The organism is Aeromonas sp. R4-2 (assembly GCF_040908295.1).
Classification (GTDB): Bacteria; Pseudomonadota; Gammaproteobacteria; order Enterobacterales; family Aeromonadaceae; genus Aeromonas; species Aeromonas veronii.
Map to the genome: position 1 here is coordinate 344,606 of NZ_JBFODL010000009.1, position 41,387 is coordinate 385,992.

Annotated in this window: 32 protein-coding genes and 4 pseudogenes (1 of these 36 cut by a window edge); 22 read left to right on the top strand and 14 right to left on the bottom strand. The window is 52.5% G+C overall.

Annotated elements, in window-relative coordinates:
- From AB5Y99_RS06625 to AB5Y99_RS06655, 7 genes are all read left to right on the top strand, one after another.
- On the top strand, positions 1 to 618 hold the 3' portion of the coding sequence (locus AB5Y99_RS06625; RefSeq protein ID WP_368209090.1) for an AAA family ATPase. It extends 360 nt beyond the left edge of the window; only the last 618 of its 978 coding nucleotides appear in the window; its start codon lies beyond the left edge, outside the window; it ends in the stop codon at positions 616 to 618.
- An 8-nt stretch (positions 619 to 626) separates the two neighbouring features.
- Positions 627 to 1,610, top strand: a complete 984-nt coding sequence (locus AB5Y99_RS06630) for a DUF58 domain-containing protein (RefSeq protein ID WP_368209092.1) — start codon at positions 627 to 629, stop codon at positions 1,608 to 1,610.
- Positions 1,610 to 2,131, top strand: coding sequence for a DUF4381 family protein (locus AB5Y99_RS06635; RefSeq protein ID WP_368209093.1), 522 nt, complete (start codon positions 1,610 to 1,612; stop codon positions 2,129 to 2,131). The genes AB5Y99_RS06630 and AB5Y99_RS06635 overlap by 1 nt, the downstream gene beginning before the upstream one ends.
- The gene (locus AB5Y99_RS06640; protein WP_368209095.1) at positions 2,124 to 3,167 is read left to right on the top strand and encodes a VWA domain-containing protein; all 1,044 of its coding nucleotides are present in this window, start codon (positions 2,124 to 2,126) and stop codon (positions 3,165 to 3,167) included. Before AB5Y99_RS06635 ends, AB5Y99_RS06640 begins: the two co-directional genes overlap by 8 nt.
- Positions 3,164 to 4,894: a VWA domain-containing protein gene (locus tag AB5Y99_RS06645; RefSeq protein WP_368209097.1), complete on the top strand. Its 1,731-nt coding sequence runs from the start codon at positions 3,164 to 3,166 to the stop codon at positions 4,892 to 4,894. Before AB5Y99_RS06640 ends, AB5Y99_RS06645 begins: the two co-directional genes overlap by 4 nt.
- Positions 4,875 to 6,257 (top strand): BatD family protein, encoded by a 1,383-nt coding sequence (locus AB5Y99_RS06650; RefSeq protein ID WP_368209098.1) that lies wholly within the window; start codon positions 4,875 to 4,877, stop codon positions 6,255 to 6,257. Before AB5Y99_RS06645 ends, AB5Y99_RS06650 begins: the two co-directional genes overlap by 20 nt.
- A 187-nt stretch (positions 6,258 to 6,444) precedes the next feature.
- Positions 6,445 to 7,380, top strand: coding sequence for a LysR family transcriptional regulator (locus AB5Y99_RS06655; RefSeq protein ID WP_323892296.1), 936 nt, complete (start codon positions 6,445 to 6,447; stop codon positions 7,378 to 7,380).
- On the opposite strand, the gene AB5Y99_RS06660 is transcribed toward AB5Y99_RS06655, so the two are convergent.
- From AB5Y99_RS06660 to AB5Y99_RS06670, 3 genes are read right to left on the bottom strand one after another with little or no spacing between them, the layout of a single operon-like run.
- Positions 7,377 to 8,177, bottom strand: a complete 801-nt coding sequence (locus tag AB5Y99_RS06660) for an SUMF1/EgtB/PvdO family nonheme iron enzyme (RefSeq protein WP_323892297.1) — start codon at positions 8,175 to 8,177, stop codon at positions 7,377 to 7,379. The two genes, AB5Y99_RS06655 and AB5Y99_RS06660, sit on opposite strands and share 4 nt — an antisense overlap.
- A gap of 34 nt (positions 8,178 to 8,211) precedes the next feature.
- Positions 8,212 to 9,327: a tetratricopeptide repeat protein gene (locus tag AB5Y99_RS06665; RefSeq protein WP_323892298.1), complete on the bottom strand. Its 1,116-nt coding sequence runs from the start codon at positions 9,325 to 9,327 to the stop codon at positions 8,212 to 8,214.
- Positions 9,328 to 9,330: 3 nt separating this feature from the next.
- Positions 9,331 to 10,644, bottom strand: a complete 1,314-nt coding sequence (locus AB5Y99_RS06670) for an anaerobic sulfatase maturase (RefSeq protein ID WP_323892299.1) — start codon at positions 10,642 to 10,644, stop codon at positions 9,331 to 9,333.
- A gap of 846 nt (positions 10,645 to 11,490) precedes the next feature.
- Between AB5Y99_RS06670 and AB5Y99_RS06675 the strand changes: the two are divergent.
- Both AB5Y99_RS06675 and AB5Y99_RS06680 read left to right on the top strand, forming a co-directional pair.
- Positions 11,491 to 11,613: pseudogene (locus tag AB5Y99_RS06675) on the top strand (IS3 family transposase); the annotation flags it as partial.
- A 75-nt stretch (positions 11,614 to 11,688) separates the two neighbouring features.
- Positions 11,689 to 12,816 (top strand): annotated as a pseudogene (locus AB5Y99_RS06680) (IS30 family transposase).
- A 2,487-nt stretch (positions 12,817 to 15,303) separates the two neighbouring features.
- Here the strand turns inward: AB5Y99_RS06680 and AB5Y99_RS06685 are convergent.
- Positions 15,304 to 15,654, bottom strand: coding sequence for a transposase (locus tag AB5Y99_RS06685; RefSeq protein WP_323892300.1), 351 nt, complete (start codon positions 15,652 to 15,654; stop codon positions 15,304 to 15,306).
- Between the two features lie 345 nt (positions 15,655 to 15,999).
- Here AB5Y99_RS06685 and AB5Y99_RS06690 point away from each other — a divergent pair, with 345 nt between their 5' ends.
- Both AB5Y99_RS06690 and AB5Y99_RS06695 read left to right on the top strand, forming a co-directional pair.
- Entirely contained in the window at positions 16,000 to 16,182 is a 183-nt protein-coding gene (locus AB5Y99_RS06690) for a helix-turn-helix transcriptional regulator (RefSeq protein ID WP_368209149.1), read from the top strand.
- A gap of 294 nt (positions 16,183 to 16,476) precedes the next feature.
- Positions 16,477 to 17,508: a LacI family DNA-binding transcriptional regulator gene (locus AB5Y99_RS06695; RefSeq protein WP_368209103.1), complete on the top strand. Its 1,032-nt coding sequence runs from the start codon at positions 16,477 to 16,479 to the stop codon at positions 17,506 to 17,508.
- A gap of 145 nt (positions 17,509 to 17,653) precedes the next feature.
- Here AB5Y99_RS06695 and AB5Y99_RS06700 read toward each other — a convergent pair whose 3' ends face one another.
- From AB5Y99_RS06700 to AB5Y99_RS06710, 3 genes are all read right to left on the bottom strand, one after another.
- Positions 17,654 to 18,073 carry a GNAT family N-acetyltransferase gene (locus tag AB5Y99_RS06700; protein ID WP_368209106.1) on the bottom strand — a complete coding sequence of 140 codons (420 nt, stop codon included), beginning with the start codon at positions 18,071 to 18,073 and terminating at the stop codon, positions 17,654 to 17,656.
- Between the two features lie 96 nt (positions 18,074 to 18,169).
- Entirely contained in the window at positions 18,170 to 20,191 is a 2,022-nt protein-coding gene (locus tag AB5Y99_RS06705) for an alpha-glucosidase (RefSeq protein ID WP_216953428.1), read from the bottom strand.
- Between the two features lie 103 nt (positions 20,192 to 20,294).
- Complete coding sequence (locus tag AB5Y99_RS06710; RefSeq protein ID WP_368209109.1) at positions 20,295 to 20,498, bottom strand: hypothetical protein; 204 nt, start codon at positions 20,496 to 20,498, stop codon at positions 20,295 to 20,297.
- Between AB5Y99_RS06710 and AB5Y99_RS06715 the strand changes: the two genes are divergently transcribed.
- The 10 genes from AB5Y99_RS06715 (at position 20,481) to AB5Y99_RS06760 (ending at position 31,970) form a co-directional block, all read left to right on the top strand.
- The gene (locus tag AB5Y99_RS06715; RefSeq protein ID WP_323892304.1) at positions 20,481 to 21,869 is read left to right on the top strand and encodes a glycoside-pentoside-hexuronide (GPH):cation symporter; all 1,389 of its coding nucleotides are present in this window, start codon (positions 20,481 to 20,483) and stop codon (positions 21,867 to 21,869) included. The genes AB5Y99_RS06710 and AB5Y99_RS06715 overlap by 18 nt on opposite strands.
- Before the next feature lie 62 nt (positions 21,870 to 21,931).
- Entirely contained in the window at positions 21,932 to 23,389 is a 1,458-nt protein-coding gene (locus AB5Y99_RS06720) for a glycoside-pentoside-hexuronide (GPH):cation symporter (protein WP_323892305.1), read from the top strand.
- A gap of 64 nt (positions 23,390 to 23,453) precedes the next feature.
- Complete coding sequence (gene araD / locus AB5Y99_RS06725; RefSeq protein ID WP_368209112.1) at positions 23,454 to 25,208, top strand: L-arabinonate dehydratase; 1,755 nt, start codon at positions 23,454 to 23,456, stop codon at positions 25,206 to 25,208.
- Between the two features lie 11 nt (positions 25,209 to 25,219).
- Positions 25,220 to 26,008, top strand: coding sequence for an HpcH/HpaI aldolase/citrate lyase family protein (locus AB5Y99_RS06730; protein WP_069556388.1), 789 nt, complete (start codon positions 25,220 to 25,222; stop codon positions 26,006 to 26,008).
- The gene (locus tag AB5Y99_RS06735) at positions 26,008 to 26,901 is read left to right on the top strand and encodes an aldose 1-epimerase (protein ID WP_368209114.1); all 894 of its coding nucleotides are present in this window, start codon (positions 26,008 to 26,010) and stop codon (positions 26,899 to 26,901) included. The genes AB5Y99_RS06730 and AB5Y99_RS06735 overlap by 1 nt, the downstream gene beginning before the upstream one ends.
- Positions 26,894 to 27,781 carry an SMP-30/gluconolactonase/LRE family protein gene (locus AB5Y99_RS06740; protein ID WP_368209116.1) on the top strand — a complete coding sequence of 296 codons (888 nt, stop codon included), beginning with the start codon at positions 26,894 to 26,896 and terminating at the stop codon, positions 27,779 to 27,781. Before AB5Y99_RS06735 ends, AB5Y99_RS06740 begins: the two co-directional genes overlap by 8 nt.
- Entirely contained in the window at positions 27,778 to 28,644 is an 867-nt protein-coding gene (locus tag AB5Y99_RS06745) for an NAD(P)-dependent oxidoreductase (protein ID WP_368209117.1), read from the top strand. The genes AB5Y99_RS06740 and AB5Y99_RS06745 overlap by 4 nt, the downstream gene beginning before the upstream one ends.
- A gap of 95 nt (positions 28,645 to 28,739) precedes the next feature.
- Positions 28,740 to 29,429 carry a porin OmpL gene (ompL, locus tag AB5Y99_RS06750; RefSeq protein ID WP_368209119.1) on the top strand — a complete coding sequence of 230 codons (690 nt, stop codon included), beginning with the start codon at positions 28,740 to 28,742 and terminating at the stop codon, positions 29,427 to 29,429.
- A 42-nt stretch (positions 29,430 to 29,471) separates the two neighbouring features.
- Positions 29,472 to 30,239 carry an SDR family NAD(P)-dependent oxidoreductase gene (locus tag AB5Y99_RS06755; protein WP_368209120.1) on the top strand — a complete coding sequence of 256 codons (768 nt, stop codon included), beginning with the start codon at positions 29,472 to 29,474 and terminating at the stop codon, positions 30,237 to 30,239.
- 495 nt (positions 30,240 to 30,734) lie between these two features.
- The gene (locus tag AB5Y99_RS06760; RefSeq protein WP_368209122.1) at positions 30,735 to 31,970 is read left to right on the top strand and encodes an EAL domain-containing protein; all 1,236 of its coding nucleotides are present in this window, start codon (positions 30,735 to 30,737) and stop codon (positions 31,968 to 31,970) included.
- Positions 31,971 to 32,067: 97 nt separating this feature from the next.
- Here AB5Y99_RS06760 and AB5Y99_RS06765 read toward each other — a convergent pair whose 3' ends face one another.
- The 3 genes from AB5Y99_RS06765 to AB5Y99_RS06775 all read right to left on the bottom strand — a co-directional run bounded on the left by AB5Y99_RS06765 (position 32,068) and on the right by AB5Y99_RS06775 (position 37,020).
- Positions 32,068 to 35,697 carry a transporter substrate-binding domain-containing protein gene (locus tag AB5Y99_RS06765; RefSeq protein ID WP_368209125.1) on the bottom strand — a complete coding sequence of 1,210 codons (3,630 nt, stop codon included), beginning with the start codon at positions 35,695 to 35,697 and terminating at the stop codon, positions 32,068 to 32,070.
- Positions 35,698 to 35,700: 3 nt separating this feature from the next.
- Positions 35,701 to 36,324 carry a response regulator transcription factor gene (locus tag AB5Y99_RS06770; protein ID WP_323892313.1) on the bottom strand — a complete coding sequence of 208 codons (624 nt, stop codon included), beginning with the start codon at positions 36,322 to 36,324 and terminating at the stop codon, positions 35,701 to 35,703.
- Between the two features lie 117 nt (positions 36,325 to 36,441).
- On the bottom strand, positions 36,442 to 37,020 hold the full coding sequence (locus AB5Y99_RS06775; RefSeq protein WP_368209127.1) for a cytochrome b/b6 domain-containing protein: 579 nt from the start codon (positions 37,018 to 37,020) through the stop codon (positions 36,442 to 36,444).
- A 683-nt stretch (positions 37,021 to 37,703) separates the two neighbouring features.
- On the opposite strand from AB5Y99_RS06775, the pseudogene AB5Y99_RS06780 reads away from it, so the two are divergent.
- A pseudogene (locus tag AB5Y99_RS06780) lies at positions 37,704 to 37,928 on the top strand (IS5/IS1182 family transposase); the annotation flags it as partial.
- 64 nt (positions 37,929 to 37,992) lie between these two features.
- Here AB5Y99_RS06780 and AB5Y99_RS06785 read toward each other — a convergent pair.
- From AB5Y99_RS06785 to AB5Y99_RS06800, 4 genes and pseudogenes are all read right to left on the bottom strand, one after another.
- A pseudogene (locus AB5Y99_RS06785) lies at positions 37,993 to 38,121 on the bottom strand (IS5/IS1182 family transposase); the annotation flags it as partial.
- A 178-nt stretch (positions 38,122 to 38,299) separates the two neighbouring features.
- Positions 38,300 to 39,067 carry a hypothetical protein gene (locus AB5Y99_RS06790; protein WP_368209129.1) on the bottom strand — a complete coding sequence of 256 codons (768 nt, stop codon included), beginning with the start codon at positions 39,065 to 39,067 and terminating at the stop codon, positions 38,300 to 38,302.
- Between the two features lie 155 nt (positions 39,068 to 39,222).
- Entirely contained in the window at positions 39,223 to 40,317 is a 1,095-nt protein-coding gene (locus AB5Y99_RS06795; RefSeq protein ID WP_368209131.1) for a hypothetical protein, read from the bottom strand.
- Positions 40,318 to 40,418: 101 nt separating this feature from the next.
- On the bottom strand, positions 40,419 to 41,387 hold a 969-nt coding region (locus AB5Y99_RS06800; protein WP_368209134.1), incomplete at its 5' end, for an Ig-like domain-containing protein.

Here is a 41,387-nt window from a genome sequence, read left to right on the forward strand (position 1 = left end):
CTGCTGGAGGCGATGGCCGAAGGCACCGTCACCGTCGGTGACAAGAGCCATCGCCTGCCTGAGCTCTTTATGGTGCTGGCCACCCAGAACCCCATCGAGCAGGAGGGGACCTACCCGCTGCCAGAAGCCCAAATGGATCGTTTTGCCCTCAAGGTCTCGGTCGCCTACCCCGATGATGAGGCAGAGCTTGCCATCATTCGGCTGGTGCGGGCCGAAGAGCGCGGTACCCGTGAGAAGAACGAGGGATTCGCCCCCCTCTCCCCTGAGCTAATCTTGCAGGCCAGATCAGAGCTCTCGGCCATGACGGTCTCACCGCTGGTGGAGCACTACATCATTGCGCTGGTCATGGCAACCCGACACCCCGATCGCTACCCTGCTACCGGGCTGCCACAGTGGATAGCGGTCGGCGCCAGCCCCCGCGCATCCATTGCTCTGGACAAGTGTGCCCGCGCCTATGCCTGGCTGCAAGGGCGCAACCATGTGCTGCCCGACGATGTGCGCGCCATGGTGCCCAGCGTGCTTGGCCACCGCTTTACCCTCAGCTATGACGCGCTGGCAGATGGGGTGGATCACCAGCAGGTGGTGATGACTCTGCTCGATCACGTCGTCATCGGGTAAGCGATACCATGACACCTCGCTCCTTATCCCATGACAGGCTGACACAGTGCGGGCAACCGCCCAGTGGTGATCCCCGCATCCACTGTGACTACCTGACGCTGGTCCGGCTACAGGGGCTGGTCGGCCAGTTTTCACTGCTGCCCCGGTTAAACAGCGGCAACCTGCTGTGCGGCCGTCACCCGTCACGCTTCCGCGGCCGTGGACTCAACTTTGAAGAGCTGCGCCACTATCAGCAAGGGGATGATATTCGCACCCTGGACTGGAAAGTGACCCTGCGCACCGGCCGCCCCCATGTGCGCAGTTATAGCGAAGAGAAAGATCGTCACGTGATCCTCTGTGTTGATCAGCGCAGTTGCATGTTCTTCTCCTCGGTGGAGATGATGAAGTCGGTAGTGGCCGCCGAAGTCGCCGCCCTGCTCGGCTGGCAAGTACTCAAAGAGAACGATCGGGTCGGGCTCGCCATTTTGCACTGCGATGGCGTGGCGTGGCTGAGAGGCCAGCGCTCCCGTGGCCACTGGTTGGCAGGGCTGCGCCAGCTCTGTGCCGCCAATCATGCTCTCTCGGCCACCAGCCACGACAGCGAGGCGACCGGTATGGCCCCCCTGCTGGCGATGCTGGGCCGCCTCAAGTTGAAAAATACCACCCTGATCTTTCTCAGCGACTGGGCAGGCGTCACCGAGGCCGACCTGACCCGCCTCGGTTACTTGCAACAGCACAACGATGTGCTGGCACTGCACATCGCCGATCCCCTTGAGTCGACCCTGTCGACCACAGCCGCTGGCGCCAGCTTGGTAGTTGGCGATGGCCAGTACCAGCTCAATATTGCTCCCCACCAGATCCCTGTGCTGGATCAGGGGCTAGCCCGCCAGCAGCAGCTGAAAAAAGATCAACTGCTGCGACTGATGGCCCTAAAGGGATTGCCGCTTATCACCCTCGACACCGGTGGCCACCACCTCGCCCGCCTCATTACCGCATTGGGAGGAGATCACTGATGAACCACAAGCTGCCCGGCACCTATATGCTGCGCGAATTGCAGGACGTGACCGTACCACCCACCATCAGCTGGCAACCGCAAACCGCAGGCTGGCTGCTGCTGGCGCTGAGCCTGGGGGCGCTGGCGCTGCTCTGGCTCTATCACCGGGCACAGCGCTGGTGGCAACAGCGTTACCGCCGTGAAGCGCAGGCGGCCCTGTGCACGATCAACTGGTCTGATGCCGGGGCCAATCTGGCGCTGTTTCACCTGATCAAGCAGGTGTTGACCCACCTAGATCCCCGGCACGGCAAGCTGTTTGGCTTGGCATTGCTGCAGACCCTCGACAATGCCATGGCTGATAGGCAGCCCCGTTTCGCGACCGAACTGGGGGAGCGCTGGCTGGTATCGCTGGTCTGTGACCAGGTGGTGTTAAGCGTGAGTGATCAGCTCTGCCTCGTTTCCCTCTGCAACGACTGGCTTGCCCACCACCAGACTCCAATACAAACAGCCTCGTTGGCGACGGAGGCCCGTCATGCTTGATGCCGGTCTCGAGTTTGCCCACCCCCACTGTTTCTGGCTGCTGCCCCTGCCGTTGCTGGTGTTTCGCCTTATTCCGGCCTATCGCACCCGGCAGAGTGCCATCAAGGTGCCCTTCTTCGACCTGCTGATCGACCTGCTGGATGAGCCGCCGCGTGAGGGGGCAACCCAGCTGACTGCCAGCTGGTGGCAACGGATCGCCCTGATCACCGTTTGGCTACTGGCGGTGCTGGCGCTAGCCAAGCCCACCATCTATGGCCCGCCTCAGGTACGCGAGCGGTTCGGGCGGGATGTGATGATAGTGCTGGATCTCTCCGGCTCCATGGCAGAGACCGACTTCTCCCCCGACCCCGGCAAGTCCCTCAGTCGGCTCGACGCCGCCAAAGAGGTGCTTAAACAATTTGCTGCAACGCGCGAAGGAGATCGGCTCGGGCTAATCCTGTTTGGGGATGCCGCCTTTCTCCAGGCGCCGTTTACCGCCGATCTCGACACCTGGCAAACCCTGCTGCAGGAGACCGATGTCGCCATGGCGGGCCAGAGTACCCATCTGGGAGATGCCATCGGTCTGGCAATCAAAGTGTTCAACAACAGTGATCGCCACGGGCAACTAGAGCAGAACAGCGCCAAGCGGGAGAAAGTCGCCATCATCCTTACCGATGGCAACGACACCGGCAGTTTTGTCAGCCCGCGGGATGCGGCCCGGGTAGCCGCGGTCAACGGCGTGCGGCTGCATACTATCGCCATGGGGGATCCGGCCACCGTCGGCGAACAGGCTCTCGATCTCGATACCCTGCAACAGTTGGCGACCCTGACCGGCGGCCAGTTGTTTCAGGCTCTTGATGAGGCGCAGCTGACGCGCGCCTATCAGGTGATCGGTGAGCTGGAGCCACAACGCTACGAAAGCACCCGCTTTCAGACTCGCGAAAGCCTGCACCATTACCTCATCGCCGTCAGCGTCGGCCTCTATCTCACCCTCTTTTCCCTGTTGACCCTCAGGCGCTACCGCCTGCGCACTGCTCTCTCAGGAGACACGCCATGATGGATCCTCTCTACTGGCAACAGCTCTGGCTGAATGCCCACTTTCTGCGCCCCTGGTGGCTGCTGGCCTTGCTCTCCCTTGTCGCCATCCTGCTGCTGCGCTGGCACATGGATGAAGCGAACAACTGGCAACAGCGGCTGCCGCCCCATCTGCGCGAGGCGCTGACGCTGGGGGACACCGGCTGGAAAAAGAACCTGCCCCTCAAGGTGCTGGGGCTGCTGATGGGGCTGGCCATCCTGATCTGTGCAGGGCCGACCTGGAGCCGTGAACCCTCCCCCTTTGGCGAAGATCAGGGCGCCCTGCTGATCCTGCTCGATAACAGCGACTCCATGCTGGAAACGGATATCGCCCCCAACCGGTTGACGCGGGCCAAGCAGAAGATCAGCGATCTGCTGGCGACCCGCGATGGCGGGCGCAACGGGCTGGTGGTCTTTGCCGGCTCGGCCCACACCGCCATGCCGCTGACCCGTGACAATGCCGTCTATGACCCTATCCTCGCCGCCATCCGTCCCGAGATCATGCCTAAAGCGGGCAAGCGCACCGAACAGGTGATCCCGCTGCTCACCGAGCTTCTGGCCGATGAGACAGGCAGCACCGTTTTGCTGGTGAGTGATGGCATCAGCCCCGCAGCCATCGCCCCCTTGGCTGACTATTTCCGTGGTCAATCCCGTCAGTTGCTGATCCTGGCCGCTGGCGACCCGGCCCTGAGTGGCAAACGCCCGCTGGAGCTTGCCTCACTACGGCGACTGGCCAGTGACAGCGATGGCACCCTGCTCACCATGACGGTGGATAATGGCGATGTAGAGCGCATCAACCGGGGGATTGAACGCAACTTTTTGATCCATAACGACTCCCTGATGCCCTGGCAGGACATGGGTTACTACCTGCTCTTTCCGGTCGTCGCCCTGCTGCTGCTCTGGTTTCGCAAAGGCTGGCTGGTGCAGTGGGGTCTGGTGGCAGCCATCGGTCTCTCCCTGTTACAGACGACGCCTGCGCAGGCCACCACCTTCTCGCTGGCGCCCGCAGAGCCGACAGAGCCTGCGATCAATCACTGGGCAAAGGAGCTGAAACAGCAGTGGTTAAACCTCTGGCTCACCCCGGATCAGCAGGGGCAGTGGTACTTCCAGCAAGGTGACTATCTGGAGGCGGCTAAACACTATGAAGATCCCTTCTACAAAGGGGTGGCCTACTACTATGGCGCCGAGTTTGCGCTGGCCCAGTCAGCATTCCTGCAAGCCGACTCCGAACAGGCTCTGCTCTATGCCGGCAATGCCCTCGCCAGACAGCGTGAGTATCTGGCCGCCCGCCGGCTGTTCCGGCAACTGGCTGACGAGGACAGCGACCCGAGCGTGCGCCAATCAGCCGCCCACAACTATCAGGTGATGAGCCGGATTGTTGACGAGATCAACCGCGCCAGTCAGAGCCAGACCGGCACGCCGGATGGACCTGATCACTCCAGTGAACTGCCCGATGATGAGCCACGCAGTGCCGACGGGGCGGAAGAGACAGTGGCTTCATCCCTGATGGCGCGCGAAACCCTGACCGCAGATCAGATCCTGGCCAATCCGGCGCAGGCCGAAAAGTGGCTGCGCCGGGTGGAGTCTGATCCCGGTGACTTCCTGCAAGCCAAATTCCGCCTCCAGCTACAAGCGCAGCAAACGGGCGCAACCGCCCGTCCTCGTTCTGCCACCCACAAGGAGCCTACCCATGTGCAACCGGCACAATAAACTCCGCTACTGGCTGTATGGATATATGGCGACCGCTACCCTGCTCGGGGCCGTGCTGCTCACGGTCGAAGCACAAGCTGCCGAGGCCGCTGATGCGACTGACGCCACTCAGGTGACCCTCAAGAGCTGGTTGAAAGATCAGGGGAAGGAGAAGCGCCCCTATGCCGTCAACCAGCAGATCACCCTCTATCTGGAGCTGGCCACCAACCGCTGGTTTACCGCGGGTACCCGCATCGGCCAGTTCGAGCTGCCGGGGGTCATGGTCAAGCAGCGCAGCGAGCTGGCGACCAACTTCACCCAGCGCCGCGATGGCGAGACCTGGTCGCACCAGCGCTGGGAGCTGACGCTCTATCCCCAGCAATCCGGCCAGTTCGAGATCCCCGCCATCGCGGTACGGGCCACCGTGGCGCGCCCTGAAGGGGGCTCCCGGCAGATCACCCTCACCACCCCCCCTCAGCGTTTTGCCGCCGCTCTGCCCGACCCTGCCCTGACGGTCGGCGGGCGTTGGCTGAGCGCCAGCAATCTCACCCTGAGCCAGCGTTGGCAGCGCTCTGCGGATGACCATGCTGACGGCGAGCTGCGGGTAGGGGATGCTATCACCCGCACCGTGACCGCCAGCGGGCAGGATACCCTCTCGGTGCTGATCCCGCCGCTGATCACTCCGCTTGCAAGCGATGGGCGGGTACAGGCCTATCCGGCGCAAGCCCGACTGAACGATACCCAGGAGCGGGGGGAGTACCTCTCGACACGGGAAGATAAGACTACCTATATCGTGCAGCGCGGTGGTGAGTTGACCCTGCCCGCGCTGGAGCTTGCCTGGTGGAACAGCCAGACTGGCCAGCTGCAGACCCTGACCCTCCCCGGGCAGACCCTGCAAGTGCGCCACACTCCCGCCTCCTGGCTGGCGGCCTACTGGCATCGGTTGCTTGGAGTAGCCGGTGGTGTAGCCCTGCTGGTGCTGGCACTCCTGGCTATGACCCGTTACTACCGTCACCACCCTCGCCCGCTCGGCTGGCAATATGGAGCCGCCATCTGGAGCAGGCAGTGGGGAGCGGTGCGGGTACTTGCCTATCGCTATCTGCGGGCCAAGAGGGGTTTGCTGGAACTTAGCCGTGTCAGTTCCGATCAGGCTTGGCAGCAACAACAGGCTGTATTCCAGCAAGATCCCCTTGATCGGGCTGATGCGCTCAGGATGGGCTGGCGCCTGCTGGTGCGCCTGCAAAGGCGACGGGGCGCCAGTCATGGCAACATCCGCTCACGGTTGGGCCACATTGTCGGCTGGCAAGCGGCCCTGCCGGAATTGCCCCCCCTGACTGGCAAACCGACCTCAGCGGATCAGTCATCCAGCAACGCAAACAGATAAATAAAGTGCGCCACGCAGCAACCAACCCCTGCACTGGTTGTCCCACTTTGCCCACTTCATTACACTGCCAAAGTGGGATACCCGCTGGCTGCCACGCCACCTGACTGGCGTGGCAGGTTCTCCCCTCCGGCTACCCGACAGAGCCAAGGCAGTGTGATTTTTCCACGAACATGTAACGAGGCCTCTCTTGTTAGACATCCGAAGTACCGAGCTGAACCTGATCCCGATCTTTGTCGCCATCTATGAAGAGCGCAGCCTCTCCCGGGCGGCGACACGCATGGAGATCAGCCAACCCGCCGTCAGCAAGGCCCTCAAGCGACTGCGGGAGATCTACGGTGATCCTCTGTTTAATCGCAAGGTCGTGGGGATGGAGCCCACCTCGTTTGCCATCGACATCTATCCGGCGATGGCGGCCGCACTGAAAAACTTCAGCTCGACCCTCTCGACCTCGCGCACCTTCAATCCACGCACTTCCCAGCGAGTCTTTTCCATCGCCTGTGTCAGACTGGTCAGCGCCCAACTGGTTCCAGCACTGCTGGGCAAGATCCGGGCACACGCCCCGGGTATTTCGCTCGAGGTGCATCCCCTCTTTACCGAGGATATGGAGAGTGACCTGCGGATGCAGCGTTATGATCTCATCATCGACATGACCCAGAGTGGGCGCAGCATGCTCAAGAGCGAGGTGCTCTATGGCGAACAGGTGAAGGTGGTGTGTGCCAGCAACCACCCGCGACTGGGCAGCGACTTGACGGTGGAGGCCTATTTTACCGAGGAGCATGTGGCGTTGGCCCAGTGGCAGGTCAGAGGCAGCATGATCACCGCCGAGCACCTGCCGCAAATGGCCAACCGCAATATCGTGGTACGGGTGCCGACCGCCATGGAGATGCTGCCCATCATTGCGTGCAGCGAGATCATCGGGGTTTTGCCCACTTCCATCATAAATACCTTTGCCGGCATGTATGATGTGCGGGTACTCCCCTTCCCCTTCGAGGAATCAGTATTCAGCCTGTCGGCCATCTGGCATCCCAGCCGGACCACCGAGGCGGGCCACCGCTGGCTACGCCAGCAGCTGTTCGAGGTGGTCAGCGAGCTGGGGCTGGCCACCTCCATCGTTCAGTCCTAACGGGCATCACGCACCAGTCGCAATCCCATGTCAGCCATCATCACCGACTGGCTGGCGAAATCACGCCGGAAATTTTCAGATAATTCAGCCTCATAGGCGTAGCTGCCGCCTCGCACCGACTTATGGGCGAGGTGGCTCTTGCTCTCCTGGGCATTGTTCGGGTTCTCTTGAGGACTATGGCGATAGAAGGTCTCTTCATAGGCATCAGCCACAAACTCCCCCACATTGCCGGTCATGTCGTATAGCCCCAGCTCGTTGGGCTTTTTCAGCCCCACCGGATAGGCGCGATTCTTGGCGTTGCCGCTGTACCAGGCCACTTCGTCAATCTGATCGGAGCCGCTGTAACGATAGCCTTTACTCAGCTTGCCCCCCTTGGCTGCATACTCCCACTCAGCTTCGGTGGGCAGGCGGTAGTGAGCACCGGTCAGCTCATTGAGCCTTGTCACAAACAGATTGGCCTGTTGCCAGCTGAGGTTGTTGACCGGTACATCCGGCGCCTGGAAATAGCTGATGGAGGGGCCCATCACCGCCTCGAACAGAGCCTGGGTCACCTCGAATTTTGCCATGTAGAAGCTGTTGAGCGAGACCGTATGCTGCGGCCCTTCGCTCGCTTTGGCGCTAGGGTCGTTGGAGCCCATCTCAAAACGGCCCCCTTCCACCAGCACCATGTCCGCTTCAACCTTCTGTCGCAGCGGATGGAGCGGCTGGTTGCCCTGTTTGACCGAGAGGGTGCAGCCAGCTACCAACAGGGTGGTCACCAGCAACGGAATTGCGCATTTGAACGGTGTGATCGTCATAACCTGACCTGTGCAGTAAGAGAAGTGGCAGCCATTACTGGCCAGCGGAAACCGGCGGCGTGCTCGTCTTGCTCGCACGCTTGCTATTGAGCTCGGCCAGCACCTCGGGGGGCGCTATCTTGCCAAGTTCACTCATGCAGGCGTCGCTCTTGGGGTGATCGTGGCGAAGGTAGATATCGCACACCGCATAGAGCTGCTCCGGCGCGCCGGAGATCCGGTAGGCAAGCTCGAACGAGCCGATGGCTTTCTCGAGATCCAGCGGCTCTTGCAGCACCCCGTTGAGATACCAGAAGTAGCTGTTATTGCCAGCGAGCTCCGCCGCCCGTGCCATGGTGACTGCCGCTTCGCTCTTCTGATCGAGGCGCACTTGGGTCAGCGCCTTGGCGTAATGGAGGTTGGCATTCTGCGGCAGCACAAGGATCCCCTTGTTGAGCAAGGCCAGCGCCTCGGCATCCCGTTGCTGGGCCCGCAAGTTGTCAGAGAGACCAAGCCAGATCAGGGGATTATCGGGCTGATTGGCCAGCAGTTGTTCGTAGCTTGCCTGCGCCTTGTCCCACTGCCGGGTCCAGCGATAGAGATCTGCCTGCAACAGCTGCTGCGCAGGGTCCTGCTGCCGTGCGAGATACTCGCTCACCTCCGCCAGCGGCTGGCCAATGGCGCTCAGTTGCCCCTCATTCATGACGCCATAATCGCGAGCCAGATTGAGGGTAGCGGCACGGCGAACCTCGGCACTGCTGTCAGCCAACAGCGGTGAGAGCAGCCGCCAGCGGTGCGCAAACTGATAAGGGTCAGCAGCCACGACCGCAGCTTCTCGCACCAGCTCACTCTCGTCGCGCAGAGTTCTGGCCACCGCCACCAGACTGTTCTGGTTCGGATAAGACGCCAGCTGACGCAGGGCATCGGCCCGCTCCACCGCTGGCAGGGAGATATCCTGCGCACGGTAGGCCCACTGCTGGATCTGGGCGGCTGAGGGCGCAGTGACTGCCACGGATGCGGTGGGTGCCCCATTCGCTGATGTGGTGACCGGCGGCTCAGGGCTGGCTACCGCCAGCGCTGCGCCAGACAGGGTCATGCCAAGGGCCAGCCACAAGGCGCCCATGGTGCCGGAGCGGGTGTGACGAAACTCGCAGCGACTCAACATGTTCTGCATCGCTTATTTCCTCTGACCATGTGTCAAGACGCCGTTATTCATCACCGCATCACGGTACTTGCCATGGGCCACCGGATAACCGGCACGGCGAAGGATATAGGCCATCGACTGATCAATATGGCTGAAAAACTTGTACCAACCGGCACAGAGGTAATTCAGACCTGCCTCCCCTTCGTGGGTGCGAATAAAGCGGTTCTTCGGGCACTCCCCATAGCAGGCAAACTGGTAGTCACACTGCTGGCACTGACGGGTCAGGCTGCGCGATTTGGCAAAGCCGAACGCTTGCTGGGCGGGCGAATACGCCAGCTCACTGAGCGGCTGATGGTGGATATTGCCGATCTTGTACTTGGGATAGACATAGTGGTCACAGGCAAACACATCGCCGTTGGGCTCCATCGCCAGCCCCTTGCCGCAGATCTCCCCCAAGGTACAGAGGGGGTTCTTGCGACCCATCCAGGTCTCGACACTCGCCTCAAAATATTGCACGAAGACCCGTCCCAGATCCCGCTGCACCCACTCATCGAAAATGGTGATGAGAAAATCCCCCCACCCCTCGGCCGAAACGCACCAGGGCTCGACCACCGAATTTTTGTGCCAGGGATTGAGGCGCTTGTCCCCCTGCTTGAGTTGCTCCTGCGGTTGCCAAGTCTGGGGCGCGGTGGTGCGAAAACTTTTCTGCTCGACGATGGGGATAAACTGCATCTGGGGCGACTTCACCTCATCACGCAGGAAGCGATAAACCTCCAGCGCATTCTTGCTGGTGAGGTTGTTGACGCTGGTCAGGGTGGCAAACTTCACCTTGTATTTATGCAGCAACGCCACCGCCGTCATCACCTGATTGAAGGTACCGCGCCCGGCTCGGTTGACCCGATAGGCGTTGTGCAGCAGCTCGGGGCCATCGATGCTCAAACCGATGAGAAAGTTGTTGGCGGCCAGAAATTCACACCACTCATCGTTGAGCAGGATGCCGTTGGTCTGCAGGTCGTTGGCGATCACCACCCCTTGCGGCTGGTATTTGCGCTGCAACTCAACCACTTTGCGAAAATAGTCGAGCCCAAGCAACGTCGGCTCGCCCCCCTGCCAGGAGAAGATGATCTCGGGGGTATTCTGCCCCTCGATATATTGGCGGATATAGGTCTCAAGGGTCTGCTCGTCCATCTGGGGCGAACACCCCTTCTTGTATTCCAGCAGATCCTGCTTGCTGAGGTAGTAGCAGTAGGTACAGTCGATGTTACACACGGCCCCGATAGGTTTGGCCATCACATGCATCCGCTTGGATGCCTTGCCGTTGAACTGTGGACCCTGAGTAATCACCATAACTGCACCACCTGCAAAATTGCTGTTTTGAGGCCTGCAGTCTAAAGGCTCCCGCTATCACACGCTGGTTATACCCCTTATAACCAGCGGATATGGGACCAGGCTAACATTCTGATGTCATAAAAAATCATCGCATCCTACGAGATAAATTGGTCGTATAGTCCCGGTAAGCAAGATAGACGTGCCTAAGATATCGGGAGCAACCGCCCAATAAACCGCCACCTGCACGGCTCGCCCTTCGTTCTGTCTGCGCTATGGTTTACCATGCACACAATTGTGGTGCCTGGCACCGCCCACCCAGGCGCTAGCCGCCGTCATCGGATACCTCATCTCGAGCAACATGAGCAAAACAGCACACGCGGGCAACGAGCCAACATTCTATCCACGTTTTGCAATATGTCTTTTTTAATGAACTGATTTATAAAGGTTTATGGCTCTAACGCTGATGATAGTGGTACACAATTGGGACGTGGTGAAATTTGAGGGGCATTGCTACAGATAGTAACACTCTTCGACTGAGCAACTGAACCGACAGGATTTCATCCGTTTTTGCCGTAATAGAGCCAGGCCAGACCCGTCCAGCCGTTTCATATTTGAAACACCACATGCAGAAGTTCGTGGACATAAACTGCAGAAGTTCATTTTTCTGTTATATTTAAATCACTTGCTGAACAATTCAAACAACCTTATCCAAGCCTTAAGGGCTCATTCATGTAGAAAGCACCCACCAGCAGATCATAAACAAGCCGCACTCGCTTACCCCGCCCCAACAATACGGCAAGTAATATCTCGCCTCTGGCCAGATCGTCACCATGCCATAAACATCATAGAACTGCTTCTACCACATCCAGTCAAAGTCTATATACCTAGCTCAAACAGTACGAACTGCAGCACGAAAAACCAGCCTTGCAAGCCGAGATACGCCTTCTGAAAGAAGAACTGCACCAAGTCACCGAGGAACGCAACATTTAAAAGAGGCTGAGACGATTTCAATTGAGAAACACGACAACCATGTGAAAGCATACTATTGCGGAGGATTGTTGAATGAAGCGCACATTTACAGCAAAGAAAAAAGCGCTTGTTTTTGATCTCTGGAAACGCGGAACCGGCTTCAGTGAGATAGCGAGAATCCTAGGTTCGAGGCCCGATACTATTTTTTTACCATGTTAAGGGATACGGGAGACATCAAACCGAGCGAACGCTGTCGAGTAGTGGCTCACCTGACGTTTTTTGGGGTGAAATGAGACAGATCGACCCCATAAACATAAATGAGTATTAGTTCCATCGCACGCTCTCTTAACCTCTCTCTTTCAACAATATCTCGGGAAATTCAGCACAATCTTAACCGACGTGGCTACAAAGCTGTTGATGCCAATAATCGTGCAAGTCAAGTGACCAAGAGACTCAAGGAATGCCTTCTGGAATGGAACTCGCAACTGCGAAATCGGGTTCTGGAAAAAATCGAATTAAAATGGTCTCCTGAGCAGATCTCAGGGTGGCTCAGAAGTATGCTCCCTCGCAAGAACATGATGTAGATCTCCGCCGAGACGATTCATTAAACGCTGTATTTTCACCGCCGGAGTGCGCTTCACCACTTGCTTGTCAAACATCTGCTCCGTTCTCATAGCCTGCACCATGGAAATAGCCATACTCGCAAGGTAGAAAGAGGCACTATCAATATCGTGCACAGCATATCAATCCACGAACGCTCCAAGCACGTAGATAACCGACAATATCTCGATCACTGGGAGGGATATTTTGTGTCCGGTACGAATAACTCTCACATAGCCACACTTGTAAATAGAACATCGCGCTATACAATTATTCTCAAGCTAAATGGAAAGGATACATGGTCTGTAAATAAAACACTTATAAATAAATGCTAGGAACTTCCATCCAAGCTTAGGTGATCACTGACTTGGGAGCGCAGTATGGAACTGGCCAAGCATCTGGATGCTTACTGCCAGTACAGGAGTAAAATTTATTTCCGAGTTCCCCAAAGTCCCTGGCAATGGGGCACGGACGAGAATACCAGTGGTCTGATACGACAGTTCCCCCCAAAAAGACATGCCTTGCCCAAAATTACAAGCAGGAGCTGGATAGATTGCAACCCAACTAAAAAGCAGACCGAGAAAGACCTTGAAATTTAAAACACCAAAAGAAGTTGTCTAATGGTTGTTGCATTGATAAGTTAAATCTACAGAGACGTACTTGATTATATCGGAGTGTTTTACAACCCAATCAGATGCAATAGTTACAATGATGATATGTCGTGGACTGAGTGTGAAAGCTGTATGTTTTCAGAAACAGAGTGTATAGAAAATATGGGGCAATTCAAGTCTTCCCTCAACACCACAACAGGTTACTCAAAAATTAACTCCATTGAGTAATCTGTATCAACTAGGAAAGGTAGGCTCCCCCATATGATGTGATGGATGTCCGTACAACATCCTATTTCAGAAACCATTTATGCCGCCAGGGACATCAACAAACCAAGCCCCCACCATTAAAAATCAATCTCCATACAGGTCAATGTATCCACCATGTTTGATGGCATATAAAGGTTCTATTGCCATATTATGGCAATGTTTATCGGAGATTTTTCCAAATTTTTGCATGCAAACTGCTATTAGCTTGTCATGTACGCAAACTTTAATAATTTAAAACTTAGTCATTTAAAAACAAAGACTTAACTTAGTGATACTACTATCTCGATGTCAAAAATCCGTGCCACTATATGGCAATGAGCATTTGGTGCTGCCATATGGTGGCAACACTTATAAACAACGTTTCGCTAAACCTGTTCACCATACAGAAAACTCATCAAAAACATGACACTCTGCGAATAAAAAGCATCGAAAGCCGCCTAAATATTCATCTAAGTATCTTATCCTATGATAGTACAATGGGATACCATTAATTATAACCAGGCAGCCTTAGCGGGACTCTTTCAAGCCCCTACAAGTAGACATCTGATCATGCATATGATGCAGCCTTCAACACCGTCTTGTAGATGCATTATTATTATACCTTTTCATTCCGACCTTAATTTACATCCTCTGTGTTTCAAGATGAAATACAGAGGATGTAAATGCCATATCAAAAATAATGTTGAGTGGCAGTTCATGCCATCTCACTAAGCATCACGCTGCGTTATATATTTATTTTAGCCCTCTAACTAGGAAAGTAGCAGGATTACAACTTCATTTACTGGCGAAGGAAATAACAAGTACAATACGTCTTATCACCCAGAGTGAAAACTTATTAAACCTGAACCTTACCTACAATAAAAATAAAGACTTCATCAATGTCTCCTTCTTGCAATCATCTAATCAAGACCTGCACGCCTAGGCCAATAATACAATTAATATTAATTAACCATTTACAATAAAATTCATGACTAAACCCCATACCAATATAACGACAAGCTTCTAAATAACCATTATTTATACATCCTTTGCAGTCTAAATATGATATATGTCCATTAAAAAGCGCCACATATTAATCTTAAGAGCATCACATGTCGTAGTTATGAATAATTTCACTCGCGTATTTATGTCTCATTACCAAAGCAGGTTAATTGGCATAATATATTGGCAAGTTTTGTGGCCATGCGATACAAATTATAAATATAATTTCACCATCAGCTCAAAAAAGATTCTTCAATGCAGGGAATTAATATAATGATTTCGTGACCGTGGGCTATTCTACGAAGTACAAACCCATCCATAATTGCAACAAATATAAAAATAAAGGATCTTTGATGACATTTGAGATATTGTACACTGAAGATATTATGCATTGTCCCACCCAGAGGGATACCGCGAAGAGATAACCAATTAGCTAAATTTTCAGTAGGTGCTTGAAGTTAGTTACCGTCAGGCTACGGTATGCATACTAATGATCAATAGTTGCAGTTTTTATTTAACCCTAATTATCACCAGACTATAATTATAAACAAGCCACTCCCAAAAAGTGGAGAATTGAAACCATAAAAAGCCCCCATATAGGGGGAAATACGGGCTTCTCAGGCACATGGAATGCATTCTCCTTAACCACAATAGCACCCTAACGCAACATCTCAACCTGTCAGGAAACATAGTGTAAATAAGGTATTTCTGATTGATTTAATAGTCAAACCACTCCACCGACCTGGCGTTAGGGTCTTCTCAGCTTGGTGGCCAGATACGGCGTTGTTTCCCAAATCAACTATCAAGCCACAACGGCCCCAGCCCCAAGTGACCGTTACACTCGGGGCTTTCTGACAGGCAGACCAAGGGTGTTCAGTTTGTTGATTGCGCCAACATACGCCATCACTTCCCCTACCTAACCGTTGTATGTTCGCAGGCTGATTTTCCGTCATCAACTGCTTGAACCGATACATCGCCGTCTCTGCCAGCGAGCGCCGATGATATCCCTACATCTTCTTCCAGTGCGCTAACCCCTCCTTGCGCATCACCAGCACCGCCTCATGTCTTGGATGTCCCTTTTCCCATAGCCCTGCGTTTTTTACGAGGCGGAATACTGGCTGTCGCCCCTTTGTGAGAGATAAGCTGATGGCTGGCTTTGCTGTCATAGGCATCATCCGCATAAACACGCCCCAGCTTGCGCCAGACCCGCCGCTTCTCAGCGCCGTGTTTTCTGACCTTACACTCGTCTTCACCAAACACCTTCAGCCCGGTTGAGTCGATAAGCGACCGTCACGGTGCGTGCTCGCTTGCTGACGCAGCTGTAATCACGGGCACAAAGCGGTACGTTCATCAACTCGAACAGGGAGTCGAGTAGCCCCTGTATTGTTCGCAGCGTGAGGCTGAAAATCCCCTTGAGCATTAGAAAGGTGCAGATGGTCTGGTCAGTGTAGAGCTGGCTGCGGCCCCGCCGCCCATGATGGTCGTGGTGAAACCAGTTGCTCATGGCCTCGGCATCAACCCAGAAGGTGAGTGAACCACGGTTAATCAGAGGCCTGTTGTATGTAGGCCAGTTGGTGATGGGGTGAAGCGACTTGCCCATGATGCAGACTTGAAGGGGATGGTGGTGATCAGATCACCAAGTCCTTAGTTAGTTCCATTCAAGCTGCGTCGATTTGGGCAACAACGCCCATGGGATCAAATCCAAAGTGGCAGCCTACAATTTTTGATGAAATCCTCTTGTCTTCTAAACAAGACATGTTAAATTTAATTTTATTTTCACTGTTTTCGTATTATTAAAAAGCAAGATCTACGATGAATTCATCATATAAACCCGTGAAACTTGCTTTTATATATCATAAAAACAATTTTCGTGGATTTGACTATGCCCAAGAGGTGTTTTAGAGTCGCTTCAACATGAGGGGGATATATGAACAATTGCAAAACCATGTTAATAAAAACAAAACATTTACTACAGGAATTGGGAATTTCTCGTTCAACTCTGTATAGATGGATTAAAAGGTATAATTTTCTAGCGCCTCATAACACTGGTTTTCATTCTGTTTCGGAGGTCAACAACTGGATATTAAAACGAAAAGAGTCATTATTTGAGTTAGACAAAGAACAATAGATACATACTGTAACCTAATCATTAAAAGAAGCGCATTAAAGTATTTTATGCACCTTTAAAACCAAGATCTATATTATGACGCATACAGTTAAACACTGATGAAACATGGGGCTATTCAACATTAGTTATGAGTCGAGCCTACAGTTATGAGCTGCAGTCTCCGCTGTAATTACTGCTTTTTTTTTCACCTTGTTTTTTATACACTTACTAGGAGCTCGCAGAGCTATTAACCTTCGTATCCCATCAGGATACAGAGAGTTATAGCCCAGTAAAACCGATCAGGAAGCAGAACACGTGTCCTCGAGAAACAAACAAACCGTCAAGCTTAATGATGTCGCGGCCCTGGCCAAGGTATCCCCCTCGACTGTCTCACTTTATGTACGTCATCCAGACAAGGTAAAAGCCAATACCGGCCATAAAATTCAGCGTGCCATTGATGAATTGGGTTATGTGCACAACAAAATTGCCAGTCAGTTTACTGCCGGGCGAAGCTCGGCAATGGCAATTATCGTTCCTTCCATTTCCAATATTACCTTTAGTACCTTTGTCCAACAGATTGAACATATCGTGAGTGATGCAGGTTTTCAGCTCTATATCGCATCTCATGATCACTCCATGGAAAAAGAGGAACAGCAGATCCGCTCCATTTTACAATGGTCTCCTGCTGCCATAACCCTTACTGGCGCGAAGCACAGTGATACTACGATTCGTATGCTGGAGCACAGTGCGGTGCCTGTGGTTCAAGCATGGCAAATCGGTGAAGCCAGTCCGTTTGTCGCGCAGGTCGGTATCGATCATTTTCAGGTGGGTTACGATGCCGCGTCTTACCTGATACGCTCCGGCTGCCATAAAATTGCCTATTTCACGACCCGTTTTAACGATGACGTGCGTGCGCAGAGCCGCTACAGCGGCTTTTGCCAGGCACTTGAGACGGCGGGTATGGATCCCTTGTTGGTCGAAATCCCTTACAGCGACAATATTTACCCCGCCGCACGCGAACTACTCATCAAGACACTGCTCAAAGAGCGCAAACTCGACGGTATTTTTGCATCAAACGATACAATTGGTACAGCATTACTGATGGAGGCGATTGCACGCAATATCCCGGTACCAGAGCAACTCTCTATCATCGGGTTTGGCGATTTTCCAGGCAGCGGTTATCTGGCCCCCGTGACCTTGTCCAGTATCAATATCAATATTCACTCTGTTGCCAGCCAGGCTGCATCCATGATGTTACGGATGGCTCGCGATCCCGATTATAGAGGCGAGATCATTGATGCCGGATTTGACTTGATCCCCAGACAGAGTACCCGGTTTGTTTTGTGACCAAGCCAATATAGTCACACCATGATCCATCACAAAACCATGGCCTTGATAAATAGCCCATGAAGATAAATGCCCCCCATGTATCTACCAGAACACTATCCATTGCGTCAGATATTTTTAAGCAGGGCACCAGTTACTGCCAGCGCTACAAGGTTTTGATTAAGTAATATCGCTGATGAAACACCGGGCACTTTTCCAACGTCATGACGACTGAATACCCCCGCGCTTGGTAAAAAGGCTTTGCTTGAAAACTAAAAGTATCGAGCTGTGAAAAACGGCAGCCGCGCTCGCGGGCAGCCTGCTCCATCGCTGCCAATAACCGGCCTCCTACACCGCGCCCCCGCAGACTGCTGGCCACCCACAGATACTCGATATAGAGCCAGTTGCCGTAGGTATGGCCGCTGCATCCTCCGGCACGACGTTGCTGCTCATCCTGATAGAAGATGGCAAGTGGGCGACGTATCTGTTCACCAACAAACTCACGATTGGTTGTGATCAGATTGTCTCGTAAAAAATCGATGTCGTCCTGGCTGGGGTTTTGCACAACGTCAAGAGTGTCAATCATGCTGCTCTGCTCCTCTGGTGAAACATAATGGCCGTGAACATTGTCACGGCCATGGGTTATCCGGGTCGCATCCTCTATGGCGAACGCCGGTGCGATTTACGCCAGATCCTTTAGCTCGGCAAACAGCGAAGCCCAGGGACTTTTGGCACGATAGAACACTGGGGGCTGGCCAATCGGTGCAGGCAGAGTGACCCGCTGGCCCCCTGTAAAGCGCTGGCCGCTCCAGATATGAGTCCACTGCTCACCTGCAGGCAGGTAAGTTGTCCACTCACGCACATCCCCTTGGTGAACCGGTGCCACCAGCAACTCTGACCCATAGAGGTATTGATCCTGTATGACGTAGACCTCGGGATCATGTTCAAAATGCAGCATCATGGCACGTTGAACCGGATACCCTTTCTCAGCCGCTTCATCCACCAGGCTACGTAAGTAAGGAGTCAGGTGGCAATAAACTCGGGTCATCCGGGCAAAATGCGCCAACGTACTGCCATCCTGGTCAAACTGGAAGTTCTCATCAGGGCGGTTACCTTCGTGGGTGCGCATGACTGGGGTAAAGGCAGCCATTTCAACCCAGCGGTCAAACAGCTCCTTGGTTCGACGGTTGCCAAACAGTGAGGTGTAGCCACCGATATCCGAGTGGTGATACGCGTTCCCCAACATACCGGAGGAGAGCGCCCCCGAGATCACCGTGACCAGACCGTCGTGACGGCTGAAATCGACACATTGATCGCCTGCCCACAGTAGCGGGCAGTATTGCTGCACCCCGGTGTAACCGGCTCGCATAAAGAAAAGGGCATCACCGGTTTGGCCGTTCATCGCGATCGCTTCTGCGTTGCACTGGGCCCACAGAGTCGGCCAGGCATTGTGCATCAGCTTGGCATCGACACCGTTGTGCAGGTAGATGTTATCGGTCGGCAGGTACTCGCCAAAGTCAGCCATCCACCCCTTGATCCCCATGTCCAGCATGTTTTTACGCAGCACGGTATCACGGAACCAGGCCATGGCGTCTGGATTGGTAAAGTCGATACAGCCGCAATAGAATTCGCCAAAGTCGACCAGCGCAACCTGACCATCCTTGTCCAGCGCCATATAGCCGAGCTCTTTGGCGATCGGAAACAGCTTGCCATCTTCACACAGGTAGGGGTTGACGTAGGCCATGAACTCGATGCCCTGGTCATTGAGCTCCTTGATCCTGGCGGGCAGATTGGGGTAGCGATCCTGATGGTGCTGCCAATCCCAGTCCCAGAACAGGCGCTTGCCAAACGAGGTGACCCGCAAGCCGCACCAGTCTTCACTCCACAGACCCGAAACCTTGATACCATGGTCAAGGGCGTTTTCCAGACGACTGAAGGTATTGACCTCTCCCCCCTTCAGACCAAGGATCGCCCCCTTGTAAACCCACTCAGGCAACCTGGGCTGGCGGCCAAATCGGGCGGACAGTTTTTCGATAATGCCCAGATAGCTCTCTGCGGTGCGCAACTCGATGGCCTGCGGAATCGCCCACACTTGCAGCTCATGAAACCCTTCGTGACGAAAATCGAAATCGGCATAAGCGGTGGTGTCGATATGGCAGCTGTATTTACGAGAGGAGACAAACGTGGGTTGCGGATAGTTGGTGTGGTAGTAATCCCCACCGGCTTTGCCCATCACATCGGCTTTCCATTTGATCTCGCTGTGGGGATGGCGACCAACACCGGGCTCTGAGGTCCACAACGGAAAGTGACGGCCACGCAAATCAAAATAGGACATCTGCTCGCCACAACCCCAGACATGCTCTTTACGTTCGGCCGGCAATCTGACCCAAAAGCGGTTATATGCCTCGTCCAGTATGGTCGGATAAAGCATCACATCATCGCCATCACACACCACAGCCACCTGTAGCAAAGCCGGGGTCAAGGCATTCGGGGCAAAAACGAACAGGTTGTTGTCAACCTGTTCGATATGAGTCAATGCGACGCGAGACTCGATGTAGTCTTCGATGTCAAAGTTGCCGCGATAAATTTCCATTTTTTCCCGGCCCTTGCCTATATAAAACGCCGGGGCATCCGCTTGATGAGAAAATAACAACTGCTGCTGGTGCTGAATCGTTAACGCCTGTGACGAAAATTCGAGTTGCATTGCATAAGCTCCTGTTTAGTCGGGCCATCCCCGCTTGCTCGCAAACACAATAATAGCGCTACGATTTCATTTCAATCGCGTAAAACCCAAACAGCGATCTCGATCACCAATCAACACCCGCCACATGAAAACGTTTGGCTCGCTTGCAAACACTATTTGTAAGAGAATCCTTAACCACCAGCGCAATCTCTCGATCTGGATCCCACTTTTCAACAATCACACTTGCGCCAATAATCGCATCGCTACGATTATTGAGCTGCCGGATGGATTCCACACTATGGAGAATAAAATGGTTGTTCAGGCGCATATCGAAAGCAGACTGCCTTTTAGGGAAAAACTTGCCTATGGCGTCGGCGATTTTGGTTACAACTTTGTATTGAATATCACCACCCTCTACCTGCTTAAATTTCTGACCGATGTAGCAGGTATCAATGCGGCGTGGGCAGGCGTCATCTTTTTGGTGGCGAAAGTGTTCACCGGCTTCACCGACCTGGGCACCGGCATTTTCCTCGACACCCGCAAGAGCTTCGGACCTCGCGGCAAGTTTCGTCCGATGCTGCTCTGGACCATAGTGCCCCTGTTTGTCTGCAACATGTTGCTGTTTTGCAATTTTGAGCTCGACAGCGAGACCAAGACCACCCTGTTCATCGTCTGCTTTATGGCCTTTGGCCTGTTCTTTAGCTTGGGCAATGCCAGCTATGGCGCCATGGTGCCCTCTATGACCAAAAATGTTCAGGATCGCGCAGAGCTGGCAGCATGGCGTCAGGGCGGAGCCAACACCGGCCTGTTGTTAGCCACCGTCGGTTTCATGCCCATCGCCATGTTGTTTGAATCCCAGGAGACCGGCTACATGGTGGCAGCCCTGGCCTACACCTCGGTCGGCTTGGCGGCGGTGCTCTTTTGCTACCTCAACGTCAAAGAACACCACACCATCATAGGTAATGACCCTGACCAGATAGTCGAGAAGCCCACCATCAAGGAGGGGCTCAAGGCGGTACTCAAGAACAACCAGTTGCTGGTGCTGGCAGTAGCCAACCTGCTGACCCTCTCCGCATTCAACGTCAAACTCACCGTGCAGGTCTTCTACGCCCAGTACATTCTGGGTGATGTCTCCATGGTCTCTTACATGAGCTTTGTCAGCATGGGGTGCATCTACCTCGGGGTGTTGTCTGTGCCTGCGCTGGTACGCCGCTTTGGCAAAAAACCTGTCTATCTGGCCGGATTGTGCCTGTGGATCTCCGGCGACATTGCCAACTACCTGTTCGGTGGCACCGTCATGAGTTACGTGCTGTTCACCTCGCTGGCGTTCTTTGGCACCTCTTTCGTCAACAGCCTTAACTGGGCGTTTGTCTCAGATACCGTTGAGTACGGTGAGTGGAAAACCGGTACCCGTACCGAAGGCTTGGTCTACTGCGGCATGACCTTCTTTAGAAAGTGTTCGCAAGCTATCGCAGGGTTCGTCCCCGGGTTTGCTCTGGCACTGGTTGGCTACATGCCCAATGTGGAGCAAACCGATGCCGCCAAAGCCGGGATCACCGGACTGATTTTCATCTACCCGGCAAGCCTGGCCATCTTAACGGCACTGGTGATGGCCCTCTTCTACACCCTCAACGAGCAGCGCTATCAAGAGATCATCGCCAGCCTTGGTGCCCGCCGTGTGGCGACCACCCAAAGCTGACTCTCATGCAACTGGCAGCGGCGTGCTGGCCACGCTGTTGCTCTCTTCAAGGATGTGATCCCATGACATATCGCAATGTGGCAAGTGACCGTCTGGCATGGCAGGAAAAGATGGCCTACGGAGTGGGTGATCTCGGCTATAACTTCCTGCTCAACTGCACAACTCTCTATTTGCTGATCTTCCTGACCGATGTGGCAGCCATTCCGGCAGCATGGGCCGGAGCAATCTTTCTGGTTTCGAAGTTCTTTACCGCCTGCACCGATCTGGTGACCGGCAGCGTGCTGGATAATCGTTCCGAGCTCGGCCCCAGAGGTAAATTTCGCCCCTTCCTGCTCTGGACCATAGTGCCACTGGCTCTTATCAACACCGCCCTGTTTACCAGCGTTGAGCTCCCGGTCATCGCTAAAACAGTGCTGTTTACCCTGCTGTTCATGATGTTTGGTGCCTTTTACAGTTTTGGCAATGCCTCCTATGGCGCCATGGTCCCGGCCCTCACCAAGCGACTCCAGGACCGAGCCGAGCTCGCCGCCTGGCGCCAGGGCGGAGCCAATACCGGATTACTGCTCTGCTCGGTGGGGTTCATGCCGCTGGTATTGCTGTTTGACAAGCCACAGGTCGGCTATAGCGTTGCGGTACTGATTTATTCGGTCATGGGGGCTGCAGCAGTACTCTTTTGCTACAGCAGAGTTCGTGAACGCCATGTGCTGCCATCGGTTGTCAACGAATCGGGGTTTTCGGCAGTACAAACCAACGCACGGGCCGTGCTGGCAAACCGTCCGCTGGGCATCCTGGCGCTGGCCAATCTGCTGACGCTGGCAGCGTTCAACACCAAGCTGATTGTTCAGGTTTTTTACGCCCAATATGTGATTGGCGACGTATCGATGATCGCCTACATGAGCTTCATCAGCATAGGGTGTATCTACCTGGGGGTATTGCTGGTCCCCTTTGCCGTGCACCGTTTTGGCAAACTGCCTGTCTATCTGGCCGGTATTGGCGTGTGGATATGCGGTGACCTGCTCAACTACCTCTACAGCGAGAGTGCTCTCGATTACATCCTCTTCACCTCCCTGGCCCTGTGGGGATCCGCTTTCGTTAACAGTCTCAACTGGGCGTTCATCTCTGACACCGTCGAGTATGGGGAATGGAAAACAGGCATCCGCACCGAGGGGCTGGTCTACTGCAGTCTGACCTTCTGCCGCAAATGTTCGGCTGCGCTTGCGGGCCTCATTCCCGGGCTGGTACTGGCATGGTCAGGCTATGTTCCCAACGCGACGCAAAGCACCGAGACCCAAAGCAGCATCGCCAATCTGATGTTTCTCTACCCGATCTGCGCCCTGATTTGCGCTGCTGCCTTGATGTTGCTGTTCTACCCGCTCACTGATGCTCGCTATCAACAGATCGTCCGGGAGCTGGCACAACGCCATGCCCTTGCTTCTCCCCGGAAACCCCATCACCGAATGAGTGAACAATCTACTCCATCGCCTGACCCCCCCCCTCTTCGTACGGGTCAGAATGGCTGAATTTAACATGCTGTTTTTATTGAATTAATCCTTAACCAAATCAGACAAAGAGAGCGCTATTCCTATGTCATTCAACAGTGAAAACCTGGCCAAGCTCGATATCTCGGCGCTGCGTAGCCAACGCTGGTATGCCCCCGACACCATCCGAGCCTTCGCCCATCGTCAACGCAGTCAGCAAAGTGGCTTGAACCGCGACGAATTCATGGGCAAGCCAGTGATCGGGATCATCAATACCTGGAGTGAAATGAGCCCCTGCCATAGCCACCTGCGTGAGCGCGCCGAGGCCGTCAAGCGAGCCGTCTGGGCCGCGGGAGGCTACCCCGTTGAATTGCCCGCGCTGTCGGTCGGGGAAGTATTGGTCAAGCCGACCACCATGCTCTATCGCAACTTTCTGGCGATGGAGGCAGAAGAGCTGCTGCGCCAGCATCCGATCGATGGGGCCGTGCTGCTCGGCGGTTGCGACAAATCCACGCCAGCCCTGCTGATGGGCGCCATTTCGATGGACTTGCCGGTGATCTTCTGCCCCGCAGGCCCCATGTCGAGCGGCAAATGGCGCGGTCATGTCACCGGTGCCGGTACCCATACCAAGAAGTTCTGGGATCAATTGCGCTTGGGGGCCATTACCCAGCATGACTGGATCGAACTGGAGGGGGCGATGACTCGCTCCATCGGCACCTGCAATACCATGGGCACGGCATCCACCATGACCTCCATCGCCGATGCCATGGGCTTTATGTTGCCGGGGGCCAGCTCCATCCCCGCCGCTGACTCGCGACACGTCCAGATGGCAGCCCAATGCGGCCAAATCATTGTCGACATGGTGTGGCATGATCACAAACCTTCCCGCTGGCTGACCCGAGCCAACTTCCTCAATGGCGTAGTGGCCTACATGGCGCTCGGCGGCTCCACCAATGCCGCGATCCACATGATTGCGATGGCCAACCGGGCAGGCATCAACCTCACTCTGGAAGACATGGGGTCGGTGGCACGGGAAGTCCCTGTGCTGGCCAATCTGTTTCCCTCTGGTGATCAGTTGATGGAGGAGTTCTTCTTCGCCGGCGGTCTGATGGCCCAGCTGAAAAAGGTGGAGTCATTCCTCCACCTCGATGCGATCGGGGTCACCAATCGTCCCGTTGCACAGTGGATTGCCAACGCGACATGTTATGACGACAACGTGATCCGCTCGCTCGATAACCCTGTGGTACCGCTCTCCCGTGGATGTGCATTGACAGTACTGCGCGGCAATCTGTGTCCCAACGGAGCTGTGATGAAATCATCTGCCGCCAAACCCGAACTGCGTCACCACAAGGGCCCCGCCATCGTCTTTGACAGCCATCAGGAGCTCTCGGATCGCATCGATGACCCAGCCCTTGAGGTAACCAAGGAGTCAGTGATTATCCTGCGCAATGCCGGCCCGGTCGGCGCGCCGGGCATGCCGGAGTGGGGCAACCTGCCAATCCCGAAAAAGCTGCTGCAACAAGGCGTCACCGACATGGTGCGGATCAGCGATGCCCGCATGTCCGGTACTCACTATGGCACCTGCATCCTGCACGTTGCCCCTGAAGCGGCAATTGGTGGCCCACTGGCACTGGTACGTACCGGTGACCTCATCGAGCTCGATATCGCCAATGGCCGTCTCAACATGCTGGTCAGTGATGAAGAGCTGGCCGAGCGCCGCCGCACGCTCAAACCGGTACACAAAGTTTATGAACGCTCTTATGCCGCACTCTATCAACAACATGTGACCCAGGCCGATCAGGGCTGTGACTTCGATTTCCTCCAGACTGGCAGCAAAGTGCCCGAGCCCCCGATTTTTTAAAGGAGCAAACAATGAATCCGTTCAAACTTGCGATTACTCAAGGTCCACGCCCACTGGGCACCTGGATGATGACTGGCAGCGATACGGTGGCGGAAGCCATGGCGACTGTCGGTTTCGATTTTTTGGTGCTGGACCAGGAACATGTACCGGTCGATAGCCTGGATGCGATCCGCATCGATCGCGCCATTCGTGCCAGCAACCCAGCCACCACCCCACTCTACCGCCTGGCCTGGAACGACACTGTGTTGATCAAACGGGCGCTGGATGGCGGTGCAACGTCGCTGATGGTGCCGTTTGTCAACAGTGCAGCAGAAGCCCGCAAAGCGGTAGAGGCGGCATACTACCCTCCCCTCGGCAAACGCGGCTTTGCCGCGGTGCATCGTGCGTCCGGTTACGGTGCCGACCCCGAATTCGTGCGTAAAGCCCGGGAAGAGCTCTGCCTGATCCTGCAAATTGAGACCCCTGACGCCATTGATGCCATGGAAGAGATGGCCATTGAAGGAGTGACCGGCTTCTTTATCGGCCCCGGCGATATGAGCGCAGCCATGGGCCATATTGGCAATCCCTCTCACCCCGAGGTGCAAGCCAAGATCCGCGAAGGGCTGGAGAAATGCCAGCGCTTGGGATTGCCTTGCGGGATCGTCGGTGGCAACCCCGAGCTGGTGAACAAATATCAAGAGATGGGTTTTAGCTTCGTGGCGCTCGGCTCCGACATGAGTTACCTGCTGGCTCGCGCCCGTGAACAGCTCGCCGCGATCCGGGGGGAACGTCTGAGCATATCCGGTGGCGAGGTTTACTGATGAAGAGGCTTCACCGCCAAAGCGGCCCGCTTGATCTGGAGCTCATCCCCGAGCTCGGTGGTGCTATCGGCAAACTGACCTGGCATGGCAGGGAGATCTTGCGCTCTCTGCCCGATGGTCAGAACGTCACGGTCAACCAGGGGGGCTGTTTTCCCCTGGTACCTTACTCCAACCGTATCGCTCATGGACGGTTTCACTTCGCCGGATGTGATTACGCCCTGCTGTGTAACTTTGGCGATCATCCCCACTCAATTCATGGCAACGGCTGGCAGCAGCCATGGCAAGAAGGGGATGCAGATGATGACTCTGTCGTGCTGACCCTGCACCATGATGCACAGGGAGCATCCGCGGCGCAATGGCCCTGGCCTTATCGGGCAACTCAGCGCTTCACCCTGCAAGAGAATGCGCTGCATATCATACTCACTTACCACAATCTGGCCGATCACGCGGTCCCGGCCGGGCTGGGCTTTCACCCCTATTTTCCCCGTGCGGCGCACGCCGAGATCCAGTTCGACGCAGGCGGTGTGGTACTCAACGACCACAAGTCCCTGCCCACTGGTCTCGCGCCACTACCGACCCAATGGAACTATCGCACTTGGCGCAAACCTGAACCCGCCAGTGTCGATAACTGCTTCCATCACTGGAGTGGCTGTGCACGGGTGCGCTGGCCAGATGAGAAGCTGATGGTGACCCTGAGCTCACCCGATGCGTCTCACGCCATCCTGTTTCTGCCGCCCGCCGATCGTGACTTCATCGCCATCGAGCCGGTTTCTCATATCAATGATGCCATCAACAACGGTGGCTTTGGTGACCCTGCGCTGGCCATGGCCACTGTGCCAGCCAATGGGCAGTTGCAGATCGCCATGCTGCTTGAGGTTTCTCACTATGCCTAATCCTGCTCTGCTACTGGCCGACTACCGCGGCCATCTGCCCGAGTGCCCGACCTGGAGCACTGATGAACAGGCGCTCTACTGGACCGATATTCTCGAGCGTTGCCTGCACCGCTATCACCCCGAAAGCGGCGCCATGACGACAATCCCCGTCCCCGAAGAAGTGGGCTGTTTTGCCCTGCGCGAACAGGGTGGCTTTATCGCCGCGATGCGCACCGGGATCTATCTGTGTGATCAACACGGGCAAATTGAGCGTAAAGTCGCCGATAACCCCAATAACCCAGCGCTGGCCCGTTTTAATGATGGCGGTACCGATCAGGCGGGTCGTTTCTATGCGGGCACTTACTGGAGCCCACGAGATTACAACGGCGCCCTGCTATGCCGGGTTGATGCCGAGCTGCAGATGTCGGTGATCCAGTGCGACATTCTGGGAGCCAATGGCTTGGCATTCAGCCCGGACATGCGCTGGATGTACACCACTGATACCCCCAACCGCCGCCTTTATCGCACTCCGTTGGCCCGCGACGGTTCACTCGGTCAACGGCAACTGCTGCGCGAGTTTGCAGCCCGCGCCGGCGAAGGGCGCCCGGATGGGGCTGCAATCGATGTCGAAGGATGCTACTGGAGCGCCCTGTTTGATGGCCATCGTATCGCCCGCTTCTCTGCAGAGGGGGTATTGCTGGCCGAATATCCCTTGCCGGTACGTTGCCCCACCATGGTCTGTTTTGGTGGTGAGGACATGAAGACCCTCTTCATCACTACCACTCGCGAAAATATGGACGCCGCCGAACTGGCAGCACGTCCGCTCTCAGGTGCGCTGTTCAGCATGCGTGTTGACATCGCCGGTCTTGCTAAACCCACATTTAAGGAAAACAACGGATGAAAACTATCGGCTTTATCGGTCTTGGTCTGATGGGCGAAGCGATGTCAAAGAACATCGTCAAAAAATTTGATGGCAATGTGTTGGTATTCGATATCAATCAGGAGGCTGTCGCCCGTGTGGTCGATGCAGGCGCCATCGCCTCCCCTTCCATTGCCAGGTTGGCAGCCGATGCGGATGTGATCATCTCCATGGTACCGCGCTCCGAACACGTCAAAGCTGTCTATACCGAACTGCTGCCACACCTTGGTCACGGCAAGATCACCATCGACATGTCCACCATTGACCCAGCCGTGTCAATCGCCTTATCCCGCCAGGTAGCAGAAACCGGTGCCGTGATGCTCGATGCGCCCGTGGTCAAATCGGTCCCTGCCGCCGTGGCGGCCGAGCTCGGGATCTACATAGGTGGCGACCTGTCCGCCTACAAAAAGGTCAAGCCGTTGCTGGCCATGATGGGCAGCAACCAGATCCACATGGGGGGTAACGGCCGTGGTTTGATCATGAAGGTGCTGCACAACACCTTGGTCGCCCAAATTCAGAACAGTGTCAACGAAATGCTGGCCACCGCCGATCACTTCGGCATCGATAAAGAGAGCTTCAACACCGCAGTCTCTTACGGTGGCGGCAGCAACTTCTATCTGACCAGCAAGATAGGTGCCCTGATCGCCGAGAACTACGACACAGTCTTCTCGCTGGAGAACATGGCCAAAGATATCGGCATTATGAAGAACCTCATGGGCGAAGAGGCGCTGACCCTGCCCGGAGTCGAATTGGTGAATAACATTTACCAGCAAGGCCTGAATAACGGTTTGGGCCGTGAGGATTTCTGTGCCACTTATAAGTTGGTAAAGCAAAACATTCAATAGCCGGCTGATAAAAACCATCGCATGAGGTAATTAATTTACCTCATGCCAATCGCTGCACGATTTAATATTAACTTACCATTGGCGAGTCAATCACTATGCATATCCACCCCAAAATATGCTTAATCCCTCTTATATGCTGCAATGCAGCTTTCGCGGGCGGTTATTTTGAAAGCCGTGAGGCATTTAACTTTGCTACCGACCAACATGAGTTATTGTTGCGACTCGGCTATAACTGGGAATCTGGTGCGGGTATTATGGTCAGCAATGCGTATAATACCGATAAACTAGACAAGCTAAAGCACAGTTATAACGAAATTGAAGGGTGGTATCCGCTATTAAATTTAACCACTAAACTCTCGGTCAATGCCGGTGGTTTGGTTAACTCCTCTAGCTCTGGCTCTGGTGGCTCTGCGTATCTGGATGGAAAGTACAACTTTACCGATAACTTTTCCGTTATTGCACGATACCGTTACAATCATCAAAATTATCTAACTACGGATCTTGATGGTCATGGCGATAATAACGATACCAATGAATACGCACTCTATATTGTCAATAAAATAACGCCAGCCTTGACCCATACTTTTGAATCGCACTATTTTTCTCGTGTTAACAATTTCAACAGTGCTAATGGGAAAGATCATCACTGGGAGCTAACCAGTCAAACCCGCTATCGAATCAATCCACAATGGATGCCTTATCTGGAATTACAGTGGTACGATAGAAATATTGCCTATGATGCAGAAGCATACCGGATCCGCATTGGTGTTAAATACTTTTTCTAATGTTGCCAGATGAATTCAATCTATGACTCACGGAGAGCAGTTATGAACTATTCCCAGCAAGTACAATATCACTCTATTGTCGGCAAGGTCGCCGTTATCACAGGCGGTGCCAGTGGCATTGGCGAAGAGTTGGTGCGCGCCTTTGTCAGCCAGGGTGCCAAAGTCGCCTTCCTCGATTTTGATAAATCAGCAGGCGAAGCACTCGCGCATGAGCTCGATTGCCTGTTTCTGTTTTGCGATGTCACCGACCTGACTCTGCTCAAAGCGTGTTTTACGACCATTGAACAACAGCTGGGCAGTGTCGATATCCTGATCAACAACGCGGGCAGCGATGATCACCATAAAATTGAGGATCTGACCGAGGAGTATTTCGAAAACCGCATCAATATCAATCTGCGTCACCAGTTGTTTGCGATCCAAGCCGTGCTGCCAGGCATGGAGCAAAAAGGGAGCGGCAGCATCATCAATATGGGCTCCATCAACTGGATGCGGGGCCGCCCCGGGAGAGTCTGCTACTCCCTGTCAAAAGCCGCCATCCATGGTTTTACCCGTACCCTGGCGCAGGAGTTGGGCGCGAGAGGCATTCGGGTTAACAGCCTGGTACCAGGCGCAATCCGTACCCCCAAACAGGATGCTATGTGGGCGCAACTCGACCCTGCCGCGGTGAACCAGTTTGTCGAACTGCAAGCACTCAAATTCCGTCTCGATGGCTCACATTGTGCTCGCATGGCCCTCTTCCTGGGTTCTGACGAATCCAATGGCTGTACCGGCCAAGATTTCATTGTTGATGCAGGTCTGACCCTTAATTAAGGAACAGAGTAACAATTTAACTGCAAGTAGATAATCATTGTGAATCCTTAGAGAATCCCTAATCTAACCTAAGATAGTCAGGCTTATATTCATAAACAAGAATGAATAAACAAGTCATCAATCCAATAACTAAAAGGCCCCTCTTTGGAGGGGCAACCAGATTGGTAGTCACACTCTTTTTGCAATCAGCATATATTGACAAGAGTATAGAAAATCAAAAATCTAACCGTGTAAAAAATAAAGCTTTTAATCATCTTTTCATGTGGTTAAGGTCTACCCTGTAACACATATCATACGACTTGCTGTCACCGTCCCAGTGCCTCCTGTAGTAGATCACAAGAGATTGCCTGTCAGAATATTTACGTACCTCCGCAAACACACTTCTTCATATAAGCTGCTAAAATAGATGACAAGGTCAAGTCACTCATAGACATCAGCTTTATTAAGAACCATTCGATACCACTCATGCATCATTTCAAGAGGAAAAATAGCAAGATGGAGGCACATGCACATATCGGAAACAATAGAGACAAGGTTCTCCTGATTGTAGAAGACTACGCACTTCACCGCACCATACTGGTCAGTATGCTTAGAAACATGGGTTTCCAACATATTTTAGAGGCAGAGGACGGGTTTGATGCGCTGGAGGTTTGTGAACAAAACTGTGTCGACATTCTGTTCTGTGATCTAAGGCTCCCAGGAATGGATGGCATGGCGCTGCTACGAAGACTTTCCTCTAAAGAATTTAAAGGAGGAATCATTCTTTCTAGTGTGCTAGAGAACGATGTGGTTGATGCGGTATTGCGAATGGGAGCAGAATTTGGCCTACAAATATTAGGTAAAGTTGATAAACCGACCACCCCCTCTCAGCTAGAAGCATTAATCGAACGTTGGTCACCTGTATCAACCGTTTTATCCGATAAGAAACAAGAACCACGAATCACCAATATTGACCTGGAATATGCGATTCTGCATGGACATATATACCCATGGTATCAACCCAAGGTTGACTTTTTCACTGGTGAATGGTGTGGCATTGAAGTGCTTGCTCGTTGGCTTCATCCAACATATGGGATGATACCACCGGATCTATTTATACCATTGGCAGAAAAACATGATCTCATGCACCTACTTACCGAGATGATTATTCGTGATGCCCTGTCACAATACCATCAGTGTGCCAAAGGCAAACCATCATTAAATATGGCTCTAAACTTATCGGCGAGTTCACTTACTGATAAAAGCTTGAGCAATTTTCTGCTACTACATTGTGGATTGAACCAGATCCCCCCTCAGAAAATCACTCTGGAAATTACGGAAAGTGCGTTTACTGAAGATATCGGTCAAGCACTTGAAGTATTGACACGGTTAAGAATGCATGGGTTCGGTATTTCTATTGACGATTTTGGCACAGGATACTCATCACTACAGCAGCTGGCTTTGCTCCCTTTCACCGAGTTAAAACTTGATCGTACTTTTGTCGATCACTGCCACAACATGCCATCACATCTGGCTATCATAGAAACAAGTATCAAACTGGCCAATAGCCTTGGACTAAAAACAGTGGCCGAGGGCGTAGAGAATATAGATACGTGGCAAGCTCTAAAAAAATTGGGTTGTGATATATGCCAAGGTTATATTGCAGGAAAAGCGATGCCATATCATGAATTGAGCAGTTGGCATCTAAATTGGAAAGCTAAGTCAGTAACGTTAAATTCTGGATTCGAGTAAATTTAAAATAAAAAGACCCCTTGCATTTTTAATCCAAGGGGTCTGAAAATCACCTCAATTATAGTGTGATAATTTAAACTATCCTTCATCTCTTCTCTTATTCAATTACGCCTTTGCTCTCCTGCCAATATAAAACCCCCTGTTTTACTTGGCCATAAATATCATTAACCTGCTCCAGCGCTCTCGACATAGACCCACTCAAATGGGGTGCTTGTTCCCACTCGGTGCAACATTCAACAAGGTGATCAGCACCGATGATCCTTGCACCACCTTTAATTCGGTGCAAGTAATCGAGAAAACGCCGGCTATCATTATCGTTACTAGCCAATGTCAACATCGCGATATCTTCATCCGTTGCCTTCAAGAACTCTTGTAACAAAGGCAACATAAACTGGGTGTTTCCGGCTGCTAATCCCCCAAGCACCTGGTCAATCCGTTCAGCTATTGCTGCACTAGTCGTCACTTGTGCATCATTACCCGATGGTCGTGGATCATGCTTGGCAAGACAATCACGAATCTGATCCAGACTGACAGGCTTGAATAAACAATCATCCATGCCTACTTCGATCGCATGCTGGATCTGCTCTTGTCTCGCATCGGCGGTCAGCCCAATAATAACAGTCCGTTCTCGTTGCTCGTCTCGCTCTTGCTGACGATAGCGCTCAGTAAAATCAAGGCCATTAATATCCGGCATATTAAAATCAGTAATAATGAAATCGAAGCGTTGATCCACTAACTGCTGTAAGGCATCCCGACCGGACTCAGCCATCGTAACCTCGTGCCCTAAAAAGGTCAGTTGTTGATTCACCAACAATCGATTAGTTGGATGATCATCGATAATCAGAATTCGACTGCTCCGGGTGGCAATAGCTGATAGGTCACTCAACGTCGGGAGTGATGGCCGCACCATAGCAGAACTGGCAACGATTGGTAACCGAAGTGATATCAGAACCCTTGTACCTTGACCCGGCTCACTCATCAGTTCGAGACGGCCTCCCATCATTTCGCACAGGGTACGACAAATCATCAAACCGAGCCCGGTACCAGAACGATACTCATCTTGAGACTGTTCTACCTGACTGAAAGGTTGAAACAAGCGAGTTTGATCATCCTGGCTTATCCCTATCCCGGTATCCGTAACATTTATCGTCACCACGCACTCGTCACCCTCGCTTAAGAGTGTAAGAGCAAGATCAACACCCCCTCTGTGGGTGAACTTAATCGCATTGCTGATCAAGTTTGATATGATCTGTTTGTAACGCATCGAGTCGATCAAAACCGTCTGTTCATCATCGATGGAACATGTGAGGTAAAGCCCCTTTTCTCGTGCATTCGCTGTGAAAACATTAATGACTGAGCGGCTAAGTTCAGCAATATTATGAGGAGCAGGAGATAGCTCAAGCTTGCCTGATTCAATTTTGGATACGTCAAGGATATCCCCAATCAATCCGAGCAATTCTTTCGAAGACTTGAGTGCGATTTCGATTGAATCATTCGCCTGTGCACTAATGCCGCCCTTGCGAAGGGTCAATTCAAGCAAACCAATTATTGCATTCATCGGGGTGCGAATTTCATGACTCATGGTCGCCAGAAATGTTGTCTTGGCTCTATTAGCATATTCTGCACGTTGTGAGGCTTCTGCCAACTCCTCCATCAAGCGATGACGTTCACTGATATCTAGCCAACCACCAATAATACCACTGACTTCATCTGATAGATCATGATAGATATGCAGCCAATAATAAACATGAAAGGCTCGACCATCCGCAAGTTTCAATAAGTGATCATTATTATAACTAACCCCATTTTCATGAAGCTTACGGTAAATCTCTCGAAGATCTTCTTGTGATTGTTCCGATATCGGCAGGTTGGCAATATTTGTGCCTAACATGCGCTTTTTTTCAACCCCAACAAAGCTACAGTAGCTTTTATTACATAGTATAAAGTTGTTATCTTTATCTCGGGCGAATACAGGATGCGGAATACTGTCAACCAGATCGTCCATGAATTTAAGTTGTTGCTTTAGCGCCAATTGAGCACGCTTTCTTTCATTGTTTTGGCGGCGCAAGATCAATGCCCATGATACCACTATCAATAGCGTGACGGTTGCCGCAACGATCTCCAGCCAGAATTGATGAAACACATCATTCAAGGTCAATATATCTTGCTTGGCACTGACTCGCCAACGACTGGATAATACTTCCAGTTCATCTGGCGGAATTGATGCAATGACCTTATCCAATATTTCAATCAGCTCACGATTCTCTGGCCGTGTTGTAAAGGCTGCAGCTACCGGCTGCGAGTCATAAAGTTCCCCCCCCACAGCAAGTGAATCGGTATGATTACTGTTGATGAAATATTGAGCAGGCCTCAATGGCACAATAGCAGCATTACACAACAGATTGGCAACGCATGCCAATGCATTATCGTACTTGTCAAAATAGGTGACTTTCAGATTATCGGACTGGTACTCTTCAACCAATTTCTCCGCTACGGTACTCTTTACCAAGGCTAACGGGCCATCCTTCAGCACACTCTCAACATCTGAATACTTATCGTAATTTTCCTTTCTGATCACATAAACCAACGGATCTAATACAAAAGCTCTGCTAAAAACCAATGGCTGGCTGTATTTTCTATTGGGGCTGGCAATGGTCACATCTGCATCACCAGATTGCACCGCATCCAATTGATGACGCAAGTCATTCATGACTGCCAACTTGACATTAATCCCGAGCCGTAGCCGAATCGTTTGTATCAAATCAGCCAAGATGCCTCGAAAATAGCCATCCTGATCGACGAATCCCATCGGCGGGATCCGGTCATTGACTGCCAGGGTTATCTCTTTCTTTTGTGCCAGAAATGTCTTTTGGGCCGAGGTCAGATTGAGCGACTCGCCAACCAGTGAAACGCCACCTCCAGCCCAGCGTTGATAAATGGCGTTGATGGATGTAGCCGGGATGGTGTCGATGGCTTTGTTTATTAATTGCTGGAGGAGTTTGTTTTCAGGAGAGAGGGCAAATGAGAAACCGTAAGAGTTGAATGGTATCGTTTTTCCGAATTCAACATTCTCCAGATAGAATTTGTTGACTAAAAAGTTCCCAGATAACAAGTCGATCAAAACTGCGTCATTTCTTTTGTAGGCGACACTGGCCAAGGCACTGTAACGTCCTGAGTAATGAATGACTTTTTTATCACTGAACAAGGAGTTGAAAAACTCATCTGGCAGGTAATCTTGTGGCACCGCAACTGATTCAACGTCATCTACCTCTATGCCCTGGCGAATAAAGAGCACCGGGGTATCGCTAATATAGGGTTTGGTGAGTAAAAAACCCTGAAAAGATTCGTAGGTGTTTGCGGCACCAATAAAATCCACCTCACCACGCCTGATTGCCTGCAGCGCTGCTGAGCGTGTCTCATAGCGCTTGGCGATGACAGGGATACCCAAGGTGGCAGAGAGCAGCCCAACAATGTCAGCCGTAACCCCCTCATAGTCACCGGACATCATGGAGATATCGAGCGGTGGATTGTCGGGGGCAGGCACAGCCAACACCAACTGCTTTTTATTGTGTAACCACGCCTGCTCGGCGGTATTAAAGGGGCTAGCGGTTCGACTGACGGGGGCCGGCTCACGGGAAAAGATTGGAATTACGCTCTGATCCGTTGTTTCCGAAGCGACAACGGCGGAGCAAGTGATAAAAAAAAACAGTGTCAGAATGTTTTTCATAGCTCAGACCAGATTATGGCGTTTGGCAAAGTTAAGCAGATCGACAATATTGTTGAGCTGCAACTTGGTCATCAGCCTTGTTTTATAAGTGCTGATGGTTTTTTCACTTAATACCAGATCGTTGGCAATTTTCTTATTATTATCGCCTCTTGCCAGCGCCATCAGCACACTCATCTCACGCATAGAAAGCGTCTTCAACACCTCTGCACTGTCGATATCTGACTTACTGGCAGCATCAAAACGGAGGGCATGGTCAAATAGCACGTAGCCAGCCAGCACCTGCTCTACCACGGAAGAGAGCTTGGTGAGGTCATCAAGCTTGGAGACAAAGGCAGAGACACCCAGTTGAACGCAGCGGGTTTTGACATGATCGCTGTCATGGGCACTTAACACGATAATTCTTGGTGGCATGGCCAGCTCGTGGCAACGCTTGATAACATCAAAGCCATCGATACGGGGAATATTGATATCGAGCACCAAGATGTCGGGCGCTTGCAGGCGGATCTGGGCCAGGGCATCGATACCATTATCAAATTCACCCGAGATCTGGTGGCCCTTATTTTTTAACAGGATACCAACAGCCATTCTGATGGCCGGATGGTCATCCACAATCATGATTGTTGCCATGTGATTCCTCTATCAAGCCAATGATTAAGTCAGTAAGTTATTGATTATAATCTAGAACATTATCAAAACGTGGGCAAGTCGGCAGGCTGATTATCCCTGCCGACCGTTATACAACGCCTAGCGTAATGACATTCTGGCCAAGAGATTGTGCCCTTTGAGCCGGTGCACCATCACCGCTGTGATATGCAGCAGCACCACGGCGATCATGGCAAAGGCCAGCACACTGTGGCACTGCAACAAGATCTGGTAGGTGCTGTTCGTGGCCGCTTGTTTGGGATCACCCAACTCGACGAGGTTGGGCAGGGTCAGCCACTCTTGCCAGAACAGGCGCAACTCATATCCTTTGGCATTGGCGGTGGCCCACCCCAACAGGGTCAGAATAATCACCCCGTACTGCAGGAACAGGTGCGCAGCCTGCTCAAGAGCGTGCTTGAGCAGGTGTTCCACATTGATTGAATGGGGTCTCTGCGCGCTGTGCAGTCGGGTATTGCAGATCCGCACCAGGGTCGCCAACAGTAAAAAGAAACCGACCGTTTCATGGCCGATAAAAGCGGCAAACACTGTGTCTTTGTCAAAGGGCAACTGGAAAGTCTTAATAGACCAATAGAAGCAGGCCAGCAGGATAACCAATACCATCAGAACTGCGACAAGCCAATGCATGATGATCATAGATGTTTTGTATTTATTTAGCATCATTACTTACCATTTGTAAATTATCAACAACAATATTATCTACACAAAACCAGCAATCAATGAAGTTAATGCCACTTAGTGTATTTTTATCACACCTATAATATTCTCTTCTGAGAAGTCTATTACGATATAACTATCAGTGGTCCTCCTCACCTAAAAGCATTTATATATTCCTTGCTAGCTTATGCAGGTCACGTTCCGCGATACCATCAAAACTTTTTCCCATTTACAACATCAAAAACAAAAAATGCCGATGAACATTATGTATGGTCAAACACCTCCGCAAAGGCTGACAACGCCTGCTAAATTTAATAATCCAAAATCTGCGTCAAGAAAATCAGTTACGCATATTAATTTTATCCAATGGTGGACTTTGCAAAACAATATCAGAATTAGCATATTTTCATTGTGTTGATAGCGCTAAAACCATTAGTGGTAACTATACTAAAACACATCTTTCAGTAGATAGAGTTTATATTCCACATAAAAATACGAAGACAAAACTTGATCAGTTAATTATAGTTTATCATCCATCTCGATATCGCATACAGTCAACCACGCCTGACAACCTTCAGATTAGTGAGATCATCGCCAAAAAAGGCTGTGATATCGCGACTTAAATATTTGGCTATTATTTCAGTTTCTTTTACGACAGTATGTAGGCAAATTCTGAATCATTGATACAGTCGGTGCTGGTGATGCACAAGGAAGGGCTGACACACAGGAAGAAGATATCGGGGTATCACCGTCCCTCGCTGGTCGAGACGGCGATGTATCGGTTTAAGCAGTTGCTGGCGGGGAAAATCAGTCTGCGTAACTACAATGGCCAAGTGGGAGAAGTCATGGCGTATGTAAGCGCCATAAACAAGCTGAATACTCTGGGCATGTCTATCAGAAAGCCCCGAGTGTAGCGGTCACCAGGGGCTAGGGCAGTTGCTGCTTGATGGTTGATTTGGGAAACAACGCCCTGCAGCCCCCATGATGGCCGTGGTGAAACCAGTTGATCATGGCCTCGGCATCAACCCAGAAGGTGATTGAACCACGGCTAATCAATGATTTATTGTATTGAGGCCAGTTGGTGATGGGGTGAAGCGACGTACTCATGATGCAGACTTGAAGGAGATGGTGGTGATCAGCTCACCAAGTCCTCAGTTAGTTCCATTCAAGCTGCATCTATTTGGGAAACAACGAACGGTTAGAGGCATGCAATCTGGTATCGCGTGCCCCTATCAGCTTCTAGTATCTCATAGCGTTTCGCTTTTTTTCTTTGCCTACCATCAGTTTATGGCAGTATGTGTGATATAAAACGTATAGCAGCCTGAGCATTTGTCTTTGGATCTCGCACGCTAATTGTAGCCTCATATATTCCATCACCATTTTGATCTGTCGGGTTATTATAACTACGGGCGCTTAGATTTATCCACTCAGAGCTTTCTGAAGCGCGACTATAATATTGAGCATCAGGACCACTTATAGTCCAAACAAGATCTCTTCCGTAACTGTTAATATGGTAATTTGTAACTATATATTGACCCACTTGAATACCTCGCGAAACTCCACTTCTTACGTGCGCCGTGATCTCAGATTGACTAAAACTTATTGTGGCCGGAACAATATTTACACTATTAGAAAAGGATGGTATAGATACTGCAGTTTCTGGAGGATAGCTTGTTTGCGAATTAGCTATCGCTGTTACTTTCAACTTAAGATCTTTACCACCACTACCAACAGGCGGCACAAACGATACGCTAGGCCAATTGTTATTAAAAGATGCGGCGGGACCTTGCTCGACATTATCAACCACCCAAACATACTGCCAATCAACTAGCGAGTCACCATCCTGATCAGTATATGAAGGTGGCTGATTTATGGTTACCGGCAAAGTTTCCACAGCACCAGAGATTACTGGCGCCATGGTAATAGCGATTTGATGTCCATGTACTACCTCAGTTTTACTGCTATTCTTTGCATGCGAAAAGCATGGGAATAACAAAATAATAATGAAAATAAATTTCTTATAGTGGCCGTATTTATGCGAATAGATACTCATATTTCACTCACCCATATCTAGAAAGTATCGGCGTAACACTGTGACACTGGTTTTACATATCTCTTTCACCAGTATGATGCACGTTTACTCGCCGACATAAATGAGGCCCGTAGGTACGAGCCTCATTCTTTTACCTCAGTTTAGCTTAGTGAAACTTACTTTCCATTAGCATCCACTCGGAACTCATAGCCCTGATCTGCACCAGTCAGAGTATAGGTTGCACTAGTCGCCCCAGTCACTTCTTCCCACTCACCGTCGGTGACGGTATTGCGGCGCTGCCACTGGTAGGTGGCATCAGTACGGTCACGCTTGGCGCCGGCTCCGTCATTCAAGGTCACTTCGGAGTGCAGCACATCGCCGACGACCGGGTTACCGGTGATTTCTGCACCAGCGGCATCCACTACCTTGACGGCGGTAGCTTGTTCAACCACGTTGTCAACTGTGATGGTGATGGTGATAGTATCTTCTGCACCTGTTACCGGATCCTTCACAGTCACTTCCACCACATAGGTACCGTTGCCATCGCTATCAAGCGGGTTTTCGGCATCCTGCGGTTTCAGGGTCAGCACGCCATTTTCATCGATGGAGAACTGGCCACTGTCTGCACCACCCAAGCTCCACTCCAGCTCGCCACCAGCGTTGTTGTTAGTGACGGAAGAACCGATATCGACCTTGATCTCCTGGTTCTCGGGGCCATGGCCGTTACCGTTAGCATCGATAGCGATAGAGCCCGGGATCTCCGGATTCGGGTCGATCGGGCCTTCACCACCAATCTCCAGCTCACCGGCAGCAATGGTGATAACGTTGGAGAGGCTCTCTTCTGAATAACGGGTGGCCACCGGGAAACTGCGCTCGTCCGCTACGGCACGCAGTTTGAGGGTCAGCTTCTTGCCCGCATCGGCAGCGGACGGGGTGTAGGACGGGATCGCATCAATACTGCCCGCGAGCTGTTCGGTGCCGACGTCAACGCCGTCCAGTTGCCATACGTAGTACCAGTCGGCCAGGGCATCACCGTCCGCATCGGCAGTACCGGGAACTGATGGCAGCGTGACCGGCACACCGACTACGCCCAAGCCCTCGATTTGGGGAGCAGCTACGACGGTGATTTGACGGCCGTGAATGGGGCCTGCGCTGTTGGTTGAGACCAGTGCGGCAGCGCCATTGCTCAACAGCGCGGCCAGCAGGCCAGCTGCCAGGGTAGAACGACGGATTACAGGGCGCTTGCGGCCAAACTTGTTGATATGGTTCATTTACTTTTTCCTGTTAATTACTACTTGGTGTTGGTTGCCCATCAGCAGATGGGCAACCTGTTTATTACAAGACGGTTGACGAGACCTTCGTCTCCTGGCCGTCACTGTGTGGTGACGTGGACACGGAAGGTGTAACCCTGATCCGCCCCGGTCGTGGTGTAGCGATCCTGGGTGCCGATATCGGTCCAGTTCACGCCATCCTTGGTGCGCTGCCACTGGTAGGTCAGCCGCGTACCGTCAGTCAGTTGTTCGTCGCCCCGTCCGGTTTGTGCATCTGCTTCTCCTTCCAGGCGAACCTGGGCAAAGAGGATGGTGCCCACAGGTGCATCAGCAGGGACTTCGTTACCGCTCTGGTCGGTCACTCGCACGCCATCGCTGGCGATCTGTCCGGCAGCAAAGTTCACATCAGCCTGTTGACTGGCGCCCAACAGGGATGCAGTCACAGTGACGCTAGCAATCTCGGTATGGCTCACCTCGATGCGGGCGATACCGTTCACATCAGTGACACTGGTTGCTCCGGAGAGGCTACCGGCACTGGTGGTCCACTCGACGGTCACACCGGCTTTCGGATTGCCCGCCGCATCGACTACCGCCACTTGCAACTCGTTACTGTCAACGCCATTCGGTACAGCGTTATTGCGCACAACAGTCAGGCTGTTATCACTCAACTTCATACCACCGTTAAGCGGGTCGTTCGGGTCAAGCGGGTTGCTGCCGTTGTCCACTTCGGTCTTGTCGTCAATACCGTCACCATCGGTGTCTTTGTTATCCGGATCGGTACCAAGCTGGTTCTCCTGGCCGTTGGTCAGGCCATCGCCATCTTTGTCCCCGTTCGGATCAGCTACCGGGTCGTTCGGGTCAAGCGGGTTGCTGCCGTTGTCCACTTCGGTCTTGTCGTCAATACCGTCACCATCGGTGTCTTTGTTATCCGGATCGGTGCCGAGCTGGTTCTCCTGGCCGTTGGTCAGGCCATCGCCATCTTTGTCACCGTTCGGGTCAACAACAGGATCGTTCGGGTCAAGCGGGTTGCTGCCGTTGTCCACTTCGGTCTTGTCGTCAATGCCATCACC

What these genes read in the sequence shown, in the direction of transcription:
- AB5Y99_RS06715 (WP_323892304.1), top strand. Translation starts at nt 20,481, where the DNA reads ATGGTTGTTCAGGCGCATATCGAAAGCAGACTGCCTTTTAGGGAAAAA.
- AB5Y99_RS06740 (WP_368209116.1), top strand. Translation starts at nt 26,894, where the DNA reads ATGCCTAATCCTGCTCTGCTACTGGCCGACTACCGCGGCCATCTGCCC.
- AB5Y99_RS06685 (WP_323892300.1), bottom strand. Translation starts at nt 15,654, where the DNA reads ATGGGCAAGTCGCTTCACCCCATCACCAACTGGCCTACATACAACAGG.
- AB5Y99_RS06650 (WP_368209098.1), top strand. Translation starts at nt 4,875, where the DNA reads ATGTGCAACCGGCACAATAAACTCCGCTACTGGCTGTATGGATATATG.
- ompL (WP_368209119.1), top strand. Translation starts at nt 28,740, where the DNA reads ATGCATATCCACCCCAAAATATGCTTAATCCCTCTTATATGCTGCAAT.
- araD (WP_368209112.1), top strand. Translation starts at nt 23,454, where the DNA reads ATGTCATTCAACAGTGAAAACCTGGCCAAGCTCGATATCTCGGCGCTG.
- AB5Y99_RS06775 (WP_368209127.1), bottom strand. Translation starts at nt 37,020, where the DNA reads ATGATGCTAAATAAATACAAAACATCTATGATCATCATGCATTGGCTT.
- AB5Y99_RS06795 (WP_368209131.1), bottom strand. Translation starts at nt 40,317, where the DNA reads ATGAACCATATCAACAAGTTTGGCCGCAAGCGCCCTGTAATCCGTCGT.
- AB5Y99_RS06665 (WP_323892298.1), bottom strand. Translation starts at nt 9,327, where the DNA reads ATGCAGAACATGTTGAGTCGCTGCGAGTTTCGTCACACCCGCTCCGGC.
- AB5Y99_RS06790 (WP_368209129.1), bottom strand. Translation starts at nt 39,067, where the DNA reads ATGAGTATCTATTCGCATAAATACGGCCACTATAAGAAATTTATTTTC.
- AB5Y99_RS06700 (WP_368209106.1), bottom strand. Translation starts at nt 18,073, where the DNA reads ATGATTGACACTCTTGACGTTGTGCAAAACCCCAGCCAGGACGACATC.
- AB5Y99_RS06755 (WP_368209120.1), top strand. Translation starts at nt 29,472, where the DNA reads ATGAACTATTCCCAGCAAGTACAATATCACTCTATTGTCGGCAAGGTC.
- AB5Y99_RS06635 (WP_368209093.1), top strand. Translation starts at nt 1,610, where the DNA reads ATGAACCACAAGCTGCCCGGCACCTATATGCTGCGCGAATTGCAGGAC.
- AB5Y99_RS06660 (WP_323892297.1), bottom strand. Translation starts at nt 8,177, where the DNA reads ATGACGATCACACCGTTCAAATGCGCAATTCCGTTGCTGGTGACCACC.
- AB5Y99_RS06710 (WP_368209109.1), bottom strand. Translation starts at nt 20,498, where the DNA reads ATGCGCCTGAACAACCATTTTATTCTCCATAGTGTGGAATCCATCCGG.
- AB5Y99_RS06705 (WP_216953428.1), bottom strand. Translation starts at nt 20,191, where the DNA reads ATGCAACTCGAATTTTCGTCACAGGCGTTAACGATTCAGCACCAGCAG.
- AB5Y99_RS06735 (WP_368209114.1), top strand. Translation starts at nt 26,008, where the DNA reads ATGAAGAGGCTTCACCGCCAAAGCGGCCCGCTTGATCTGGAGCTCATC.
- AB5Y99_RS06670 (WP_323892299.1), bottom strand. Translation starts at nt 10,644, where the DNA reads ATGGTGATTACTCAGGGTCCACAGTTCAACGGCAAGGCATCCAAGCGG.
- AB5Y99_RS06640 (WP_368209095.1), top strand. Translation starts at nt 2,124, where the DNA reads ATGCTTGATGCCGGTCTCGAGTTTGCCCACCCCCACTGTTTCTGGCTG.
- AB5Y99_RS06745 (WP_368209117.1), top strand. Translation starts at nt 27,778, where the DNA reads ATGAAAACTATCGGCTTTATCGGTCTTGGTCTGATGGGCGAAGCGATG.
- AB5Y99_RS06630 (WP_368209092.1), top strand. Translation starts at nt 627, where the DNA reads ATGACACCTCGCTCCTTATCCCATGACAGGCTGACACAGTGCGGGCAA.
- AB5Y99_RS06720 (WP_323892305.1), top strand. Translation starts at nt 21,932, where the DNA reads ATGACATATCGCAATGTGGCAAGTGACCGTCTGGCATGGCAGGAAAAG.
- AB5Y99_RS06645 (WP_368209097.1), top strand. Translation starts at nt 3,164, where the DNA reads ATGATGGATCCTCTCTACTGGCAACAGCTCTGGCTGAATGCCCACTTT.
- AB5Y99_RS06760 (WP_368209122.1), top strand. Translation starts at nt 30,735, where the DNA reads ATGGAGGCACATGCACATATCGGAAACAATAGAGACAAGGTTCTCCTG.
- AB5Y99_RS06770 (WP_323892313.1), bottom strand. Translation starts at nt 36,324, where the DNA reads ATGGCAACAATCATGATTGTGGATGACCATCCGGCCATCAGAATGGCT.
- AB5Y99_RS06765 (WP_368209125.1), bottom strand. Translation starts at nt 35,697, where the DNA reads ATGAAAAACATTCTGACACTGTTTTTTTTTATCACTTGCTCCGCCGTT.
- AB5Y99_RS06730 (WP_069556388.1), top strand. Translation starts at nt 25,220, where the DNA reads ATGAATCCGTTCAAACTTGCGATTACTCAAGGTCCACGCCCACTGGGC.
- AB5Y99_RS06690 (WP_368209149.1), top strand. Translation starts at nt 16,000, where the DNA reads ATGTTAATAAAAACAAAACATTTACTACAGGAATTGGGAATTTCTCGT.